The organism is Longilinea arvoryzae (genome assembly GCF_001050235.1).
Taxonomy (GTDB): Bacteria; Chloroflexota; Anaerolineae; order Anaerolineales; family Anaerolineaceae; genus Longilinea; species Longilinea arvoryzae.
Genome location: NZ_DF967972.1, coordinates 392,602 through 450,272 on the forward strand (window position 1 = coordinate 392,602; position 57,671 = coordinate 450,272).

General features: G+C 59.6%; 50 protein-coding genes. 13 read left to right on the forward strand and 37 right to left on the reverse strand.

Features of this window, described 5'->3' with window-relative positions:
* Positions 1–64: 64 nt before the first annotated feature.
* Positions 65–1,087 carry a LacI family DNA-binding transcriptional regulator gene (locus tag LARV_RS01825; protein WP_075072032.1) on the reverse strand — a complete coding sequence of 341 codons (1,023 nt, stop codon included), beginning with the start codon at positions 1,085–1,087 and terminating at the stop codon, positions 65–67.
* A 467-nt stretch (positions 1,088–1,554) separates the two neighbouring features.
* On the opposite strand from LARV_RS01825, the gene LARV_RS01830 reads away from it, so the two are divergent.
* Positions 1,555–2,325, forward strand: a complete 771-nt coding sequence (locus tag LARV_RS01830) for an alpha/beta fold hydrolase (protein ID WP_075072033.1) — start codon at positions 1,555–1,557, stop codon at positions 2,323–2,325.
* Between the two features lie 94 nt (positions 2,326–2,419).
* Here LARV_RS01830 and LARV_RS01835 read toward each other — a convergent pair whose 3' ends face one another.
* The gene (locus LARV_RS01835; protein ID WP_075072034.1) at positions 2,420–3,244 is read right to left on the reverse strand and encodes a DNA-formamidopyrimidine glycosylase family protein; all 825 of its coding nucleotides are present in this window, start codon (positions 3,242–3,244) and stop codon (positions 2,420–2,422) included.
* A 145-nt stretch (positions 3,245–3,389) separates the two neighbouring features.
* On the opposite strand from LARV_RS01835, the gene LARV_RS01840 reads away from it, so the two are divergent.
* Together LARV_RS01840 and LARV_RS01845 are read left to right on the forward strand one after the other, a co-directional pair.
* Positions 3,390–3,785, forward strand: a complete 396-nt coding sequence (locus tag LARV_RS01840) for an META domain-containing protein (protein ID WP_075072035.1) — start codon at positions 3,390–3,392, stop codon at positions 3,783–3,785.
* 84 nt (positions 3,786–3,869) lie between these two features.
* Entirely contained in the window at positions 3,870–4,526 is a 657-nt protein-coding gene (locus tag LARV_RS01845; RefSeq protein ID WP_075072036.1) for a DUF998 domain-containing protein, read from the forward strand.
* Positions 4,527–4,574: 48 nt separating this feature from the next.
* Here the strand turns inward: LARV_RS01845 and LARV_RS01850 are convergent, their stop codons facing one another.
* The 4 genes from LARV_RS01850 to LARV_RS01865 all read right to left on the reverse strand — a co-directional run bounded on the left by LARV_RS01850 (position 4,575) and on the right by LARV_RS01865 (position 9,817).
* The gene (locus tag LARV_RS01850; RefSeq protein WP_075072037.1) at positions 4,575–5,546 is read right to left on the reverse strand and encodes a DNA-processing protein DprA; all 972 of its coding nucleotides are present in this window, start codon (positions 5,544–5,546) and stop codon (positions 4,575–4,577) included.
* Complete coding sequence (locus tag LARV_RS01855) at positions 5,543–8,311, reverse strand: RecQ family ATP-dependent DNA helicase (RefSeq protein ID WP_075072038.1); 2,769 nt, start codon at positions 8,309–8,311, stop codon at positions 5,543–5,545. The genes LARV_RS01850 and LARV_RS01855 overlap by 4 nt, the downstream gene beginning before the upstream one ends.
* Before the next feature lie 177 nt (positions 8,312–8,488).
* Positions 8,489–9,265, reverse strand: coding sequence for a DUF4332 domain-containing protein (locus LARV_RS01860; RefSeq protein ID WP_075072039.1), 777 nt, complete (start codon positions 9,263–9,265; stop codon positions 8,489–8,491).
* A 9-nt stretch (positions 9,266–9,274) separates the two neighbouring features.
* Positions 9,275–9,817: a methyltransferase family protein gene (locus LARV_RS01865; RefSeq protein WP_075072040.1), complete on the reverse strand. Its 543-nt coding sequence runs from the start codon at positions 9,815–9,817 to the stop codon at positions 9,275–9,277.
* A 995-nt stretch (positions 9,818–10,812) separates the two neighbouring features.
* Here LARV_RS01865 and LARV_RS01870 point away from each other — a divergent pair.
* The 6 genes from LARV_RS01870 to LARV_RS01895 all read left to right on the forward strand — a co-directional run bounded on the left by LARV_RS01870 (position 10,813) and on the right by LARV_RS01895 (position 22,554).
* A complete protein-coding gene (locus LARV_RS01870) occupies positions 10,813–14,076 on the forward strand; it encodes an FHA domain-containing protein (protein ID WP_075072041.1) in 3,264 nt (1,087 codons plus the stop codon).
* 24 nt (positions 14,077–14,100) lie between these two features.
* The gene (locus tag LARV_RS01875; RefSeq protein WP_075072042.1) at positions 14,101–15,144 is read left to right on the forward strand and encodes a LamG domain-containing protein; all 1,044 of its coding nucleotides are present in this window, start codon (positions 14,101–14,103) and stop codon (positions 15,142–15,144) included.
* 21 nt (positions 15,145–15,165) lie between these two features.
* The gene (locus tag LARV_RS01880; protein WP_075072043.1) at positions 15,166–17,565 is read left to right on the forward strand and encodes a protein kinase domain-containing protein; all 2,400 of its coding nucleotides are present in this window, start codon (positions 15,166–15,168) and stop codon (positions 17,563–17,565) included.
* Positions 17,566–17,650: 85 nt separating this feature from the next.
* Positions 17,651–20,197 carry a protein kinase domain-containing protein gene (locus LARV_RS01885; RefSeq protein WP_075072044.1) on the forward strand — a complete coding sequence of 849 codons (2,547 nt, stop codon included), beginning with the start codon at positions 17,651–17,653 and terminating at the stop codon, positions 20,195–20,197.
* A 249-nt stretch (positions 20,198–20,446) separates the two neighbouring features.
* Entirely contained in the window at positions 20,447–21,538 is a 1,092-nt protein-coding gene (locus tag LARV_RS01890) for a YeiH family protein (protein WP_075072045.1), read from the forward strand.
* An 86-nt stretch (positions 21,539–21,624) separates the two neighbouring features.
* Complete coding sequence (locus LARV_RS01895; protein WP_075072046.1) at positions 21,625–22,554, forward strand: prenyltransferase; 930 nt, start codon at positions 21,625–21,627, stop codon at positions 22,552–22,554.
* Positions 22,555–22,642: 88 nt separating this feature from the next.
* Here LARV_RS01895 and LARV_RS01900 read toward each other — a convergent pair whose 3' ends face one another.
* The 5 genes from LARV_RS01900 to LARV_RS01920 form a co-directional block, all read right to left on the reverse strand.
* Positions 22,643–23,533: a hypothetical protein gene (locus tag LARV_RS01900; RefSeq protein ID WP_075072047.1), complete on the reverse strand. Its 891-nt coding sequence runs from the start codon at positions 23,531–23,533 to the stop codon at positions 22,643–22,645.
* A gap of 146 nt (positions 23,534–23,679) precedes the next feature.
* Positions 23,680–24,225, reverse strand: a complete 546-nt coding sequence (locus tag LARV_RS01905) for an SET domain-containing protein (protein ID WP_075072048.1) — start codon at positions 24,223–24,225, stop codon at positions 23,680–23,682.
* Positions 24,226–24,384: 159 nt separating this feature from the next.
* Complete coding sequence (locus LARV_RS01910; protein WP_407936363.1) at positions 24,385–24,708, reverse strand: RNA recognition motif domain-containing protein; 324 nt, start codon at positions 24,706–24,708, stop codon at positions 24,385–24,387.
* A 216-nt stretch (positions 24,709–24,924) separates the two neighbouring features.
* Positions 24,925–25,650 carry a suppressor of fused domain protein gene (locus LARV_RS01915; RefSeq protein ID WP_075072050.1) on the reverse strand — a complete coding sequence of 242 codons (726 nt, stop codon included), beginning with the start codon at positions 25,648–25,650 and terminating at the stop codon, positions 24,925–24,927.
* A 36-nt stretch (positions 25,651–25,686) separates the two neighbouring features.
* Complete coding sequence (locus LARV_RS01920; RefSeq protein ID WP_075072051.1) at positions 25,687–26,022, reverse strand: VOC family protein; 336 nt, start codon at positions 26,020–26,022, stop codon at positions 25,687–25,689.
* A 288-nt stretch (positions 26,023–26,310) separates the two neighbouring features.
* Between LARV_RS01920 and LARV_RS01925 the strand changes: the two genes are divergently transcribed.
* Both LARV_RS01925 and LARV_RS01930 read left to right on the forward strand, forming a co-directional pair.
* Positions 26,311–27,648, forward strand: coding sequence for a protoporphyrinogen/coproporphyrinogen oxidase (locus tag LARV_RS01925; protein ID WP_075072052.1), 1,338 nt, complete (start codon positions 26,311–26,313; stop codon positions 27,646–27,648).
* Between the two features lie 166 nt (positions 27,649–27,814).
* Complete coding sequence (locus LARV_RS01930) at positions 27,815–28,387, forward strand: PadR family transcriptional regulator (RefSeq protein ID WP_075072053.1); 573 nt, start codon at positions 27,815–27,817, stop codon at positions 28,385–28,387.
* Between the two features lie 27 nt (positions 28,388–28,414).
* Here the strand turns inward: LARV_RS01930 and LARV_RS01935 are convergent, their stop codons facing one another.
* The 19 genes from LARV_RS01935 to LARV_RS02025 all read right to left on the reverse strand — a co-directional run bounded on the left by LARV_RS01935 (position 28,415) and on the right by LARV_RS02025 (position 47,206).
* On the reverse strand, positions 28,415–28,798 hold the full coding sequence (locus tag LARV_RS01935; RefSeq protein ID WP_075072054.1) for an iron chaperone: 384 nt from the start codon (positions 28,796–28,798) through the stop codon (positions 28,415–28,417).
* A gap of 146 nt (positions 28,799–28,944) precedes the next feature.
* Positions 28,945–29,868, reverse strand: a complete 924-nt coding sequence (locus LARV_RS01940; protein ID WP_075072055.1) for a 4Fe-4S double cluster binding domain-containing protein — start codon at positions 29,866–29,868, stop codon at positions 28,945–28,947.
* Positions 29,869–30,102: 234 nt separating this feature from the next.
* Positions 30,103–30,834, reverse strand: a complete 732-nt coding sequence (locus tag LARV_RS01945) for a GntR family transcriptional regulator (RefSeq protein WP_075072056.1) — start codon at positions 30,832–30,834, stop codon at positions 30,103–30,105.
* Positions 30,835–31,069: 235 nt separating this feature from the next.
* Positions 31,070–31,777, reverse strand: a complete 708-nt coding sequence (locus LARV_RS01950; RefSeq protein ID WP_075072057.1) for an ABC transporter ATP-binding protein — start codon at positions 31,775–31,777, stop codon at positions 31,070–31,072.
* Positions 31,774–32,538, reverse strand: a complete 765-nt coding sequence (locus LARV_RS01955) for an ABC transporter ATP-binding protein (RefSeq protein WP_075072058.1) — start codon at positions 32,536–32,538, stop codon at positions 31,774–31,776. Before LARV_RS01955 ends, LARV_RS01950 begins: the two co-directional genes overlap by 4 nt.
* Positions 32,535–33,515 (reverse strand): branched-chain amino acid ABC transporter permease, encoded by a 981-nt coding sequence (locus LARV_RS01960; RefSeq protein ID WP_075072059.1) that lies wholly within the window; start codon positions 33,513–33,515, stop codon positions 32,535–32,537. The genes LARV_RS01955 and LARV_RS01960 overlap by 4 nt, the downstream gene beginning before the upstream one ends.
* A 3-nt stretch (positions 33,516–33,518) precedes the next feature.
* A complete protein-coding gene (locus LARV_RS01965; RefSeq protein ID WP_075072060.1) occupies positions 33,519–34,367 on the reverse strand; it encodes a branched-chain amino acid ABC transporter permease in 849 nt (282 codons plus the stop codon).
* Positions 34,368–34,521: 154 nt separating this feature from the next.
* Positions 34,522–35,817 (reverse strand): ABC transporter substrate-binding protein, encoded by a 1,296-nt coding sequence (locus LARV_RS01970; protein ID WP_075072061.1) that lies wholly within the window; start codon positions 35,815–35,817, stop codon positions 34,522–34,524.
* Positions 35,818–36,158: 341 nt separating this feature from the next.
* Positions 36,159–36,488: a DHCW motif cupin fold protein gene (locus LARV_RS01975; RefSeq protein ID WP_075072062.1), complete on the reverse strand. Its 330-nt coding sequence runs from the start codon at positions 36,486–36,488 to the stop codon at positions 36,159–36,161.
* A 57-nt stretch (positions 36,489–36,545) separates the two neighbouring features.
* A complete protein-coding gene (locus LARV_RS01980; RefSeq protein ID WP_083522259.1) occupies positions 36,546–37,076 on the reverse strand; it encodes an L-2-amino-thiazoline-4-carboxylic acid hydrolase in 531 nt (176 codons plus the stop codon).
* An 88-nt stretch (positions 37,077–37,164) separates the two neighbouring features.
* The gene (locus tag LARV_RS01985) at positions 37,165–37,995 is read right to left on the reverse strand and encodes a phosphotransferase family protein (protein ID WP_075072063.1); all 831 of its coding nucleotides are present in this window, start codon (positions 37,993–37,995) and stop codon (positions 37,165–37,167) included.
* A 138-nt stretch (positions 37,996–38,133) separates the two neighbouring features.
* The gene (locus LARV_RS01990; protein WP_075072064.1) at positions 38,134–38,454 is read right to left on the reverse strand and encodes a GYD domain-containing protein; all 321 of its coding nucleotides are present in this window, start codon (positions 38,452–38,454) and stop codon (positions 38,134–38,136) included.
* A 206-nt stretch (positions 38,455–38,660) separates the two neighbouring features.
* A complete protein-coding gene (locus tag LARV_RS01995) occupies positions 38,661–38,930 on the reverse strand; it encodes a hypothetical protein (RefSeq protein ID WP_075072065.1) in 270 nt (89 codons plus the stop codon).
* A gap of 136 nt (positions 38,931–39,066) precedes the next feature.
* Positions 39,067–39,738 carry a response regulator gene (locus tag LARV_RS02000; RefSeq protein ID WP_075072066.1) on the reverse strand — a complete coding sequence of 224 codons (672 nt, stop codon included), beginning with the start codon at positions 39,736–39,738 and terminating at the stop codon, positions 39,067–39,069.
* Positions 39,728–41,230, reverse strand: a complete 1,503-nt coding sequence (locus tag LARV_RS02005) for a sensor histidine kinase (RefSeq protein WP_075072067.1) — start codon at positions 41,228–41,230, stop codon at positions 39,728–39,730. The genes LARV_RS02000 and LARV_RS02005 overlap by 11 nt, the downstream gene beginning before the upstream one ends.
* A 6-nt stretch (positions 41,231–41,236) precedes the next feature.
* On the reverse strand, positions 41,237–43,714 hold the full coding sequence (locus LARV_RS02010; RefSeq protein ID WP_075072068.1) for an FtsX-like permease family protein: 2,478 nt from the start codon (positions 43,712–43,714) through the stop codon (positions 41,237–41,239).
* Entirely contained in the window at positions 43,711–44,448 is a 738-nt protein-coding gene (locus tag LARV_RS02015; protein WP_075072069.1) for an ABC transporter ATP-binding protein, read from the reverse strand. Before LARV_RS02015 ends, LARV_RS02010 begins: the two co-directional genes overlap by 4 nt.
* A gap of 107 nt (positions 44,449–44,555) precedes the next feature.
* Positions 44,556–45,536, reverse strand: a complete 981-nt coding sequence (locus LARV_RS02020; protein WP_075072070.1) for a class I SAM-dependent methyltransferase — start codon at positions 45,534–45,536, stop codon at positions 44,556–44,558.
* Between the two features lie 224 nt (positions 45,537–45,760).
* A complete protein-coding gene (locus tag LARV_RS02025) occupies positions 45,761–47,206 on the reverse strand; it encodes a tryptophanase (RefSeq protein ID WP_075072071.1) in 1,446 nt (481 codons plus the stop codon).
* Positions 47,207–47,595: 389 nt separating this feature from the next.
* Between LARV_RS02025 and LARV_RS02030 the strand changes: the two genes are divergently transcribed.
* Positions 47,596–48,333, forward strand: coding sequence for an SPL family radical SAM protein (locus LARV_RS02030; RefSeq protein ID WP_075075073.1), 738 nt, complete (start codon positions 47,596–47,598; stop codon positions 48,331–48,333).
* Between the two features lie 126 nt (positions 48,334–48,459).
* On the opposite strand, the gene LARV_RS02035 is transcribed toward LARV_RS02030, so the two are convergent.
* Positions 48,460–48,876 carry a nitroreductase family deazaflavin-dependent oxidoreductase gene (locus LARV_RS02035; RefSeq protein WP_075072072.1) on the reverse strand — a complete coding sequence of 139 codons (417 nt, stop codon included), beginning with the start codon at positions 48,874–48,876 and terminating at the stop codon, positions 48,460–48,462.
* A 510-nt stretch (positions 48,877–49,386) separates the two neighbouring features.
* Here LARV_RS02035 and LARV_RS02045 point away from each other — a divergent pair.
* Complete coding sequence (locus LARV_RS02045; protein WP_075075074.1) at positions 49,387–49,839, forward strand: GNAT family N-acetyltransferase; 453 nt, start codon at positions 49,387–49,389, stop codon at positions 49,837–49,839.
* Between the two features lie 808 nt (positions 49,840–50,647).
* Here LARV_RS02045 and LARV_RS02055 read toward each other — a convergent pair.
* From LARV_RS02055 to LARV_RS02080, 6 genes are all read right to left on the reverse strand, one after another.
* Positions 50,648–51,562 carry a sugar phosphate isomerase/epimerase family protein gene (locus tag LARV_RS02055; RefSeq protein WP_075072075.1) on the reverse strand — a complete coding sequence of 305 codons (915 nt, stop codon included), beginning with the start codon at positions 51,560–51,562 and terminating at the stop codon, positions 50,648–50,650.
* 12 nt (positions 51,563–51,574) lie between these two features.
* Complete coding sequence (locus LARV_RS02060) at positions 51,575–52,615, reverse strand: Gfo/Idh/MocA family protein (protein ID WP_075072076.1); 1,041 nt, start codon at positions 52,613–52,615, stop codon at positions 51,575–51,577.
* 172 nt (positions 52,616–52,787) lie between these two features.
* Positions 52,788–53,840, reverse strand: coding sequence for an ABC transporter permease (locus tag LARV_RS02065; protein ID WP_075072077.1), 1,053 nt, complete (start codon positions 53,838–53,840; stop codon positions 52,788–52,790).
* A 19-nt stretch (positions 53,841–53,859) separates the two neighbouring features.
* A complete protein-coding gene (locus tag LARV_RS02070) occupies positions 53,860–55,347 on the reverse strand; it encodes a sugar ABC transporter ATP-binding protein (protein ID WP_075072078.1) in 1,488 nt (495 codons plus the stop codon).
* A 108-nt stretch (positions 55,348–55,455) separates the two neighbouring features.
* Positions 55,456–56,472 (reverse strand): ABC transporter substrate-binding protein, encoded by a 1,017-nt coding sequence (locus LARV_RS02075; RefSeq protein WP_075072079.1) that lies wholly within the window; start codon positions 56,470–56,472, stop codon positions 55,456–55,458.
* A gap of 67 nt (positions 56,473–56,539) precedes the next feature.
* A complete protein-coding gene (locus tag LARV_RS02080) occupies positions 56,540–57,553 on the reverse strand; it encodes a LacI family DNA-binding transcriptional regulator (RefSeq protein ID WP_075072080.1) in 1,014 nt (337 codons plus the stop codon).
* Between the last annotated feature and the right edge of the window lie 118 nt (positions 57,554–57,671).

Here is a 57,671-nt window from a genome sequence, read left to right on the forward strand (position 1 = left end):
TGTGCACTTGAATCGATTGTTCACAAATCTTGAATTTTTACTCCTGTAATGACCCAACCAATAATTACCGCTCCTGAGGTGCTCCACAGGACTCTCGGATGATCAGTTCCGTGTCCATGATCACGCGCCGGGGAGGGAGAATACCGTTATTGATGACGTCGATCAACGTCTCGATGGCCTTGTAACCGAACGGGTACACCGGTTGGCGCACCGTGGTCAGGCCTAATCCGATTGGGGAAGTGAGGGGTAAATCGTCGAACCCGACGAAGGCCACATCCTGCGGAACGCGCAGGCCGGCTTCGCGCACCGCGCGCATCCCGCCGATGGCCAGGATATCCGAGGCGGTGAAGACGGCGTCCACCCCCATCGTCAAAAGCTGGCGCATGGCCTGATAGCCGCTGCCCTCGGAGAAATCGCTGTCGACGATCAAGGCCGGATCGACCGCGCGCCCGGCTTCGCGGAGCGCCTGCATATACCCCTCTTTACGGTCGAGGGTCACCGGGCTGTTGGGTGAACCACCGATGTGCGCGATGCGGCGGTAACCCAGCCGGATGAGGTGATCCATCGCGTTGCGAGACGCCGCCACGTTGTCCACGTCGATGTAGCTGATGTTTTCAGCGTGGAACGGCCGCCCGGCCACCACCATGGGGATGCTCGTCTCGGCCAGACGGTCGATCAGTTGATCGCCAATCGCGGCCGACTGGACCAGCACACCGTCGAGAAAACCCTTGCGCGAAACGCGCGGGAAGATGCGTTCCTCGTCTTCCTTGGTGGTCACCAGGAATAACGCCAGGGTGTAGTTGTGATCGTTGCAGGCCTGGGCAATGCCCTGCGTCAGGCGCGGGAAATACGGGTCGGCGAAAAAACCGCTGACCGTGCGCGGCAGCACCAGTCCCAGCATCCACGAGCGGTTGGAAGCCAGCGTGCGCGCCGCCAGGTTGGGGTGAAAGCCGGTGGTGCGGATCACTTCCAACACCCGTTTGCGCACATCCGCGCTCACGTTGGGATGCTCGTTTACCACCCGCGAAACCGTCGAACGGGATACCCCCGCCAGTCTGGCAATATCTTCCAGCGTTAAATCGGCCATCCGGACCTCAACGATGAGAAAAAGCAAACAAAGGCTTATTCTATCAGGGAAATGTAGAAAAGGAGGGAGTTGATGGAATATGGAAGCGCTCCCAATAAGATTAGTATATAAATTAAGATCGTTTTGTCAACACCATTACCCGGTTTCCCTTCGAATCCCCTCTTGAGGATCCCGGAAAAATCCTTGATCCTCCGCCCGGTTTGCCTCATCTCGCACGCGCCAATCGCAGATTGACCAAAGGGTGATTTTCGTAAAGGACATGGTTTGGTGATCACCTTGTAGATTGACGATGGGATGGAGTTCTTGAAGCACAATTCAGAGATTTCGTGAAGCGTGAGGAGCACCCATCTGGAGTATGTCACGTTTTTCTTTTATGATTACAACAATGGAACGCATGCGCTATAATCATGTTCGCCGAATTTGATCCTGCCCAGAATAACTAATAGAATGGTCTCAGGAATCTTCCGATGAAATCCCATTTCCTCGCTAAATTTAACGCAAACCTGCGCTATCACCAATTCCCTGGCGCCGGTGAACCGCTGGTCTTCATCCACGGCTTCGGTTGCGCCTCTTCATGCGACTACCCGCGTGTCGCTGCTGACCCGAAACTGGCGGGATGCAATTCCATACTAATCGACCTGCTTGGCTCCGGTTTCAGCGACCGGCCGAAAGACTTCGGCTATACCATCGACGAGCACGCGAAATGCATTCTCGATCTGCTCGGCACGCTCAATTTTCCGGCCTACAACCTCTACGGGCACAGTATGGGTGGAGCCATTGCCATTGTCGCCGCGACCCTGCAGCCGGATCTTTTCCGGCGTCTTATCGTCTCAGAGCCCAATCTCGACCCGCGGGACGCCACCTTCAGCCGCGCGGTTGTCACCCAATCAAAAACCGAAGCCGATTACATTTCCAACGGCCACGCCTGTCAGGTCGATTCCGCCACCCGGAGCGGTAACCTCATCTGGGCCGGTTCGATGGCCATTTCGGCGCCGCACGCCCTTTATCGCGAAGCGCTATCGCTGGTACAGGGCAGCGCTCCCACCTGGCGTGAGCAACTGCTGTCGCTGCCGATGCCACGTACATTCATCGTCGGTGAGCATTCTTTACCCTACCCGGATGCGCAAATGATGTCGGATGCCGGTCTGGATGTCAGGATCATTCCAAACGCCGGCCATTCGATGATGTGGGAAAATCCATCCGGTCTGGCTGAGGCCATCCGGAGAGCACGAGACTGATTGTGCCCGCAAGGTAATTTTCGTTATTATTCTTGCACGTTTCGGTCTCCGGCGGCCTGTCAAAATTTCCGGTTCACGCTTCACCCTTCACGGCTCACCCTTTCTGGCATCCCGGGCAGTAATAAATGCTTCCCCCCATGTAGGCTTCTTTCAGAATCGTGCTACCGCATTCCGGGCAGGGTAAACCGACCGTGTTCTTGCTCACTTTGGTCGCGTAGCCGCCCGGGTTGCCGAACAGATCGCGCTCGGTGTCGCGCCCGCCGCCGTCCGTCATCTCATGCAGCGTGGTAACAATGGCGTCCAACAACCCTTCGCGCTCGGATGCGCTCAATGTATTGACCTTGCGTTTCGGGTGCAGCTTGGCATTGTAGAGAATGTCCTGCAGCACGCCGTTGCCCAAGCCGGGAATGCGCTGCTCGGTCGCCAGGAAGGCCTTGACCGACAGCTTATCCAATTCGGGTTGGAACAACCCGCCGAAATACTCCGGCGTGAAATCGCCGCGCAATGGGGATGGCTTTTCGCAGGCCACCCGGTAATAAGCGTTGTCTTCCGTACCCCGCGCGAAACACATCAACCCGCCGTACATCGCCACGGATGCGCTCAGAGCCGTGCCATCGCTGAAATCCATCAGCAACTGGTGTTTGGCGGGACGTTCCGCCGGATTATGGTGAAAGCGCAGATTGACCCCATCGCTGAACACCAGCACGTGATCTTCGACTTCGATTTCCAGCATGCCGCCCCGCGCGGCAGCCGCCCCGATGGTCTTGCCCGTCAACAAACCGGCATAGCCGGCCGGGTCGCCGGTATACCAGGCAAATTTGTGGGGCGATTGGGCAGCCACGACCTCGTGAATGGTCTTCCCCGAAATGGATTGGTTGATTTGTCGCGCCAAAACGGCGGCTTCAGGAATCTCGAGCATGATAAACCTCCCTCCATCGTTTGAAGATAGTATAGCGGAGATTGATTTTTTGTTGTCCGCATCCGAGTCCAAAATACCGGGAACTGCCCGAATGATCTAGACGTCCTTATTGAGAACAATATGACCGGAAAAGGAAGAACCTATCATGAAATTTACCCTTTTATCCCTCGGAATGCTCTTTTGCCTGCTTCTGACGGCCTGCGCGCCGTCTGATTCTTTGAATGATACAACCTGGATTTTATCCTCCCTCCAGGGCCAACCGGCTTTACTGGATAAAACCGTCACCCTCAACTTCGAGGACGGCACGTTGAGCGGCACCGACGGCTGCAACAGCTACAGCACGGCCTATCAGATATCGGGCGAGAAATTGACCATCGACAAAAACATCATCAGCACCATGATGGCCTGCGCCGACCCGATCATGCAGCAGGCCTCTGCGTTCAGCGCGGCCCTGATCAAGACGGCGGCTTACCAGATCAAGGATCAGGAATTATCCCTGCTGGACGAAAACGGCCAGGTGCTGGCCATCTTCACGAAATAGAACCGGATATCCAATCCCCCCGCGGTTTTTTCGGGCCCAATTCCGCATCCCGACTATACTATTATTATTTGCGCGGGGGTATCCATGCTGGTCCTGATTAAGAATCCCCTTTTCTTTCAGATCTTCGCCGCGGCCGGTGCATTGAGCGCTGTGCTCGGCGCGTGCATCGCCGGCCGGGTTTACCGCGACCGGGACGGCCGGCGATATTCACCGCTCAACCACTTCATCTCCGAGCTGGGCGAGATCGGCATATCCCGCCTGGCCTGGGTTTTCAACCTGGGACTGATCCTGTGCGGCCTGTGCCTGCTGCCGGCCTGCCTCAGCCTGGGGTTGATCCTGCCGGGCGTCTGGTCCAGGCTGGGCCTGGCGGCCGGCGTGATCGCCACGCTCAGCATCTCCGCGGTGGGGATTTTCCCGATGAATCGCATGACCGCGCACACCCGCGCCGCCAATTCCTACTTTCGCATGGGCCTGGTGATGGTCGTTTTCTTCACGCTTGCCATCCTGCTCCAGCCGTCGGAGTCGCAGCGGCTGTCGCGCTGGCTGGCGCTGGCCGGGCTGCCGGCCATCCTGGCCTATGCCTCTTTTTTGATCTACTCGCGGGTCGGCGTCGACCCTTCCCGAAATCCACTCGACCCATCCGAGTTCATCCGCCCGCGCTTCTGGGCTCTGGCCGCCGTCGAGTGGTCCATTTTTGTGACCACCATCCCCTGGCTGCTAATGATCGCCGCAGGCTTGTAGGGCTCGTGCGTTTACGAAGTTTTGCAGTGCAGCAAATCGTGTACATGATCAAAATAGAGTCATCTGATTGGATGGTTTCGGCAGACTCGCGGATTTTTCCTGCAGCCACCCCGGCAGCCTGAGCGGAGGTTCGGTGAACGGGTGCGGGAAGGGAAGCGCGCCTTTCTTCAGCAGCTCGCGGTTTCCATCCGGCATGTCGGCGTGTTCCAGCACGAAGACCGGCACCCAGCCGTTCTTGAGCGTCTCGCTGGCGCCGGACCAGGTGCCGCCCGTACCGGCGTCGGACGCGACCACGATGGCGTAATCGGCCAGACAGTAGATCAGGCGGTTGCGCCCCATCGCCGCGCCGACCGAAAAACCCGCGTTGGGACTGTAGGGCGTCACCAGGCACAAATCTCCGCACCGCAGCGCAGTCTCATGCGCGCGCAGGGATTTCTCCAGGCTGTCGGCCAGCACACCCACCGCCGTACCGCGCGCTTCGAGGGCCGCGTCCATGCTGAGCGTATCCACGCCCCGGGCGCCGCCCGAATACAGCACCTGCCCCGAGAGCCCGCAGGCATTGCCGACGAAGCGCGCACATTCCTGCCCGGCATCATCCAGGCGGCGCGAACCGACCACGGCGATGCCCGGCTGCCCGAGCAGCGCCTGTTCGCCGGCGTAGAATAGCACACTCGGCGCCGAATCCTTCAGGCGTTCGCGGTAGCGTTGGGGATAATCCGCGTCGGCGCGGGTGAGCGGGAAAATGCCCAGGCGGGCGCAGCGCTCCAGGCTGGCCTGCAGTGCGCCCGCGCGGTCGACCAGCAGCGCGATGCGCGCGGCCACTTCCGCCGATAGAGCGAGCTGGCGCTGGAGGTCCGTCACCTGCAGGTCCAGCAGGCTGGCGGGGCGCAAAGCAGCCGCCTGCAGTTTGCGCGCCAATGGATTCCACTCGCGCAGGGTCAGGGGTTTGGTCTCGTCATCGGCCAAAGCCAATTGCGAGCACAACAGCAGGATCGCCAGAGAGTCTTGGGATGGGTTCATTGGTCCGAATGGATGGTGCGGGTCAGGGTTAGAACGTGGACGCCGGCTGCGCCGTGTTTACGCAGCAAGCCGGTAATTTCTTCGAGCGTGGCGCCGGAATCGAACAGGTCATCCACCACTAACAAACGTTTGCCGTGCACGTCAGCCTGCAAAGCGAAGGCGCCGCAGACATTGGCGCGCTTCTGCGCCAGGGATTTCAACTCCTTTTGCGGCCGGGTCGGACGCGCCTTTATAAGCCCGGATTGCAGCGGCATTTTAATTGTACTCGAAAGCGCGCTGCAAAAGGCCCGGACCGGGTCGTTCGGGCGGTCGAGCGACGGCGGGACCGGCAGGACGGCGTTCACCCGCCCGAGCTCGGGGTGAGTTTGAAGCAGATGGAGGGCGTGATCCACCAGCGCAGGCAGGACCGAAAGGTCACCTTCATACTTCAGGCGATAGGTGAGGTCGCCGACGCCGCTGCGCGCCCAGTCGCCGCCGCTGAAGTGCGAGTGAAAGTCGAGCGACCAGCCGCAGTCCCAGGGGCCGTTGAGCGGGCGCGGGTGCGGCCGGGTCAGGAAGGCGTCGACGGCGTCGGGCGCGGCGCCGGTCGGATCGGGCTGCGGCGCAGGGCGGTATGCTGCCGCCACGCAGCGGATCATGCCGTAATCGATTTCTTCCGGCAGCAGCGCCTTGATGGGCGCCAATTGTTCCGTCGAACCGGCCTGGCGGATGGCCGCTTCGATTTGGGCCCGGACATCGGCAGAGATCACCTGGTTCAGGTTCAATTTGCCGGCTGTGATCAGGCGTTCGCAGTGAATGTAGATCGTGCTCACGGCCAGTTCGCGCTGGCGGGCGATCTGCTCCGGCGTCAGGCCATCCGCCAGCAATTCGGCGGTGCAGGCCACCGAATCGTTTACCGTCCGTCTGGCTTTTTCGCGGCGCACCTCGGCTCGGGAACGGAGTTTGGTCAGCCGCAGCGGGATACGCTCCTTCTGGCGGATGGCGTTTTCACCGCGCGGCGTCAGGTTCAGCACCGGGAAATCCCCGCCGACAATCTTGAGATGGCCCAGCCCGACCAGCCGGTCGATCAACCCTTCGATATCCTTCTGCCGGAGGGCAGCCAGCCGCCCGTAGTAGGTATCCTTTTCGTGGTGAAACTGCAGGATCTCTTTGGCGCGCGAGCCGTTCAGGACCTGCGCCAGTTTCACGACGCCCACCTTGATTTTCACCCGCCGGACGCAGTCCAGGATGACCAGCGCGGTGCGTTCGGCTTCCGAGAGTTCGGCGGCGGCGTCCGGCGGCGCAGAATTCGCCGCCGGAGCGCGGTTGCGGCAGTTATCGCAGCAATCCCCGTCGCCGGCGCGCGGTTCGGCAGCGTCGCCGAAATGCTGCAGGAGGATGCGGCGACGGCAGCGGTTGGATTCGGCGTAAGCGATCATGGCTTCCAGTTGCTGCTGGCGGTTTCGCAGGTACTCGGTGTTGTGCGCGATCGCTTCATCGATCCGCTCCGGGTTCCATGCCCCGCGGCGGTACATCAGGCGCAGACCTTCGTCGCCGAGGTGTTCCAGCGCGCCGGCGCGTTCCAGCATCGACAGCCCGACCTTGATTTGAACGGACTGCAGCTCCGAGAGGCGCGACAGATCGTCCAGCGTCGTCCAAAACTCCTTCCCGGCCGGCAGCGCCTGGCGGAGCGCCAGCAGATCCTCCGTCCCCAGGTCGCTTTGGCGGACGAAATGTTCCTGCAGGGCGCGGTCCTTTGGATCGTAGAGCAGCGCGGTGCGTGCGGGCAGCCCATCCCGCCCGGCGCGACCGGCTTCCTGATAATAGGCCTCGAGCGAGCCGGGCAGGGCATAATGAATCACCTGGCGCACGTCGGCGCGATCGATGCCCATGCCGAAGGCGTTGGTGGCGGCAATGAAGTTCGATTTGCCGGTAATGAAATCGTTCTGAATGCGCGTCCGTTCTTCCGCGGGCAGGCCGGCGTGGTAGAACTCGGCCGGACGCTGCAGCACCTCGCCCGCAAACTCGGCCACCGCTTCGGCGTCGCGGCGCGTGCCGGTGTAAACGATGACGGCGCCGTCCTGGCGGGAGCCCGCCAGCTCTTTCAGGGCGCCCAGTTTGCCGCGCTCCCCGCCGGTATAGCACACGTTCAGGCTCAGATTCGGGCGGTTGAAGCCGGTCACGATGCTCACGGCGTCGTCCGCCAGCCCCAGCAGGCGCAGGATATCCTTCTGCACCTGGGGTGTGGCCGTGGCGGTCAGCGCGATGGTCAGCGGTGGGTGTGGAGGCAGGCTGCCGCGCCAACGGGCAATGTTCAGGTAATCGGGGCGAAAATCGTGGCCCCACTCGGAGATGCAGTGCGCCTCGTCCACGGCCAGCAGACTGATCGGGCGATTCTTGAGCGCACCCAAAAAGTCGATGCTGCGCAACCGTTCCGGCGCGATGTAAACGATACGAAAAGCGCCGCGCGCCAGCCGCGCCAGGCGGGCAGTCTGTTCGGCCGGCGGTAACGCGCTGTTGATGAAGGTCGCCGGGATGCCGCGGCCGGTCAAACCGTCGACCTGGTCTTTCATCAGGGCGATCAGCGGCGAGATGACCAGCGTCAGTCCAGGCAGTTGCAGCGCGGCGAGTTGAAAGATGAGCGACTTGCCGGCGCCGGTGGGCATGACCACCAGCGTGTCCCGCCCGTCCAGCAGACTGTGCAGCGCCTCGCGCTGCCCGGGGCGAAACGAGTCGAAGCCGAAGGACGTACGCAGATGCAAAAGAACTTGTTCGTCGAGCGTCATGGGTGCAACTCCGTTGGGCTCTCAGCTAACCGGCAGAACGCCAAACCGCGCCGGATGAGATACAAACCGGAATCGATCACCTGTAAATTGAGAATTTAAGATTATAAGGAAGGATCTATGGAATCAATGCGAAACGTACCATCCCCATGCCATCATTATACACAGGTCAGCCGCTGCCTATTGTAAAACCGCCGGTATGATTTTCGCGATGCGCTGGCTGTTTTCGATCTCGTTTCCAAAGCGCAAATCCTTGCCGATCGCCTTGCCGTAGGCGAAGAAATCAGCGCCCAGTTGTTCCGGCGTGGCATTGGCCAGCTTTTCCAGGCTGCCGTAGCCGGCGCCGACGATGTTCGATATGGTTGCCTTGCTGGCCCAGGGAAGGCGCGACAGATCGGCGCGGTTCACCAGATCCAGGATGACTGCCTCGGGCAGCCCGCTCGTGGCCGCCAGCGCCCTGCGCCCGGCCGGCGGGATGCCCTGCTGCAGGAGGTCCAGGTTCGAGCGAACGCCCAGCCCGTTCAAAATCCCGACCGCGCTGAGGACGGCCGCCTGGTCGCGCACCAACTGCGCGAGCAGTTTACGCTTCGGGACGATCCAGTAGGCCAGATACTTCAGCACGTGCGCGATCGTTGTCGCGCCGAGACCGCTCTGCCCGCAAAAGGCCTCCAATGCATCCCGACCGTCCGCCCGCGCGAACAGATCCAGGATGCTCTTCACCCCGGCCTGCTCCAGCTTCGCGATGGCATCCACCAGCCAGTCGGCGTAATCGGCGTAGCGCTGGCGCGGATCGCCGCCCAGGATGCGCCGGGTATAGCCGGAGAGCTCCGCCGTCGGAAAATCGTACGCCTGACGAACGAACGGATAGGCAAACGATTCGTGGAATTGCCGGCACAGCGTTTCATAATCCTTGATTGGGGACAGGGCTTTTTGAACTTCGGTCCAATCGATTGGCATGCGATCTCCTCAATGTCGGCGCGAAATGATCTTTGGAAGGATGAACGGCGTCCCGGCCTTGTAATCCAGATACGCCTGCCCGAAACGTGCTTCCAGTTCGCGTTCCTCGATGCGCTTGAGATAGGTGATGAGCAGCGCCGCCAGCAGAAGAGCTATGGCGATGGAGGAGATCGAGCCTACCGCGACGGCGACGCCCAGGTAGATCGTCAGCGCGCCGAACGACATCGGGTTGCGGCAGTAGCGGAACGGCCCGCTGATTAACAGCGTTTGCGTGGGCATGACCGGCAGCGGGGTGCCCCGGGCGTGACCGATCTCCATGACGTTCGACCAGATTCCAAAGAAGGCCCCCAACAGGATGAGCAGGCCGCCCAGCACCAGGTTGCCAATGCCGAAGGTAAGCTGCGGCAGGCCCAGCAGCGTGTCCAGGCGCGGCCCGAGCCGCACCAGCATCCATGGAATCAGGAAGACGAACAGGACCCCGGCCGGCAGCACAGCCAGCAGGCGTTGCCCCAGAGAATATTCTCGCTTGGCCCAGCGGGTGAAGAGATTCATGAGATACCTCCACGGCGGATCGATCACTTTATTCATTATATGCCGTGGAAGAATTTAACTGGGGTGAAGAGGATGGTGAGGATGAAAAACGTCCACCCGGTCCCGATTGACCCAGTTACAGCTCACAACGTAAGGGCGCAGCGGGGAATATGTAAGGCATCGATCTATCCAAGGCAAGCTGCGCCCGTACCGGCCACACCCTCATCCATTCAGTTGCCGTAGGGCGTGCACCTGCCCCCATTCGGGGGTGGGCACGCGTCTTCCGGCGTCAAACCCATCCCACCCGATGCCGTAGATCGTGGGCTCAAGCCCACCCTACTCGTTGCTCTTGTGGCGTAAGGGCGCAGCGGGGAATATGCACGGCCTCAACTTACCTAAGTCAAGCTGCGCCCGTGCCCGCCACACCCCTCATCCATTCAGTTGCCGTAGGGCGTGCACCTGCCCCCATTCGGGGGTGGGCACGCGTATTCCGGCGTCAAACCCATCCCACCTGATGCCATAGATCGTGGGCTCAAGCCCACCCTACTCGTTGCTCTTGCAGCGTAAGGGCGTCAGCGGGGAATATGCACGACATCGACCTGCCTGGGCCAGGCTGCGCCCGCGCCCGCCACACTCTGCCACCACTCAAGGTACCCCACGCGAACAGCGTAAGGGCGTCAGCGGGGAATTTGCACGGCCTCAACCTATCTAGGTCAAGCTGCGCCCGCACCGGCCACACCCCACATCCACTCAAGACGCCCTGCGCACTCTTACACCGTTTACGCAGCACCCACAGTCTGATCGTTCCGGATATCTCCTTAATTCCTTGCAATTCTTTTCTTGCTCCGAATGTATAATCAAGGGTGAATCCCCGATCTTGCTAATCCATTCTCCATCCGTCTCTTTTCCGGCCAGGTTTCCGCCGCGTCGACGCTTTCATTCCTTCCCGCCCCAAGGAAATCATTTCTTTTCCGCACCCATGGGCTCAACGAGCAGTGAACACAGGAGGGTCAACCATGGAAGCACCGGACCAACCCAGGTTGGTGTTGCGCGAAGGGCAGGCCGAGCGCGACAGTTTTCCCGTCGACCGGCCCGAACTGATCATCGGGCGCGATCCATCCGCGGAGATCCTGATCGATTCGCCGGGCGTCTCGCGCCGGCATGCCCGCGTCTACCGCCAGGCGGGCGACATCTGGCTGGAAGACCTGGGCAGCCGCAACGGCACCTTCGTCAACGGCGAACGCGTCGGCGCGCCGCAGCGCCTGAATGCCAACGATGAAATCCGCCTGGGGCAGTCCGTGATGCTGATTTTTCAGCAGCCGCCCAGGGCAGCCGAAACGGTCCTCGAATCGGCCGCCACCCAGCAGCAGCAAATCCCCCAGGAGACGGTGATGGAAGCCATCTCCGGCGTGGCCGCCACCATGATTGGCGACGATTCGCTGCTGACCGGCGCGCCGCGCACCCCGCCCCGCCTGACCATCACCATCGCCGGCGAAAAGTCCGCCACCTACACCCTGACCCAACCTGAAATCCGCCTGGGGCGCGCCAGCGACAACGATATCGTCATCGATTCGCGCATCGTCTCGCGCTACCATGCCCACCTGGTGAAAACCCCGGCCGGGTACACCCTGAACGTATTACCCGAGGCCGCCAACCCGATCCTGTTGGAAGGCCGCCCGGTGCAGGCCAGTCAGCCGCTCGAGAACGGCGACATCCTGCGCATTGGCAGCCTGGACCCCGGCCTGATGGTCACGCTGACCTACTCCGAGCCGGTCGCGGCGGCCGCGGGCGAGATGCAGCCCATTCGCTTCGGCGAAAAGGCTCTGCTGCAGATCGGGCGTGACCCGGGCAACGATATCGTCCTCTCCTCGCCGACCGTCTCGCGCTTCCATGCCCAGATCGAACGCGTCGGCCACCGCTATTGCCTGCGCGACCTGCGCTCAGCCAACGGCACCTTCGTCAACGACCAGCGCATCGAAAAAGAAGTCTGGCTGAACGAGAACGACACCGTGCGCATCGGGCGCCACCGCTTCGTCATGAAACAGGACCAGTTGGACCGCTTCGACGACACGCGCGGCCTGAAGGTCGAAGCCTACGGCCTGAACCGCTGGGTGCGCAAAGACCTGAACATCCTGCAGAACATCTCGCTGTGCTTCCAGCCCCGCGAACTGGTGGTGGTCGTCGGCCAATCCGGCGGCGGCAAATCGACCCTGATCAACGCCATCATCGGTTACAAGCCCGCCACCCAGGGCCAGGTGCTGGTCAACGGCACCAATGTCTACCGCAATTACGACGCCGTGCGCGATGACATGGGCTACGTGCCCCAACGCGACATCATCCACATGGGCCTGACCGTATACCAGGCGCTGGATTACACCGCCCGCCTGCGCATGCCGCGCGACACCAGCAAGGCCGAGCGTCACAAACGCATCCTGGAGGTGTTGGAGGATCTCGATCTGCTGCACCGCAAGGACAGCCCCATCAGCAAGCTGAGCGGCGGGCAGCAAAAGCGCGTCTCGATCGGGGTCGAGCTGCTGACTTCGCCCGGCCTGTTCTTCCTGGACGAGCCCACCTCCGGCCTGGATCCCGGCACCGAGACCGCCTTCATGCACCTGATGCGCCGCCTGGCCGACCAGGGCCGCACCATCGTGCTGGTGACGCACGCCACCAAGAACGTCATGCTGGCCGACAAGGTGGTCTTTCTGGCGCGCGGCGGCTACCTGGCCTGGTTTGGCCCCCCGGACGAAGCCCTGGCTTACTTCGATTCATTCCGCTCGGAACGCGAGAAACGCGTGCGCGAGATGGAATTCGACCAGATCTATGCCATTCTGGATGATTCTTCCAAGGGCAGCGCCCAGGAATGGGCCAAGCGCTACACCGAGACACCTTTCTATCAAAAATACGTTGTCGAGGCGCTCAAGCAGGCCAAGGAAGCCCATCCGGTGGCGACCCCGCCCGAGGTCAAAGGCCCCAAGACCGCGGCGCCCAAACCTAAACGCAAGAAGGCCGCCTCCGGGCTGAGCCAGTTCCTGATCCTCTCGGCGCGCAACCTGCGCATTCTCATCCGCGACCGGTCGTCGCTGATTTTGATGCTGCTGGCGGCTCCGGCGGTGGCCGCGCTGGACTTTGTCATCGCGCCCCTGATGGGCAGCGCGCCGTTCGATTACAATACCGGCGACGCCGCCAATGGCTCGATCACGCTCTTTCTGATGACCATCTATTGTCTGCTGGTGGCCGGGCTCTCGCAGATGCGCGAGTTCGTCAAAGAGGAGGATATCTACAAGCGAGAAAGGCTGGTCAACCTGCAGATCGTTCCATACGTGGCCTCGAAGGTGTGGGTGGCGCTGCTGCTGGCCTTCTACCACGCCGCCGCCTATACCGTCATCCATTATCTGGCCTTCAAGATGCCCGGCACACTGGCGGATATGGGCCTGGTCTACGTGACCATGGTGCTGGCGGCCATGGCCGGCATGGTGTGCGGACTGCTGGCTTCAGCGCTGGCGCCGGCGGCCTCCTCCGCGCCCATGGTGATGATCTTGCTGCTGGTGCCCCAGATCGTGCTCAGCGGCGCGCTGGCGCCGGTGCCCGAAAATGTCAGCGCCATCGCCTCGACCCGCTGGGCCTTCGAGGGGCTGATCGGCATCGTGGGGTACGGCTCGGATGTGGCCGCTGATCCGTGCTGGGAGCTGCCCGAAGATCTGCGGGACGCCATGACGCTGGAGGATAAAGCGGCGGCCGGCTGCCGCTGCATGGGCACGGCCATCTTCACACCGGGTTCGTGCAATTTCCCCGGCGTGGGCCAGTATTTCGTGCCTGAGGTGGACCAACCCGAGGTCGCCAAACCCGCCGATCTGCCCGCCAAACCCGCCGAACCGGTCATTCCGGACGCGCCGAAAGCGCCCACCGATCAGAACGATCAGGTTCAGATGGTTCAGTATCTGAACGCGCTGAAAGCGTATCAGGATGAGGTCACGCTGATCCAGAACGCCTACAAGGATGCCATGTCGCTGTACGAATCCCAGGCCAAGGTTTACCAGGCGGAAATGGAAGCCTATCAGGAAGATGTATTGAAATACGAATCGGCGCGCAACTCGGCCGTGGAGCGCGCCGAGGGTGTGATCGACGGCGTCAAGGAAAGCTTCGGTTGGGGTTGGGTGGACAAATCCAACCCGGCCGTTTTCCGCGCCTGGCTGACGGAGGTCTGGGGCGCGCAGGGCATCCTGATCGGTGTGTTCATCGTGATCATCCTGATCCTGATCAAGCGCAAGGACAACGCCTGAGGGCGGCGCGGGGACGGAGGAGCAATGAGAAGAACATCCGGCTTCAAGACCTGTCTCAGCCTGGCCAGCGGGATGCTGGCGGTCACCCTGCTGCTGGCGTCGATCGCCGGTTGCGGTGGGACGAACTCCGCCCGGCCCGACGGCACCCTGAGCGCGTTGAGCACGTCGGTGGCCGGCACGGCCACCGCGGCCAAACTGAAGGAATCCTCGGGAAATGAGCTGGCCACAGCCCAGGCCGAGGCCACCGCCAAGGCAGCCTCCATTCAGGCCACCGGCACCGCCGGAAGCACCGGCCGCAGCCAGGAACAAAACGCCGAGGCGACCCGGGCGGCGCCCATCGTGGCCGAACTGCCGCAATACGGCCTGGACGCCGGCAGCGGGCACGTGGGCTGGGTGCACGAACCGCTCACGCTGGATATTTCCGACTACATGTCTTTCACCTACGGCAACGATCACATGGAAGTGACCGCGGCCGATTTCGTCCTGGCGGCGGATATTACCTGGGATACGCGCGGCGGTTCCGGCTGCGGCTTCATGTTCCGTTCGAACGGCGACAAGAACAAACCCGACCAGTACATGGTGCTGATGTCGCGTTTCGCCACCGGGCATGTGATTTTCACGGCGCTCTCGCAGGGTGAAATCGCCAACGTGCACGATTTTTATCCCAAGTCGGAAGATTCGACCTTCAACTGGCAGAACAACGCCACCAACCGGCTGGCCATCGTCGCGCGCGGTAATTTGATCGAAATCTACACCAACGGCACGAAGATCGGCGAGGTGGACACCACCAAGCCGCCCAGCCGACTGCCTTCGCCATCCAAACCACTGCCGCCGTTGAATCAATCCGACACGGCGGCCATGAACGCCTACCAGGCCCAGATGAAAGAGTACGACGACATCATCGCGGAGAACGAGAAGACCTATCAAAGCGCTCTGAAGAATTACATGCAGCGCGAGGCCGTGTTCACGGACGGTTTTCTGGCCATGGTGGCAGCCTCCGAATCCGGACGGACGGTATGCACCTTCAGCGACGCCTGGTTGTGGCTGCTGAACCCATCCGGAAAATGAACGAATCGATGGAGGCGAGGCGTGCCGGTTGACCGCTGGGTGGGACAAATTCTAGGCGGACGCTACCAGATCGAGGATCTGATCGGGCAGGGCGGCATGTCTTCCGTTTACAGGGCGCGCGACCTGAACCTGCGCCGCACAGTCGCCATCAAATTGATCCACCCGCACCTCTCCGACAACGAGGAGTTCGTGCGGCGTTTCAAATCGGAAGCCACATCCATTGCCCGTCTGCACCACTCCAACATCGTCGAAGTGTACGACCTCAGCCACGAAGGCGACCAGTATTATATGGTGCTGCAATACGTGGAGGGAGAAACCCTGCAGAGCCGTATCAAACGCGCGAATTCAGCCGGACGCCGCCTGTCCATTCGCGAGTGCCTGCGTTGCCTCCGCGATGTTTGTAAAGCCGCCGATTACGCTCACCGAAACGGCATGATCCACCGGGATATCAAGCCCGCCAACATCATGCTGGATGCCCACGGCAGCGCCATCCTGATGGACTTCGGAATTGCCCGCATCCTGGGCGAGCAGCAGCACCATACGGCCACCGGTGTGGTGCTGGGCACGGCGCTGTACATGTCGCCCGAGCAGATCCAGGGACTGCACCCGGATGCGCGTTCGGATATCTATTCCATCGGCGTCACCCTCTTCGAAGCGCTGGGGGGGCAGCCGCCCTTCGAAGCTGATTCGGCCATGACGCTGATGCACAAGCACCTTTACGATCCGGTTCCCGACCTCGGCCAACTGCACCCCGGCATTCCCGAAAAAGTACGCGCCATCGTCAACCGCGCGTTGGAAAAAGATCCGACCAGACGCTTCCAGACCTGTGCCGAAATGGCCGCGGCGTTGGGCGACGCCCTGAAGTACCTCCCACCTGAAGAAAGCATGCCAACCTCAGCAACGCCGCCGGCCCCGCAAGCGGTCCAGCCCACCCCGCCAGCCGAGACACGCATCGAAACGCCTCCGGTGAAAGCAACCGACACCATCATCGAAACGCCCCCGATCGAGAAAGCCACACCGCCCGCACCCGCGGAGCCTGCCCCTGTGGTGCCTGCGCCTTTGGTGCCAGCCGTGGAACCGTCGCCGGCAACCCAGGAGCCCATCCCGACCGTTGTCAGTGAGTCCGTCCCGACCCACGCGCGCAGGCGTTGGCTGCCATGGGTCATGGGGGGCGTGGTGCTGGTTGCGTTTGCGGTCGGGGCTTACTTTTTCTTCCAATTGGGTAGACTGGTATCCGCCCCGCCCACACCCACTCCGACCCAAACGCCGACTGCAACGGCCACGCTCCAGACCGCCGTTCAACCAACGGCTACGGTCAGGGTGGTGGTTCCGCCCGTCACCGCCGTGCCCCGGGATGTGTTGAAAATCGCTGTTCTGGCGCCGCTTTCGCAGCCGGCAGGCGTCATGACCCGCGACGGCGTGCAAATGGCGATCGATGAATGGAACGCCAGGGGCGGCGTTTTGAACATGAACATCGTCCCCATCCTGTTGGATTCGCAGTGCGAGCCCGGACCGGCTGCCGAGGTTGCCACGCAGGCCATCGACCAGGAAGAAGTCCATTACATCATTGGCGAGGTCTGTTCCACGGCCTCCGTCGCCGTATCCGGAATTGCCAATGACCGCGGCGTAATCATGATCACGCCGTCCTCCACCAATTCCTTCGTGACCGTGACGGAGAACGGCAAGGTGAAGCCCTACATCTTCCGCGCCTGTTTCAGCGATCCATTCCAGGGACGGGTGGCCGCCAAATTCGCCATCGAGAATCTCAAGCTCAAATCCGCCTTCATCATCATGGATGAAAACAAGTCCTACGGCATCAGCCTGGCCGAGGTCTTCGAGCAATCCTTCACGCTCATGAGCGGCCAGATCGCCGGCAAGGCCACCTACCCGACCGGTGAAACCGATTTCTCGGCGGCCCTGGCCAAACTGGTCAAGGTCAAACCCGACCTGGTCTACCTGCCCGATGATGCCCAGGTGGCCAATCTGGTGATCCAGCAGGCTAGGGAAAAGGGCATCACCCTGCCGTTTTTAGGCAGCAATACCTGGAATTCTCCCGATTTGGATAAGAATGTGGCCAACGGCAGCTTCTTCACCGGCGATTTTTCGGCGGCTGATCCGCGCCCCGAGGTGCAGGGTTTCGTGGAAGCCTTTGGCGCACGTTATAAGGATGAAAATGGCAAAGCCGTGGTTCCGGACCAGATGGCCGCCCTGGGGTACGATGCTGCCAACCTGCTGCTGCAGAGCATCTCCGAAACGGGCGTCGATGCCGCCGTCCGGGTGAAGGATACGCTGGCCCACATCCAGTTCCAGGGCGTCACAGGCCAGCTCACCTTCGACCTGGAGCATAACCCCATCAAATCCGCTGTGATTATGACCATTCGGGATGGACAGATCGTCTTCGAGACCCTGGTTAATCCCTGATTCCGGCGAAGTTGTGAGGCAATTCAAGCGCAGGACTGTAACAGCATGAGCATCAACAATCCATCAAGTTTCACGGAGGAGCAACATGGGAGCTGATCGCTGGGTGGGCCAGGTTATCGGTGGACGCTACCAGATCGAAGAACTGGTCGGGCAGGGCGGCATGTCGGCCGTCTACAAGGCGCGCGATCCCAACCTGCAGCGCACGGTGGCCATCAAATTGATCCACTCGCACCTCTCTGATAACGAAGAGTTTGTGCGGCGCTTCGAATCGGAAGCCACCGCCATCGCCCGCCTGCGCCATCCCAATATCGTCCAGGTTTACGACTTCAATCACGACGGCGACACCTATTTCATGGTGCTCGAATTCGTGGCCGGCGAAACGCTGCAGGCGCGCATCAAACGCCTGAACGCGGCCGGCCGGTTCGTGCCCATCCGCGAGGCCATGCGCGCCATCCTGGATATCTGCAAGGCCGCCGATTACGCCCACCAGCGCGGCATGATCCACCGGGATATCAAGCCCGCCAACATCATGCTGGACGTCAGCGGCGACGCCATCCTGATGGACTTCGGCATCGCCCGCATCCTGGGCGGCCAGGCTCACACCGCCACCGGCGCGGTCCTGGGCACGGCCCTGTACATGTCGCCCGAGCAAATTCAGGGCCTGCACCCGGACGCGCGTTCGGATATCTATTCCATCGGCGTCACCCTGTTCGAAACGCTCGGCCGGCGCCCGCCCTTCGAGGCCGATTCGGCCATGACGCTGATGATGATGCACCTGCACGATCCTGTGCCCGATCTCAGCCAGCTCCATCCCGGCATCCCCGAGGATGTGCGCGCCATCGTCAACCGCGCGCTGGAGAAAGACCGCAACGACCGCTACCAGTCCTGCGCCGAGATGGCCGCGGCCATCGAGGAAGCCCTCAAAGCGCTGCCGGACGATAAAGCCGCGCGCGTTCCCGCGCCGGTTTCAGCGCCGGTCGAAAAACCCACTCCGCCGCCTGTAAGTGCGCCGGCTTCCGCCGAGGGGTTCGAGACCCAGGTCGAGCCCGCGCCGCCTGCCCCCAAAGTCAGACCGGAAAAACCCGCCAGGAAACCAAAAAAGGCGCCCGAACCCATTCCGGAGCCCGCCCCCGTTCGGGAACCAGCTTCCGTCCAGGAACAGGTCGTCGAAAAGGAACCCGTCCTGAATAAAGGACTCGAAACCATTGTCGAAACCCCGCCGGCGGGTTTTACACCCCCCAAGAGTGTTACACCCCCCAAGGGTGTTACACCCCTTAAGGGTGTTACACCCTCAAGCGGTTTGCCACCTCCTGGGATGATGGCTCCCGTCGGGAGCACCGCGGCTGCCGAGACCTTCGCCCAGGCCGGTCCGGTTGCACAGGCGCAGGCCGCGCCGGCAGCAGCGCCCCCCTTAACACGCGCCCGGCGCAAACTCCCGCTGGCGGCCATCCTCGCCGCGGCCGTGGTCGTGTTGGGCGGCGGCGGCTTCCTGCTCTTTCAGCAGTTCGCCCCGGCCGGCGGCAGGCCGACCCAGGTCCCGTTGGTCTCCCCGCCCACCGTCACCGTTGAGGCAGTCTTCCCAACCCAGGCGCCCGCTCCAACCGCCACACTCGAGCCATCGCCCGAACCCACCTTAACGCCTGCCCCCAGTGAAGCCCCGCTGCCCACGGCGACCGCTGCCGCCGCGATTCTTCCTCCGACGACCGGCGGCGCCGACCTGATCGCCTACCTGCAGAACAGTGAAATCTGGACCGCCCATACGGACGGCTCGAATGTGAAGCAACTCACCAGCGACGGGACCCTGAAGAAATATCTGCGCTGGCTGCCGGGCGGTCAGGCGCTTTCATACATCAGCGGCAAGTGCCTGGAGACCGTCAACCTCACCGGCGGGGTCACCCCCATCACCTGCTTCAACAACGCCGTCTACTTCGATTCGTTCGAACCCTCGCCGGACGGCAAGCACGTCGCGCTCAGCCTGGACCGCCAGCTCTATCTGCTGCCCTTCGACCTCGAGCGCCTGTCCAAGGCCGATTCGCACCCCGACCTGGTGGCCATTGCGGACTGCGCCGATCTGGCCCCCTATCAGCGCAGCGCGGTGCTTTCCAGCCGCTGGTCGAAGGACGGCACGCTGCTGGCGGCGCTCGCCATCGGCGTGCTGGCCGACGGCACCCGCGGCGACCTGGTTCAGCTCTTTGCCGTCGACCGCTGCATCCCCAACCCCAAGGTGCAGTTGCAGTTCCCCGAACCCCATTTCGCGCTCAGCGAATACACCCACAAGCACACCCTGCCCGGGCTGACCTGGGACGGCGAAGCGTTGTTCGTGCTTAACGGGTTGACGCGCAATGACGTTTTTGGCGACCTGCACATCTTCAATCGCGAGAGCTTCAGCATCACCACCAACGCCAACCCGGTCAACGGCGTGTGCTGCTACGCCAATCCGACCTTCAGCCCGGACGGCAAATACCTGTTGTTCGCTTTTCAGGATATCACCCTGGGTGCCAACAGCCAGACCCGGCTCTATTACATTCCCTTCGGCAACATCGGCACCGGCGCCAAATTCGAGCCGCTGCCCCTGCCCGAATTCAGTGACCCGAAGGAGGCGCCTCAGGCGGTGTTGAGGCCGGCGGAATAGATTTTATTACGGGAATATCTGCCTGCATTCCACGCTACGGGTCGCGGCTGATTTCTCCAGGGTTTATGACCAGGCGGCTTTTCGAAGTGCTGCCCGGGTGAAATGTCCCGCCGGTATTTTTCCGGTCCGGCTATTTTCGCGACCTTCCTCTACAAATTTGCAATTTCCGCCGCCATCCCGGGGTGAGCGTTCTATTCCGCTGGTAAAATCGCCATTGTGAGAATCCGTTCCATTTGAGAGAATACATCCATGCAAACAACGAAGACAGCCAAGATTGATCTGCCCAGAATCGGCACGACCGGCCTGGGAGCATTGCTGGTGGCCGGACTGACCATCCTGGCGTGGTGGCTCACCCAACGAGTCTACGGCCTTAGCCTGCCCGGGGGCATCCCCGGCAAGGCGCTCGAATATCCCATCTGGGCGGTGCTGGTGGGTCTGCTGGGCAACCTGGCGCTCAAGCTTACCCAAACGCACGAGAAAATCAAAGCCGGTATTCAGACCGAATTGTTCTTGAAAACTGGGCTGGTGCTGATGGGTGCCGGCATCAACCTGGCGTTGATGGCGTCCACCGCCGTCGGTGCGACTGTCCAGGCATTGATCATGATCCCGTCGGTATTCTTCTTCACCTACTGGCTGGCCGGAAAATTCGGCCTGGAGGATCGCCTGCGCGCCGTCATGGGCACCGCCCTCTCGGTATGCGGCGTTTCGGCGGCCATCGCCGCAGCCGGATCGGTCTCGGCCCGCAAGGAACAGGTCGCCTATGTGATCGGGCTGGTCATTCTGGTGGCCCTGCCGCTCATGCTGATCCTCCCGCTGCTGGCCGGCGCGCTGGGGCTCTCGCAGGTGGTGGCCGGCGCCTGGTTTGGCGGCAACATCGACACCACCGCCGCCGTGGTTGGCGCGGGCACCCTCTTCGGCGAGCAGGCCCAGAAGATCGCGACCATCGTCAAATCGGCGCAGAACGCCCTGATCGGCGTGGTGGCCTTTCTGCTGGCGGTATACGCCGCGACTCACGGCGAAGATGGCAAGCCGGGCGCCCGTCCCAGCCCGCGCATGATCTGGGACCGCTTTCCCAAGTTCGTGCTGGGGTTCGTCGCCGCCTCCATCCTCTACACGTTGGGCGTGATCGACGGCGGCAAGGGCACGTTGATCGAAACCATCAAGAACTGGGCCTTCATGGCCGCTTTCGTGTGCATGGGCCTGGAATTCTCGGTCATCGAGTTCAAAAAGATGGGCTGGAAGCCCGTGGCTGTGTTCCTGCTGGCCACGCTGTTCAACACGCTGCTGGCGTTGGGCGTGGCGTACGTCATTTTTACGTTTTTGCTGCCGGTGGCGGCGTAAGCCGGATGGATGGGTTCCGGGGTGGGGCCGGTTGGCGCCGGCATGGTAATTGGACGAATAAAGTCCTATAATTCCAATGAAAGCAGATGCAAGCATCTACCTTTCGCAGCCGGATCTGGGATTTCATCAGGCTCACGCGCGTTGTGTTCCTGTTTGGCGGATTTTTGTTGTACGCGCTGGGCGCGGCCACGGCGGCTCGCGCCGGATTGGCCATCCTTTGGCCGGCCTACCTGCTCGGGCAGATCGTGGTCACTTCCATCCAGCTCAGCGCGCATTACGGCAACGAATACTACGATCGCGAGGTCGACCGGCTGGCGGCGCAGAACCGCACCTGGTTCTCTGGCGGCTCCGGTATGCTCGCCACGGGTAGCCTTTCTCCTTCGACGGTGCGGGTTGCTGCCTACGCTTGCGTCGCCGTAGCCTTGGCGACCGGCATCCTGGCTGGCATTCGTTCGCCCTGGATGTTCGCCATCGTCGCGCTCAGCCTGGCGGGCTCCTGGTTCTATTCCGCCCCTCCATTGACCCTGATGTCGTCGGGCTGGGGCGAACTCACCACCTCTCTGATCGTTGCCGTGGGCGTGCCGCTGGCGGGTTACCTCATGCAGGCGGGACTGCTACCCGCGCAATTCTGGCCGGTGTACCTGCCCCTGCTGTTGCTGCACGGCGCCATGCTGATTGCCTTCGAAATTCCCGACTTCAGCGTGGATCGTTCGCTTGGCAAAAAAACCCTCACCGTTCGCCTGGGACCGCCCCGCGCCGCCGGCCTGGCCGGCGGCCTGATCGTGTGCGCATACCTGCTGCTGGCCATCCTGGCGCTGTCCCCCGCCAATCCCGGCCGCTGGATGGTCTGGACGCTGCCGCTGGCAATCATCCAAATGCTCCTGCTGCGGCGCGCCGCCCGTGCGCCGACGCGGATCGACCATTTCCTGCTGACGGCGGGCGGCGCGTGCCTGTTCACACTCACCGCGCTGCTGGCGTTGCTGGGGATGCTCTTCGCCGGGTTAGGGTTGGGTTGAGCCTCATCCGCGCATCACTGCCACACAACTCAACACAACCGCCATATGCCTGACGAAACCCAACATCCTCAAACGTTGGTTTTCGGGATCATGGAGTCAATTTGCCCACGGTCACGAAAAACCAGGCCGCGCCGCGCTGGCCGAAAAAGTTGACATGGTTCACCCAGGCTTGCGGGTTAAGCACGGCTTCGCTGCAGCATCCGTAATGCGGGATGACGTCAAAATCCAGGGGAGTCGCGCTGCCATCGTAAACGAAACCCATCCCATCGCCGCGCCGGAAGAAGTAATAGGGTTTGCCGCGCAGGGTTTGAAAACCGAACGCCTCATCGTATTTTTCTCGATCATTGAGCAGCACCCCATCCACGCTGATTTCTCCCACCCGGTCAGTGCTGACCTCGTTTCCCGACGGGTGCGTGCGGATATAGACCGTTTCAAGCGCCCAGTGATGATCGTAGACCCAGAGGCCCTGCAGGTGATTGGTTGGATCAGGCCCACCCGTGTCAATCCGGTAGATCTCGCGTCCGTCACGGGTGAGATCCACCCAGCTCTGCGTACCATCCCCGGTGTAATGCTGGCAGGCCATCAGCGCGGCTCCATCCAGTTCATTTTTTATGCAAACAGCCGAACCGTCGAAGAAGGAAAGATCCGTATAGCGGGTATCGCCCATCGAAAAATCGCGGCTTTCGAATTTGCGTCCCTGCACCGAGGTGAACAGCATGGGTTCGAAGTAAGGTGATTCTTGCATTTCAACGCTGACCACGGCGAGTTCGCCGGCCATCATTGTGGGGATCAGGGTCGGTGTGGCGGAAGGGGAAATACTGCTGGAGGTGGCTCTGGCTGCGGTTGCAGCCGGAAGCGTGGGGGGTGTTGCCGGGGTTGGCGTGGAAGGAATCGAGACGGGAGTGTTGACCGGCTGGCAGGCGGCCAGGAGTCCCGCGGACCACAGCAGGATGATGAAAATCAGCGCCTTTGTGTGCATCGTCCTCCTTCTGAACTCCGGTGGATGTTCACACTCTGGTTAACATCCTCACAAAAGGCAATGCAGGCTGCCCAAAGCGGGCGCTATCGACAGGCCTGCTCCGCAGGCGCGGTCGATTGGCGGCTGCCCGCCCTGGCAAGACCAGGCTATGAGTCGGCCCGGCCCAATACAATCAGCCGGTTGATGTATGGCGTAAAGTGCCCGGCATAACGCGCCTGCAGTTCCGGGATCTTCCAATCCGCAGCGCTGACCCGGCCGCGGCACAGCGGCGAACCGCACCGGCAGGGATCCAGCGTCCAGTCCACGTCGTACAGCCAGAGCGCGTAATCCGCGGTCAGCTCTTCGCCGGGCTCGATGCGGCGCCGCGCCGCCAGCGTGAACGCGTCCGCCATCCACAGGTTCGGGTCGCAGGAATGGTTCAGCGAATAATCCTCAGGTGTGGGTTTACCGGCCGGATCGGCCAGGTACAGGTCGTCGTCGATCAGGGCGATCGATTCGGGGTCGGCCAGCCCGGCCAGGATCTGGGCGCGCGAGTAGAGCGTTCCGCCCCAGCGCACGACTTCCTCGCCGGGCAGGAGGATGCGCAGCGCGAACATGCCGCGTCCGGCGATGCCGGAGGGCCGCATTTCGACGCGCGGGTGGATCCAGGGAGTAAGGATGGTGCCGGGGGTTGGGATCAGGGAATTGGACATGAGAAATCGAGCGCGATGACTCTCCGATTTTGTGATCGATTAGTTCGTCTATATTGTATCCGCTTATCGAATGTAAAAAAAACGGCCAGCCAGACCGATCGGAAAACCATAAAAGAAAAACCCCGCCGGTTTGGGGCGGGGTTTCGAGATCCATCAGATCTAATAACGGCGGTTGCCGTGGCTTGGGCCATTATTGGAGCGAGAGCCGCCGCGGTCTTCGCGGGGTTTGGCTGTGTTCACGGTCAACGGGCGTCCACCAACTTCTTTCGAATTGAACATGGTGATCGCTTTGGTTGCATCATCCTGGCTGCCCATCGTGATGAATGCGAATCCTTTGGGGGTGCCGGTATCGCGATCTTTGATCACATCCACCGAAACCACCTGACCCGCCTCCGTGAACATCGTGCGCAGTTGTTCATCGGTGGTGTCGTAAGACATATTGCCAACATACAATTTTACTTCCAAGGTTTTCCTGTCTTTCACTAGTTCAGGCCTGGAGGAACAAAAATGCCACCCACTTATAATGAAGCGTGGCGGCATAACTTGAACGCAAACCTGATTATAAATACAACTTCACTATACCACATAATGCCGGGTTGTGCGGGAATCAACAAAACCTACCCGGTTTTGGGGTGGAATTAAATCCATTAACCACCTGAGGGCTAATCCAGCCCTTCATCCAGCCTACTCTACAGGATCTCAAAATGGCCACAGCGATCGCTTGCACACACTTGGTCGGTGAACATCCAATATCAGATTGACTTTCTGTTGGTCCATCAATTCGAACAGGCCGTCTGCGCCGTTGTTGAGCTTGTAATTCATCTCATCCGTATAAATTGGGAACATGCTGAAAAACTGAATGCTCTTGGTTTCATTGATTCTTAAGACCCCGAATTCTTCCGGAACCATTAACGGCGGCGCCAGGATGATTCCCGACAGTTGCGTATTCCTGGCGAAACCCCTGGCCGGGTTGCCGTTGGGAAGGGTGTGCCCATACCAGAGCCAGGAGTCATATTCGTGCGGAAAGCGCGCCAGAATTTTCAACCAGCGGAACGGCCAGTAATTGGACTCGTCTTTCATGGCCTCATCCGTCATCGGCCAATCCGGCGGCAGGCAGATCAACAATTCCGCGTACTCGCACCCCTGGACGCCCGGCGGGGTCTTCATCGGCCGCTGGCTCATGCCGCTGGTGACCAAGGTGCAAAAGTTGCGCTGCGGCGTGGGTTTGACGAGCAGGATATCGACATGGACGAAATTGGAAATGATTTCGTGAAAGACATTTTCGACTTTTCCAACATATTTTTCGACATGCCTCTGGATCTGCTCCACATTCGGGCTGTCGAAGACGGGTTCGAAGGATTTCGAGTCCGTGTGTCGATAAATGATATCCCCATGCGGGGTGCGCTCGACTTTTTCATCGGCCATGATCTTCTTCCCTTTCCCTCCCCTGGCAAAGAGCCATTAACTTGACTCCTGTCCAAAGGACAACAAATGTCCGTCCGGATCCCGGATGACGAAGCGGTAGGTGCCCCAGGGCGTCTTCTCCAGCGGGCTGACCACTTCGGCCTGGTCCCTGACGCGCAGCCACAGCGCTTCGATGTCATCCACGGCGAAAGCCACCTCGTTGGTGGAGCCGGGTTCCTCGCCCACGGCGAAGAAGACGCCCTCCTGAACCTTGTAGGACTGCCAGTGGGTTGGCGTGAAATAAGCATCGGCTTCGAAGCCCAGCAGGTCTTCATAGAAGCGTTTGGATTTCTCGATATCCGCGACGGTGCGGGTGATACCGGCCAGTTTCATTGATTTTTCCTCCAGGGCAGATTCGCAGTCGAATAAAAAGATTGTTGAATTCGTTTATATATGATCTGTTGAAACCTGGCAAGCCGGGTTCGACCAGGAATTTGAATTGCCGAAGTGTTACGGTTGGGCGGGGCGATTGACAAACCGATCCCGTTGATATAGAATATATAAAGTTTTATATATCATTTATGATATAACGAGATATATATACACTCGAGAGCAGTTGTCCGGAAATCACCCCCGATCTTCTGCTTTCCTTATCACAGGCAAACCTTACAGGAGAATTCCATGGAACGGAAAAAGGTTGTGATCATTGGCGCCGGTTGCGCGGGCCTTTCGGCCGCCTACACGCTGCAAAAGCAGGGCGTCGATTACGTCGTCCTCGAAACCACCGATCGGATTGGCGGGCGAGTGGGCAACAAGCAGAACAGCGGCTTCACCTACGGCATCGGCGCGGCCATGACCGAACCGCAGTGGAAAACGACCTTCGAATACCTGACCGAGCTTAACCTGACCGACAAGGTCAAGCCGGTGGAAAACCAGTGTTACGCGTTCTGGAATAAGAAAAAGATCCACTACCTGCTGCTGGGCAAGGACACGAAGCTTTCCCACCTGCTGGGCTTTCGCGGCATGCCTTTCAAGACCTATATTCAGGCCTTGAGGTTCATGACGGCCATCAAGAAATACATTGCCATGTTGGGGAATGGCAATCATGATTTCAGCAGCCTGTCCGAAATCTCCAACACCAGCACGGCCGAATTCGGCCTCGAGCACGGCGGGCCGGAAGTCGTCAACCGCATCCTCAACCCATTCCTGGGCACCATGACCCTGGCGCGGGCGAGCGACGTCAGCATTGCCCACCCCATCGCCCTGCTCTCCCTCATGAAGGGCATGTGCTACCTGGACGGCGGCCTGGGAATCCTGATGGACGCCCTCTACGAAAAGGTCAAAGAGAACGTCCGCCTGTCCACGCCGGTCCGGAAAGTGATCACCGAAAATGGCATGGTGAAAGGCGTCGAGACCGGGCAGGGTTTCATCGAAGCCGACCAGGTCATCTGCACCACCGACGCCGTGCTGACCCGCCAGATCATCCCCGACCTGCCGTCTACCATGCGCGAACCGCTGGAGACCTGCAAGTACAGCACCACCTACAACTACGTGTTCGGCCTGAAGAAGAAGGTCGTGCCCGATTACTTCCTGTCGTTGATGATCCCGGCATCCGAAAATTCGATCCTGAGCACCATCTTCGACGAGAACTCGAAAGCCTTTGGCTCGCGCGGGCCGGAAGGCGCCGGTTTGATGCACGCCTTCACCGCCGGCTGGCACGACGCCGAACTGACCGGACTGTCCGAGGAAGCTCGCACGCGCCGCGTCATCTGTGAAATCCAGAAGTATTTCCCCGAGTTCCCCGATCAACCGCTGTTCACCGATTCGATCCGCTACGAACGCGCCATCAACCTCGAGGCGCCTGGCCAGTTCAATGCCATCCAGGACTTGATCCGGCATCACATGCGCGATGTGAAGGGCCTTTACCTGGCGGGCGAATACCTCTTCCTGATCGCCTCGACCGAAGGCGCGCTGGCGACCGGCGAAGAAGCCGCTCAAAGCGTCATCCGCGATCGCTGATCCGCAATCCGATTTTTTGATTTTCCCAATCCGGCGGCCAATCTCATCCATCCGATGGGATTGGCCGCCGGCGTTTCGATCCACACTTTGCTCGCCCCGGTAATGATCTGCCTGCGAAGGTTAGGGGGTAAAATCAATTTACGCCAACCCACCTGGAGTATCTGAGTTGAAACTGGAATACATCCTACTCGGACTGATCAATATCCATCCCTCGGTTTCAGGGTATGAACTGAAAGCCATCATCAACCAATCCACCGGCTATTTCTTCTCGGCTTCACTGAGCCAGATCTACCCGGCCCTGAAGCTGCTGGCCAATCAGGGATGGATCACCTACGAAGTGGAGCCTCTGGTTGGCAAGCAGGATCGCAAAGTCTACACCATCACCCCAGACGGGCAGCGCGAACTCGGCGATTGGCTGCGTACCCCGTTGAAATTTGATCCATCGCTGAACGCGTTCGAAGATTTTCTGTTGAAGTTGACCTTCATGGGGATTCTGGATGACGAAAGCATCCTGGCCTACTTGGAATCCGGACTGAGCCATTTTCAGTCCGAAAAAACGCGCGTTCTGGATAACAACCTGGCAAACGAGAAGGCCTATCTCAAAATGGGCCCGCTTGTCGACGAGCACCATATTTTTCTCTGGTCTTTCGAAAACGACTTTTTGATCCAGGACCTGGACCGCAAGATTGGTTGGATCGAGGAATTGATCGCGGCCATCCGAAACAGGCCAACTGGCTAGACGCCCTGCCCGCCCAGCGGCTGAGGCTTATTCTTTTTTCCCTTTCTTCGCGGCGTTCTTCAGGTTTTCAGCCACACGATAGCGAACGATCTTGTCCACCAGCTCCAACGGCAGGGGTTTGTTGATCGGGAACTGCACCGCGCCCTTCGAACTGGCATAGCCTTCGATTTCCTTCTGGAAGGCCGCGATTCCGCTGGACGTGGGATAGAAGCCGATGTGATGCGTGAAGGCCGCGAAATACACCAGGTTGCCTTTGAGATAATAAGCGGGCATCTGGTAGCTGATGCGTTCCTCGGCATCCGGCGCGGCTGCCCGGATGGCGGCGCGCAACTCCTGCAGTTTGGCCTGAACATCCGGGGGAAACGCCGCGATATATTCATCGATGGTCGCAAACTGTTGGCGTCGATCCATGCCTTCCTCCTGCAACAGGCGGTCTGAGTGAACCTAATAATTTGACAGGATCCATCGTAAATTATTATACGGTTTTTCCGATTCAGGTACAATCGATACCAAAACCCGCCGGGTGTGATTGGATAGAAGGGCGTCTGGCAAATAAATCAATCCGTTTTGGCCGCCAACGAGCGCAAATTACGCGGGATGCCGCTCAGGTATTCGGCCATCTCCAGCCCATCGACCTTTAGCCGCAGGCCCTCCGGCAGGCATTCGAGCGGTTTCCCCTGCATGAGAATGGCCGTCTCCGCGGCGTCGAATTCGATCGTCCCGCCCTCGCGCGCCAGGTAGGGTTGATTCTGCGGGCAGATCATCTGGCAGCGCAGGCAGCCGTACAGGGTATGGTGTACGCCCGGGTCCATCCAGGCGGGGAACTCATACTCGCCGCCGGCTTCATTGAAGTAGGTCAGGCAGCGCTGGTTGTCGATCAGAAAGCGCTCCGCTATAATTGCCCCGGTGGGGCAGGCTTTCTGGCAGGCCTGGCAATGGGTACACGCGTCCATGGCTCGAATTTCCCGCCACGGGTCCTCCGGGCAGGCGATATCCGTGAAGAAAGTATTGAGATTCAGGAAACTGCCGAAGCCCTCGACGAAGGTGATGTTATTACGACCGTAGCGGGCCAGCCCGCTGTGCACCGCGCTCAACTTGTGCGGCAACCGGGGCGCATACTGGATGTGACGGCCATTCGCAGCCAGACAGGCCCGCAAATAATCTTCGACCCGCAGGTGGGAGCGGTTTTTATCGGCGTATGAAGCCGGGAGCAGGGCCTGGATGCGCTTCCCTTCCAACGTGAAGAACAGCCGGAGCAGGGAAGGCTGCGGCGACGCCACGATGAGGATGGATCGAGCCCCGAAATCTTGAGGCTCATCCAGGTGGTAGAGGTCGTTGACAATGAATTGCTGAAAAGAGTTCAGTTCGGCGTTGGCTTTCAGCCCTTCGACGTCCCGCTTCAGGTCTTGCAGGTGATGGATTGGGAAGAGGGCAGCTTTATCGCCGTGGCGGACGATTTCATTCATCAAAAGGTTATACACGGTTTACATCCCCTATGTTGGCAGAAAATTAGAATTTATGTTCTGTTTTATTATACACACAATCCACTGATTTGCAACTCTTTGGAGGAATTCGCGACCTTGAAGAGATCAACCGTAAATCCACGTGGAGACGATTTTGGACCAATCCGTAAGACCGAAGGGAATGTTCTTCATCTCCATGGGAATCTCCGGTGATGATATAGATTATAGAAATTGAAATCGAGCTAATCGTCCCTATCGCGGATCCAACCACGGATCATTCTTACCAACCGTTCGTTTTCGCGAGGCAGCCAGCGAGGCTTGAACGAGATCGATATTCACCTGGATATGATTGCGCGAAATCGCTTCGGCGCGATCGCCGTCGCCGGCCTGGATGGCGTCGATGATTTCATCGTGCTGGGCCAGCATCACCGCGTTCAGCTCGGTTTCGTAAACGATCGGAACGCCCAGATTCCAGTAATTGAGTTTCGTCAGGTCATAGATATGGATCAACGTTGCATTTTGAGAAGCGTCGACAATCCATTGATGCAGATGATCGTTCATCTGATAATACTCGATCCCCGACGTTGCGGATTTTCGCATGGCCTCGTTGATCGCCCTGAGCTTCTCGACGTCCGCATCACTACGGCGGCCTGCGGTCAGCCGGGCGGCGTAGCTTTCGATGACCAGGCGTGATTCCATGCGGTCGCGGATTTCTTGCGGCGAATGTTCGTGCACCATCCAGCCATTCTTCCGCTCCACCAGGCCGTCCTTTTCCAGACAAACCAACGCCTCGCGGATGGGAGTCCGGCTGACATGCAGCCATTCGGATAATTCATTTTCGACCAGACGTTTATTGGCGCGCAACTCGGTGCTTAAGATGGCGCTGCGCAACTGGACGTACACCCGATCGGCAATGACCTTGGACTTGTCCCGGGTTTCGAATTCGATTTGAGGTCGTTCGAAGAAGATCTCTTCTCGTTCCATTCGTCTCGGCAATCCTCCTGTCGGTTACCTTTTTTCTGAGTCCCTTCCCATTTAACAACCGCTGGAATCACCGAAAAAAAAGAATAGTCCTGTAATAAAAAGAACAACGATCGCCGCCGGTCCAATCTTCTACCTGATAATCTCCCGCGGCGATCGTCTCATTATATACCGGAGCGCATGAAAATGCTGCGGAGCGTCCGGAAGAAATCGATCCGGACCGCCCCGCCGATTTCCATCAGGCCACGCCCAGGAATAGTTCCGCGAACTTCGGGTCGTTCAGCAAATTCTCACCGCTGTCGGTGCGCCGGATCAGGCCCGATTCGAGCAGATAAACCCGCGGGCAGTGCATCAGCACGCTGGCGGGATTTTCCTCTACAACCCACAGAATCGCGGTCCCGCCGCGGTTGATGTCCAGAATGTGGCTGATGACCTCATTCGCCACCACCGGCGCCAGGCCAGTGGTCGGTTCATCCAGCATCAAAAGCTTCGGTTCAAGGATCAGGGCGCTGGCAATGGCCAACATCTGGCGCTCGCCGCCCGAGAGCGTGCGGGCCGCCTGCTTCTGGCGTTTTCCAAGGATCGGAAAACGCTCGTAAGCAGCCTTGATGCGCGGGCCGGGGTTCTTGAGCATGGTGGATGCCATCTCTAGATTCTCGGCCACGGTTAATCCCGGAAAAACGTTGCGATCCTGCGGAACATAGCCCAAGCCCCAGGTGGGGAGCATATTGGGTTCGTAATCGTGCACGTTATTCCCGGCGAAGCTCACATTTCCCTTCCAACACGGCAGGAGTCCTGAAATGGCCTTCAGCAGCGTCGATTTACCCGCTCCATTCGGGCCGATCACCGCGACCAGTTCGCCCTCATCGACCTTCAAATCGATGCCGTGCAAAATGGGCAGCTTGCCATACCCCGACTCGAGGGAATTGACGGTTAGAAGCGTCATTGCTGCACCCCCAGATAAGCTTCGATCACTCTCTTGTCATGCGCCACGCTTTGGGGCGCGCCGGAAGCGATCAATTTTCCGTACTGCAAGACGTGCATGTAGGTGCTCAGTTTCATGATAAAGCTCAGGTTGTGACCAATGATAAAGAAGGTCATGCCTTCTTTGTTCAGGTCGAGGATCATGTTGGAAAGCCGGTCGAGCATGGCCGGGTTGACGCCGCTGGAGGGTTCATCCATCAACAGCATGCGCGGCGAAAACATGAGCTGCCGGCCGATTTCGAGCATGCGCGCTTCCGGCGCGCCGAGGTTGGCCGCCTGCTCGTTCAGCTTCTGGGCCAGCCCAATCCGCTCGAGAATGCCATAGGCTCGCGCGATCTGTTCTTCTTCCTGCGAGCGAATACGCCCGGCCCGGGTATAGATCGACCACAGACTCTCCCCGGTTTGATGCGGATACGCTTCCAACATATTTTCCCAGACGGTCAGCTTGGGGAAGATGGAGGATACCTGGAAGGTGCGCGCCAGGCCCAGGTTGGCGATTTTATTTTCCGGTAGGCCGGTGATTTCTTCACCTTCGAACCGGACCTTACCGGCCGTGGGCTTCAAGAAACCGGTGATGACGTTGAAGAGCGTGGTCTTTCCAGAGCCGTTCGGACCAATCAACGCCGTAATGCTGCCTTTTTCCACAGAAAGGGTACAGTCATCCAGAGCTTTCAACCCGCCGAAATGCATGGAAAGGTTTTCGACTTGCAGCATCGTGGTCATGCTTCCTCCTTCGCCAATTGCGATCCTTCTGCGGGCGTCTTCAGCCTGGGCGCAGCCGGGCTCTTCTCAGGCACCAGGCCCAAAGGCCAGAAGCGCAGGATCACAATCAGTACCAGGCCCTCCAGAATCAACTGGACTGAAGAGACCACCGGGGTCAGTTCGGGCGTGGTCGAGATGAACTTCAAAGCCTGCTGTGCGCCCAGCAGAACGACCGTGCCGATCACGGCGCCCTTGTTATTGCCCGTTCCGCCGATGACCACCGCGATCCAGGCCGCGAAGGTTACGCTCATGCCAAAGAGGGAAGGCAGAGCCAGGGTCATGTACCAGGAGTACATGGCGCCCGCGAAACCGCAGATGGCCGCGCCGACCAGGAACGCCCGCATTTTGAAGGAGAAAATATTTTTGCCGGTTGCCAGGGCAGCCGGTTCGTTATCGCGCATGGCGCGCAGCGAGCGGCCGAACGGCGCCCGGCCGAGGCGCTGGACGACCAGATAGACGAGGACCACGATCAGAATGACCAGGAACGCCAGGAAAAACTGGTAATTTTGGCCGGGAATCATTTCCCGGAAGGGCTGCTCGATGTTGATATAGCCGCGCGTGCCGTTCGTCAGCCAGGCTTCGTTCGACAACAGGTCCTGGATGACTTCCGAGAAGGCGAAGGTTACGATCAGCAGGTAATCGCCGCCCACCCGCACCGTGGGCAGCCCAATGATGAACGCGAAGATCGTCGTCACCACACCCGCGGCAATGAAACCCACCCACCAGGGCTGATCGAAATAGAACAGGTAAGCATCCTGTCCGACCGGCGCGCCGCGAGTCACGATGGCATAAGTGTAGGCGCCGATGGCCACAAAACCCACGATGCCGAAGTTCATCAAACCCGCATACCCGTACTGCATATTGACCGACATCGTCAGCAGCGCGTAGATGCCCATCAAGATCAGGACGCCTGCCAGGAAGAGAAGTACGTTTAACATAACTCAGGCCTCCTTGAAAATGCCCTTGGGGCTTACCAGAAGGACAATGATGATCAGCACGAAGGCGATCACCTGGCTGTACTGGGCCGGGATCACCAGCACGCTCATCTGCGTGATCAAACCGATGATCAAAGCCGCCACCATCGCGCCGTAAATACTCCCCAGACCGCCAAGAATCGCGACGATCATGATCATCATGATGTATTCAAAGCCCATATACGGGGTCAACCGGCTGATCAGGCCGATCATGACGCCGGCCAGCCCGCCCAACCCCGAAGCGATCAACCAGACGTAGATGCGCAGGCGCGGGGTGTTGATACCCCGAATGCGCGCCAGATCGAAATCGCTGGACATGGCCCGGATGGCCTTGCCGGTTTCGGTCTTGGTCAGAAGGAAATGCAGGAAAAGGACAGCCAGAATGGCGGCCACCACCATCGCAATCTGATCGGGCCCCGCCAGCGATAGGTCGCCGATCTTGATGGCGCGCATGGGCGGGAACTTATACTGCTTGACAAACGGTCCGAATAGAATTTCGATGGTGCCCTGAATGACATAGGAAACGCCGGTGGAAACAATGGCGATCACCAGCGGCGCCCGGCCCTTGAGGGGGAAGAACACCACTTTGGCTGTCAGATAACCAATAACGGCAGTGGCCAGCACGGCCACGATCGCCGATGGAATGATATTCCACCCCAGCTTGGCGTTGAAAAAAAAGGTGAAATAGGCCCCGACGGCCAGCATTTGCCCGTGAGCGATATTGAGGAAACCCTCAATGCGGCGGATCATCGAAAAGCCCACCGTTGCCAGGAGCAAGATACATCCCATTAAGAGACCATATACGGCAAATTGCATGATCTACCCATCCTACACGGTCCGAAGCTGCCAACAGACGGAGACCGGTTTCCGCACGCAGTTTTAGGTTTTCCTGCCCCCTCTTATAAAAGAAGGGGCAGGCTATCGACGGCGCCTTCCGGAGGGAAAATCGCTCCGGAAGGCTTATTCCAGATCAATCACCGAGTTTGAAGTTATCAGCGGTGTAGAACTTGTAAGTCTTCCAATGATCGCCTTCGGCCTGCAGGATGACCCACGGGGCGGTCACATTGTTGTGCGAGTTGAACTGCAACGGGCCAGAGACGCCCATGTACTGGATGGTCTTGCCTTCCTTCAACAAAGCCATGCAATCGGCGTAGGAAAGGCACTGGTTCTCGCCGGTCGTGACGGCCTTCAAATTGGCATTGATGGCCTCGCCGGTGGCTTTGCCGCCGATCTGCATGGCCAGGGCTTCGATAATGAAGGAGTCATACAGAGCGCTGGCATACGGGGCAATGGATTCCTGCCCGGTCTTCGTCTTCCAGAGGTCCAGGAAGCGCTTGTAGGAGGGCGAGTTCACATCATCCGCGCCGGTCTGGCCGAATTGACCCACCATGACGTCCGCACCGATCTGCGCCACAACCTCATTCGCGCCCAGGTCGCTGCCCAAAATCCATTTGCCGCCGTAATTGCCGCGATACCACTCGCGCATGATATTGGCAGCCGAGTCAGCGCCGGCCGAAAGCAGAACGATTTCGGGTTTGGCTTCGAAGACCTTGGCCAGTTCGGCCTGGTAGGAAGTCTGGCCGGGGTTGAAGGCTACGTTGGCGACCACTTTGCCGCCGGCGGCCTCGAAGGCATTTTGCATCGTCACCGCATTGCTTTGCGGGGATTCGCTGTTTTCATACAGGTTGGCGGCTGTCTTGAAGCCTTCATCCAACAAGAATTTAGCCGTACCAATTCCGCAGAAACTATCCGATAAGGCGACACGGTAGACATAATCGCCGCCCTCGGTATCCAACTTTACGGTACCGCCCCACTGATTCATAATCGGCACCTTGTTGGTGCGCGCGAAATCGAGCAGGGAGACACTATCGGTGGAGTTCAGACCGAGCAGCGTGATCGCCCCATCTGTGAACACAAGTTTGTTGGCGCCGGTCACTGCGCCCTGCGCGGTCGATTCATCGTCTTCTGTCGCCACGGTGACCTTGCAGCCAAGCGGCCCGCCGGCGGCATTGATTTCTTCGACAGCAATCTCTTCGCCGGGCAGTTGGGCGGCGCCCAGGTCGCCCAGGTCGCCGGTCAGAGAAAGCAGCAAGCCCATCTTGATTTCACAGGACGCATTGGATTGAGCCGCGGCGGGGGCATCCGTCGCCTTCGCGGCCGGAGCTGCGGTGGGCGTGGCGGCGCAGCCGACCATCGCCAAAACCATGATCAATGTAAAGATAATGCCAGCTGCGCGTCGCAGTTGGACCAAGCCGGATTTCTTCATCATATTCTCCTCAGGTTGATTGAATGGGAACATTTCTTTAACATTCGGGAAAGCTACTGAAGTACGTAAAAATTTACTTATTCGGTGGATAGGTATGGGAAAGCACCTCCTTCTATTCCTGAGACCGTACTTTACTGTTCATTACGGTTGATCAGGTGAATACAAAGCGTAATAAGAAGGCAATAATGGTATAGCCGGAAGCAATCCGGCTATACTTGCTCAATAATGAAATATAAGCATTAATAAGTTACGGGGGAATTGGGATTATTGTATACAGCGCAGTATGCAGTGTCAACCAAAATAGTATTGTAATTTAGTTACAAATTTATTTAGAATTATCGTTAATCCACGATAAACAGCTTCGCTCCCGTGGCGGTATATGAACGATGCGGATCGGTATCATCCGCCACCTGATAGCTGACGCCCGGGGTAAGCACAAACTCGCGCCCATCCGCCAATTCGGTATGCAGTTCCCCTTCCAGGCAAAATAGAATGTGGCCCTTCTTGCACCAGTGATCCGCGCGGTAACCGGGCGTGTATTCGACCAGGCGCACGCGAATCTGGTCGAACTGCTGCGTGCGCCAGTACGCCATGCCGGTTTCACCTTTGTGTTCGGTCGGGACAATTTTGGACCAGTCGGTCAGGCCAAAGGGAATGTTCTTCATTTCCATGAGAAGCTCCTGTGGTTATGGAATACCGTAAAATCCGAAGGTGGACGCCGGGCGCCCTTAATCTACGTCGCCGGGTTCTTCCAACGTGAACCGGAAATCGCAGACCGGCTGGCCCTGCATGATGGTCTGGGTGCGTGATAGAAGGATGCGCGGATTGAAACCCTGGGTGAAGGCTCCGTCCCGGCTGCAGGAAAGGCAGAACCCCAGGTCCAGCATCCCCTCACGTTCGTAATATTCGGCATACCGGCAGCGGGTGACATCGAAGGAGAGGTTTTGGTCACTCTCCTCCAGGATGCGGAAGGAGATGGCCTCGTCTGCAGCCCAGAGCTCGCGGACGACCCTGGCCAGTTCTTTCATGGAATTGCCGCCTAACTGGCCGGCGACGGCTTTCCCGGCCGAAGCAGCATCCGATTGGATGGCCTCGGCGGCGATTTGCAGCGCCTTTTCCTCGCCCAGTTCGCCGGCGAACGCGCGGATCAGGCAGGCCGCCAGCGGCGCCTGGATCTCGCGCCGGGTAAACTGGCTGATCAGCGCAGTTTCCGAAACGGGTGGTTGGCCTTCTGGATTGGATGAACCCCGGGTGGACATATCGCCTTCCTTCGAATGATTCGGTTCGCAGTATATTATAGACCGCAGTCAGGTCCCGTCAACCCGGATTCTCAACGCCGGTTCCGCTTCATCGATCACCGCCGTCCCGGATCCAGCCCCGGATCAATCCCAGCAGCAGTTCGTTTTCGCGCAGCGGTCGTTTCTCGACCAGGCGCGCCGCTGTGACAGGCAGTTTCCAGGCAGCGATTTGCGGTGGGGTGTAACCGCTCAACACGCAATATCTTTCGAGATAAGCAGCGTTGAAGGATTGCCTGAGGACCTGTACATATTTCCGAACGGGTCCAGGAATGCCCTCCGGCAGCTCGGATGTGGTCAGGATCAGCGCGGTGCGCGCCGCATCGGCAGCCGGGCTGCCGGCGCAGGCCGTCATCCAATCCAGCACCACCGCTCGGCCATGGTCGAGGACGATATTGTCGGGGTGAAAATCGCCATGGCACAGGCAGTCGCCGTCGGGCAGCGGATCCAAAACGGCCAGGATGGCCTCTTTCTCCGCCGGCGTCAGCAGCGGCGTAGCTTGAACGTTGCGGCGGATACCCAGCTTGAAGGATGGGAGGTTGGCCGGCTTCTTCGTGTTGATTTCGTGCTGCAGGGCAGCCATTCTTTCTGCGCATGCGTGGGACTTCCAGGGAATAAGCATTTCATTCAGCATGGATTTGCCCTGAACGCGTTCGTATACAATCCCGACCCGACCGTCGTATTCGACCCAATCCATGGCCCGGGGAGCCGGAACGCCACACGCCTGGATTGCCCTGGCTTTATCGTACTCTGTCTTTGCAAAAGCCATCGGAAAATCCTGGCGAAAGAGCTTGAGAACGCGGCGATCATCCAACGCATAGACTTCGGCGGTCGCGCCCGCGCCGATTAAATGATCTGCATTCAACACCAGTTCTGCTGTCAAGGATGCTGTCCTGTTCGTTTTTTGATCCGTTATTATATGGATCAAAGCCGCCGGGTGTCAATGAATGCAACGGCTGGATCCTCAGTAAATGGATCGGAGTTCGATCGATGGGAATAAAGGACATTAGCGAAATGCAGATCAGCGTCCGGGCGGGCGAAAATCGATGCTCATCTTCACCGCTCGATCCATTTCCTCAGGCGTCAGCAAAGCCACACCCTGGATACGAAATGTACCGCTGACATTGCCGGCCAGCGTGACAGCCATCGCGCTCACGTCATCGGGAAGATTAACAATGATATAGAAATCTTCCCCGCCGGATGAAAAATAGAAGGCCTCCAGTGATTCACCCGCGCTGATCAAGGCCTGCCTGGCGGCTTCGATGCGCTTCGATCCACCTTCGGCCAGGAGACCCCGAAATCCCTCCGGCGTGCAGGAACCGTGGAAAAGGTATTTTTTCACCGGACACCTCTCTTTGATCCTACCGGATTTACATTGAAAGACCTGTCATCTGAAGGGCTTTCCCCAAGGATTAGCAAAGCCAGGATTGGAGCGAGTTTTTCTCCGGTAAAGGGCATATCCCTCACCAGATTCATTATACGGGCTTTGTCCCCCCATCTTTCCACCTGAAAAATCGGCGGGCAGGTTTCTGCATGAAAGGATTTCCCCTACCGGTCTGCGGCGGGGCTGGGGTTATCCTCGCGTAGCAGCGGTAAAAAGGTCAGCCCCCCAAACAACAGGGCCATCAACCCGACCGCGAAATAGGCCGCCGGACTGAGGGCGCCGCCGTCGCTGCCCAACTGTGAAGGGTCAGCCGCGTCCGTCCGCGCAGACTGGCCAATGTCGGCAGCCTGCACGCCAACCGTTCGAACCGGCAATACGATCCCGACCAACAGGACCGCCAGAAAAAGGATTCGCATCCAAGTGAATTTCTTCATGCTCCGCTCCATAAAAATCGATGATGCCCTTTGAACAGCGTAAGGATAACGGAACGGCGTGAAAATGAGATCAGCCCGCGGATGGAAATGATCTCCGTTCACGGGCTGATCTTTGGGTAACGGCCGTATCGAAAACCTAAGCGCTGCCGTTCTGGCTGCGCCGCACGATGCCTTCCTGCCAGGCGAACACCGCCGCCTGGGTGCGGTCGGCCAGGTGCAGCTTGCTGAGGATGTTGGTGATGTGGGTCTTGACCGTTTTTTCGCTGATCACCAGGGCTTCGGCAATTTCGCGGTTGTTCTTGCCGGCGGCCACCTGGCGCAGCACGTCCAGTTCGCGATCGGTTAACTCCTGAAACGGGTTGATGCCCTGCGAGCGCGCCCCGTGGATCTCCTGCACCATGCGCGCGGCCACCCGCGGGTTCAAAACCGCTTCGCCGGCTCGCGCCCGCCGTACGGTTTCAGCCAGGTCGTCCGGATCGATATCCTTGAGCACGTAGGATAACGCCCCGGCGCGGATGGCCGGGAAGATGTGTTCGTCCTCGTGGTACGAGGTCAACACGATCACCTGCGTGGACGGACTGACCTTCTTGATCTGGCGCGTGGCTTCGACACCGTCCATCTGCGGCAGCAGCAAATCCATCAGCACCACGTCCGGCGCCAGGTCCATCACCTGCTGCACGGCCTCTTCGCCGGTGCCGGCCTCGCCGACCACCTCGATATCCGGCTGGGTATTGAAATAGGCGCGCAGTCCCATGCGCACCACGCTGTGGTCATCGACCAACAGCACGCTAATCTTGTCAGTTTGCATGGATCAATTGTCCTTTTGGCATCAGCGGCGCAACCGCGACCACGCGCGTGCCCTCATCCTGCGCGCTGTGAATTTTCAACCACCCGCCCAGCTCCGCCATGCGCGCGCTCATGCTCTCGAGGCCGAACCCTTTTCCGGCCACCTGCTTCGGGTCGAAACCTACCCCGTTATCCGCGATCTCGAGGCGCACCAGTTCGGCCTGAATGTCGAGCTGGAGGGTGGCCGCTGAAGCCCGGCTGTGGCGCGCCACGTTCGACAGGGCCTCCTGGGTCACCCGGAAGAGGGTCTGTTCCAGCGCCAGGGGCAGGCGGCGTTCGCCGGTGACCTGAAGCGTGGCCGGGATGCGCGAATACTCGTTCCAGGTGATCAGGTAGGCGCGCAGGGCGCCGGACAGTCCCTGGTCCTCCAACGCCGCCGGGCGCAGTTCGGTGATCAACAGGCTCAGGTCCTGCTGCGAAGACTTGATCAGGCTTTCGGCCTCGGTCAGGTGTTTTTCAGCCGCGGCCGGGTCGCTGTTCAACAGGTTGCGCGCCGCGCGAATCTGCATGAAGGTCGCGAAACTTTGCTGCTTGACCGTATCGTGCAGGTCGCGGGCCAGCCGGTTGCGTTCCTCCAGGATGGCCAGTTCCTGCTGGGTGTGCAGCAGATTCTGAACGCGTTCCGCCATGTTGCGCATGCGCAATCCCAAAACTCCGATTTCATCGCGCGAGCGGTCAATCGGCAGCGGCCGGAAGTCGCCCTCGCTCCACGCATCCGCTGCATCCGACAGCGCGCTGAGGCGGCGCGTCAGGCCGCGGGACATGATGAACCCGAACAGTGCGCCAAAGGGAGCCACGGCGATCAACATCAACAAACCCGCGCCCACGATCCCGCCCACGTAAACCGGCAGGGTGCTGAAAAGCATGGACGGCGAGGGTTCCAGGGTGAGCAGGATCACGCCGACCACCGAGGAAGCCGAATCGGTCTGGAAAATGGGCACGGCCATGCGCGTGTCGCCTTTGTCGGTGGTTACCGAGAGGGCCAGCGCATCCCGGCTGCCTTCGAAGGCCTTATCCAGGATCGATTGGGAGATGAAATCCTGGCTGGGAACGTAATGCCGCCCCACCAGGTTGTTGGGGTGCAGCGGCGTCTGCGCCAGCACGGTCATATCCGGTGAGATCACCAGCAATTCAGAATCCGGCGCGATGGCCGCGGCCGGGCTGTCGAAGACATCCTGGGCCGGCAGGCTGGCGTAACCGGATTCCGCCACGCCTTCCAGCCATTCCTGAAGCCCGGGCAGGTCTTCCGCGCCGGGCTGCAGGAACTTATTGGCTTGCGGATAAAGCACGGACACAACATCGCTCAGATAACCGCGCCGGTCGCTTTCGGTCAGGCCGGTGAGCAACGCCCCCAACACCAGAAACACCACCATGATGGCCATCAAGGCCAGCACCGTCACCAGGGTATAAGTGAGGGTTAATTTGCCACGCAGCCCGCTGAAAAAGGATCGCATAACGGTTTATTCCCGATCGTTCAAGACGACCAATGGCGAAACCTGGGTGGATTTCCAGGCCACCGCCAGCACGGTAAAAAGGGTGATGCACAGAGTGAAAAGCAGGATTCCGCCGGCCACTTCGGGCGTCAGCACCATCAGGCTGGCCAACACTTCGTTTCTAAGTCCGGCCAACCACAGGAATCCCTTGACCACCGCCAGCCCTGCGCCGGCGGCCAGCAAACCGACCAAAGCATATTCTACCATCAGGGTCAACAACACGTGCCCGCGCGTGTATCCCATGGCTTTGAGCACGCCGATCTCGAAACGCCGGTCGAGCACCGACAGACTGACCGAGTTGGCCATCAACAGCATCCCGGCCAGTATGGCCAGCCCCGCCATGCTGATCGCGAACAGGAACAGGTTGTGGTACATGGCGGTGAAGCGGGCGGAATAAGCCACCAGGTTGATCACCGTCGCATTGGGGAGTAACCCGCCCAGTTCGCCGGCAGCCGCCGCCAACCGCGCGGCCGGGATGTGCGCCCAATACTGGGCCTGGTCGGCCGGGGCGATGGATTGACTTAATTCCACCGGCAGCAGGATGCCCTGCTCCGGGGCAAGCACCTGCTCCGTGTCCACGCGGTACGAACCGACCACCGGCAGATCGCGGATCGTGCCATCCCACAACTCCACCTTGAGCAAGCTGCCTTCGGGAATTTTATCCATCTCCGGCGTATAGACTCCGTCCGGTTTACTGCCCCAGTCTGCGCCGGTAAAGGTGTAGCCTGACAGATCCGTGCGCGCCGTCAATACCGGCGACAGGACCTGCTGCGAATCGGTTGCCAGATGAATGGCGCGCACGCGCGTGGAGTAATTCACCGACTCATCCTCGATCCCCTGCTTGTCCAGGGCAGCGGTGACCTGTTTAGCCTGTTCAGCCGGCGCGAGGATGGTAAGGTTGGGTCCCTGCGTTTCCAGCGTAACCGAATCGATCACGCGGTAGGCGCTTTGAGTCACCACGCTGGCCAGGGTCAGCGCGGTCACGCCGACAAACAGGGCAACCAGGGCAAACACTGGCGCCAGGCCGCGCCGCGCCAGATTGCCGCGCGCCATGTTCAATAACGGCAACCCGTGCAGCGGCAGCAGTCGGGTGACCAGCCAGAGCAGCCCGCCCAGCAAACCGCCCAGCACGGCCAACCCGACCAGGGCGCCGGCCAGCACGCCCACCGCCTTGAGAAACGATCCCATGATCAGGCTGATGACCGCCGTGAAGGGCACGGCCAGGAGCACAAACAGCAGCCCGGATTGGAACCGCGGCAGTTGGGCAGCAGAAGCGCTCTGACCGCGCAGCAACGTCACGGGGCTCACCCGGCTGGTCGAGACGATGGCCCACAGGGCGAACACCACGGTGGTGGTTACGCCCACCAGCACGGCCAACAACACCGGTTCGGGGGCCAACACCCAGCGAATCAGCATGGTGGAGGTGCGGCTGAACAGATCCACCAGGCCATACGAAACGGCCACCCCCAACCCCGCGCCCAGCAGGCTGCCAACCAGGCCCAGGATGCCGGCTTCGAGCGCAAAGAGGACCATCAGGTCGCTGCTGCGATAGCCCAGGCTTTTCCAAACCGCCACCTCGCGCTGGCGGCGGCGCAGCAAAACCTGCATGGTGTTGGCAATGCCCACCCCGCTCACCAGCAGCCCGAGCACGCCGGCGCCGTTGAGCAGCGTGGCGAACAGGTCCTGAACGAATTCATCCGCCTCTGCCAGGTCATTCGCCATAAAGACCCGCCAGCCCAACGCTTTCAGACTGGATTCCGCCGCTTCCGAATCGGCCGTCGTGGCAAGCACGGTATTCAAGGAGCGGTCGCTTCCTTCCAGTTGGGCGGCTGTTTCCAGCGAGTAATACAATTTGCTGCCCTTATGGTTGGGGGTGTCGGTGATGATGCCGCGGATGCGCGCCGGCAGGGGCTTGCCGGCATTCAGGTCGGCGAGCACCAGGCTGTCGCCCAGCGCGAGATGATATTCCAACGCCAGGTCGCGGCTGACCAGAACATCGCCGACCTCGGCCAGAAGCGTGGGCAGCCCGGCGCTTTCGGAGCCTTCCACCGACAGCGCGCCGATGGGCGGGTAAGCCGCCGGATCGATGCCAATGCCCTCGTTGGGGAAGCGCAGCTCTCCGGAATCGGGCAGGTGAAAGGTCAGCGAGGAGGTATACGCCACCAGCGTATATTTTCCGAGGACGCCGTCCTTGACAAGCTCATCCAATCCTTCGATATGCTCCGGCAGGATGGCATCCTCAGCGGAACGATCCATGCTGATATCCGCGCCGATCAGGTCGTGTGGAGTCTCGACCAACATACGCTCCAGCGAACTGGAGAGCAGGGTCATGGCGACCAACGACATGACGCCAAAGGCGACGCACAGCACAGCCACCCCGATGCGCTGCCCGCCGTGGCGCAGGTGTTCCAACGCAGTATGCAGGAAGAAATTCAGGCGGGTCATCGCTGCTCCCTGGCCAATGCCGGCGCCATGGCGGGGCCGAAATCGCGTTGGGCGGGGTCGGCCACCAGGCGCCCGTCGCACAGGTGAAGCTGCCGGTCGGCGCACAGCGCCACCCGCGGGTCATGGGTCACCATCACCACCGTCAGATTGAGCGCCCGGCGCATCTCGCGAATCAGTTGGAGCACCTGGGCGCTGGTGGCGCTGTCGAGATTGCCGGTGGGCTCGTCGGCCAGCAAAACGCGCGGGCCGCCCACCAGGGCGCGGGCGATGGCCACGCGCTGCTGCTCGCCGCCCGAAAGCTGGTTGGGCAGATGGTCCAGGCGCCCGCCCAACCCGACCTGGGTCAACATGCGCTCGGCCAGTTCGTGCGCCTGGCGCCGTTTGGGGCCGATATACAACGGCGCAGCCGCGTTCTCCAGCGCGTTCATGCTCTGGATCAGGTAGAACGCCTGGAAGATGATGCCGATCTTCTCGTTGCGGAAGTGCGCCAGGCGCGCCTCTGGCAGGGCGCTGATTTCAACGCCGTCCACGCGCACCGAGCCGCGGGTGGGGCGGTCGATGCCGGCCAGCAGCCCCAGCAGGGTCGATTTACCCGACCCCGAGGGCCCGGTCAGCGCCACCCATTCACCCTCGGCGACCGAAAAGGAAATGCCGCGCAACACGACCAGCTCGCGCCCGCCCATCGGCAGGCTGCGCTGCAGGTCGGTAACTTCGATTATGTTTTTTGAATTCATCGATGCCTCGCGAAATTGAGATTGTGGCTCTCATCTTACCCGCCCGTTCGCGAGGTGCAATCGGCCTCCGGTCTGATCTTCCCTCAGACCGGAGGCACTTAAAGAGGTCAATTCAGCATCCGAACGACGTACAAAAAGCGCCGAAAATCCTGAATTCCGCCGCATTCCGCCAGCCGGTTTTTGTAGAGGAATTCATTGCCTTCGGCTTTGAACATCGATTCCAGGTCCTTCAGGGCGGCTTCTTTTTTCAGCCAGTGCTGTTTATTTTGAACTGAAAAATCCAGAACCCGGTAGGTCTGTCCCAGAGCGGACAATCCCCTGGCGAAGGCCGTTTCATTCTCCGCAACCGGCGGCGGACAGATATAGAAAACGACCATCCGCCCGCCCGGGGTCAGATGATCCAGGAGCAGCTTTGTGACGGACGGCTGGTCCCTGGTAAAGAACAGGCTGTCGATGGCGATCACGCGGTCGAACATCTCCGCGCCGAGACTCTCGGGTTCCTTTTCGACGTCGGCGCATCGGAATTTTATCCGGTCGCGCTTGCCGGCCGTCCGTTCCGCGGCGATGCGAATGGCCTGCCCGGCGAGATCGACGCCGGTGACAAGCGCCCCGCTGGCGTCCGCGATATATTCGGATATCTGGCCGTCGCCGCAGCCGAAATCGAGCAGCGTCATACCCGGCTCGATCTGCAATTCGGCCAGGGCGCGGTCAAGCTGCTGCATGTCTGCCATCCCGTGCTGACCGAGATCCTTACCATAGACGCGTTCACAAAACAGGGCGTGCGCCCGGCTGTGCCGGATGGCCCGGTAGTATTCGTCATAGAACAGGGCATTGAGGGAGCAGCGCTGCGCGATATCCCGGACCGCGCGAGACCCATCCGGAGTCAGCGCAAATGCCTCTGCATCCCCCCGGACGAACCCTTTTTCCAGCAAAACGCCGATCAACGCAGCGTACCCGCGCGCCACGGCAGGTTGTTTCAGCTCGGCAAAGGGGACGATCGTCTCTCGACCGAGCGTCTGGTGGTTGGCTTGCAGGCGATCGATCAGGAGCAGTAATCCGATTTCCTCCAGGCATAATGAATCTTCCATGCAAAATCGGTCCTTTCAGAAGGGCAAATTACGGAGAAAAAAATCCAACCGTCGCCCGTGTACCTATTCTATTCAAATTCAAGTCCAGCGCCACTCCGCTGCAGGGTAGTTCCTGGGAAATTGAACCGTCCACTGTATGTATGGTCAATTCATGACAGCCCCCCATATAGGCATCATGAACCCCCCCATAGGGGCAATTCATGAATTGCTCTTACGGGAATAGTTCAACAGGCGTCGCCGAAATCGGCGCGGAAATCCTCCGCCAGCCGTTCATCCCAGCCGCCGATCGGCGCGAGCCGCCCGAAGAAAAAGCGCAGCACGGCCGGTTCTTCGACGAATTTCAACCCGCCGATCAACTCGCGGTGGACGAACAGCCATTTCAGCCGGTCGATGGCGTATTCGATATGCGACAGCGTGTACAGGCGGCGCGGCAGCGCCAGGCGCACCAATTCCATGTCGGCCAGCGTCTCGCTCCCGTCCGCGCCCCGGTCGGTAGAGATGGTGCCGCGTTCCATGCCGCGGATGCCAGAGGCAATGTAAATCGCCGCCGCCAGCGCGCCGGCCGGGTACTGTGACTGCGGAATGTGCGGCAGAAAGCGCGTTGCATCCAGGTGACAGGCCAGCCCTCCGGCCGGCGTCACCACCGGCACGCCCTCCTCCGCCAGGCGGCGCACGAAGTACTCGATGAAATCCGCCGAACTGCTGGCCACGGCCGGGTCGGTCATCTCGCGCAGGCCGACCGCCATGGCTTCGATCTCCTTGGTGGACATGCCGCCGTAGGTGGCAAAGCCTTCGTACACGGGCAGCCAGGCCAGGATGCGGTCGTAGAAATCCTTGCGATTGGTGGCGATCAACCCGCCGCGTGCGGCCGCGCTCTTGCGCCCCGACATGTACAGGATGTCCACGTTGCGCATCATCTCCAGGATGATCTCCTGAAGGGTCGTGCCGGCGAACTCAGCCTCGCGTTGTTGGATGAAGTATGCGTTTTCGGAGATCAGGCTGCCGTCGAAAACCAACGGAATGCCAAAAGAATCCGCCATGGCCTTCACGTCGCGCAGATTCTGCATCGAAAACGGCTGCCCGCCGATCAGATTGGTGGTGGCCTCCATGCGCACGTAGGCGATGCGCTCGGGGCCACGCTCCTCGACCGCCGCGGCGAACTTGCCCAGGTCCAGGTTGCCCTTGAACGGGTTGCAACTGCACGTCTCCAGCGCATCCTCGCCGAAGAGCTCGATCACCCGTCCGCCGGCCAGGTCGACGTGAGCCTTGGAGGTGGTGAAGTGGTAGTTCATCAAAACGGCGTCGCCCGGTTTGACAAACGCCTTGGCCAGCAGGTGCTCGGCCGCGCGTCCCTGGTGCACCGGCATGACGAAGCGCAGGCCGAATACCTCCTGCACGGCCGCTGCCAGGCGGAAGAAGCTCTCGCTGCCGGCGTAGGCGTCGTCGGAGGCCATCATCGCCGAAAGCTGCCGGTCGCTCATCGCGTTGGTGCCGCTGTCGGTGAGCATGTCGAGAAAGATATCCTTTGTGCGCAGTAAAAAGGTATTGAACCCGGCCTCCTGCATGGCTTCCAGGCGCCGGCTGGCGGGCGGCAGATGGGTCTTTTGCACGATCTTAATCTGGTGCATCTCGATCGGGAGTACTTTTCCATTCGATAAGGTGATGTTCATTATTGAATCCTTTTTAATTAGCCACAGGGAACACAGAGTTCTCAGAGAAAAAGAGGACAGAAAGAAGAGATTCTTTCTTTTTTTTGATTTTTCCTCTCTATGGTCTCTGTGGCCTCTGTAGCTTGCTCTTTCTTAATCTCAATGAATCGCAAGACGATCCTGTCAAAATCGTCTGACGGACAGATGCAAAAAGGGACACCCCCGGGCGCGATTCAGCCGGAAATGTCCCTAAAGGTAATAATACTGTTGGGGAATGCAGAAAATTTTTAGCGCGTTAGACTTTATAAAAGCTCACCATGGGCGCGATTATAGCAGATAATCTTTGCTCATTCGAAAAATCCGTCATTTGCAACCCAATTAAAATCGAAATTTTGATCTATAATCAATTCATGCTCATTCAGGAAATCCACTCCAAATCGATCCTGTGCGCGTCGAAGATCTACCCGTACGTCATCAACCCGTACACCGGCTGCCAGCACAACTGCCTGTATTGCTACGCCCACTTCATGCGGCGCTTCACCGGGCATAAGGAACCCTGGGGGCAATTCGTGGATGTGAAAATCAACGCGCCCGAGCTGCTGCGGCGCGAAATCCTGCGCAAGAAACCCGACCGCGTGTGGGTCAGCGGGGTGTGCGACCCCTACCAACCTTTGGAGGCCCAATACAAAATCACGCGCCAGTGCCTGGAGATCCTGGCCCAAAACGACTGGCCGGTCACCGTCCAGACGCGCTCGCCGCTGGTGCTGCGCGACCTGGATATCCTGCGGCAGGGACGCCAATTCGAGGCCGGCTTCAGCGTCACCACCGCCGACGACCGTATTCGCGGGCTGTTCGAACCCACCGCCCCGCCCATCCCCGAACGCATTCGCGCGCTGGGCGAACTTCACCAGGCCGGCATCCACACTTATGCCATGATCGCGCCCATGCTGCCCGGCGTCGAAAACCTGCCCGAACTGCTGGCCGGCAAGGTCGAGTACGTGCGCCTGGACCGCATGAACTATCACGACGCGGATTGGGTGTATCGCAAATACGGCCTGCAGGATAAACGCAGCGACGAATACTTCGCCGGGGCGCAGGCGCTGTTGTGCGCGAAGTTCGTCCACCTGGGGATCGAGTGCCGGGCTTAAGGGCGATCGAAAGCAACCCGGCCGTCCGCGTGGTTCCGGCTTTGCCCACTCAATGACTCACCTCGGCGCGTTAATCCATTTCAACCCACGCGAGTCGATCCTGGCCTCCCGGCTGCGGCGCTCATTTCACTTCACCCGGCTCAGGATGATCACCGGGATCACCCGCGAAGTTCTCTGCCGGTATTCTGCAAAACCGGGCATCATGTCGATCATTTTGTCGTACAAGCGGGTTCGCTCCGGCTCGGTTGCAACCGCCGCCCGGGCCTGAAACTTTTCGGTTCCGACCTCCACTGTCACCAGCGGATGGGCGAGGATGTTGTAGTACCAGGCCGGATTCGTCGGAGCCCCGCCTTTCGAGGCAATGATCACGAATCGATCGGCATCCTGAACATAGGCAGTCGGGTTAACGTGTTCCTGCCCGCTCTTTGCTCCGATCGTATGCAAAAGAAGCAGCGTCTTGCCCGCGAACGGGCCGCCGACCTTTCCGGCGTTGGCCCGAAATTCATCGATGACCATCTTGTTCCGGTCAAATGCAGTGCTCATATCAGCCTCCTCGCTGTAAAAACAGCGCTACTGCTCAGGCAAAAAAGAAAATCGTGACGCTTGCGGATAAAAATCCGCCGGCGCCGTTGTGTGGTTGATGAAGCCCGGCGAACAACTCTCCGGAGGTCGAAAACCAATCCTTCAAGACCCGGGTAGCCATCGGTTCAGAAAATGGATAAGGTTGCAACCCTTTTGCCAGATTGTTCCGATCACGAACTGTGAGTCTTGAAAATGTTTCCACGACCGCAAAAGCCGGGCAAAATCAGGGTACGGATAAAAACAATGATCCTCCTTCATCGTACAGCGGGTTTCTAAGATTCCGATAAGAGAAGTGAACAGGTGGCCGATGCTTTCGATGCCGGCCAGCGCGACCGAGACTCCATTCGGCCGCCAGAACTCGCCAAAAAAGGGGTTGTATGATAGGCTGGTTGGCATCCTCATCGTTTTTTTTTGGAGGGAATTCACATGCCGACATCCGAAATTCACAGCCCCGAGGGTCGAGTGCAAGGTATGAAGATCGTATCCGTGCGCGACAATCCCGAAATGAAGGATACCTTCATTGCTTATTTCCAGAAGATCTGGGCCAACGAGGCCAGCCGCAGGGTCTACGAAGACTGCATCGCGCACTGCATCGCCACGCCGGCGCCGCTGCCGCAGTGGTATTTGCTGATGGACGGCGAAACCATCGCCGGTTGCGCTGGGCTGATCACCAACGACTTCATCAGCCGGATGGATCTTTACCCGTGGGCCTGCGCGCTGTTCATCGAGGAAGCCTATCGCGGCCACGCCTACGGTTCGCTGCTGTTGGAGCGCGCCCGGACGGATGCCAGGCGGGCCGGGTTCACGAAGCTGTACCTGTGCAGCGATCATGTGGGCTATTACGAACGCTACGGATTCCGGAGGATCGGAGTGGGTTACCACCCGTGGGGTGAGAGTTCAGGAATTTTCGAAGCCGAACTGTAGGAGACTTCAGCCAGGGTGAGGATCCCGCCCAAGCCCGGCCGCAGCATGACCCTGATCGACCGCTGGGTCTTTACGCATCAAGAAAAATGAACCGCATAAAGCGTCCCATATGCCCTCTCCCTCCCAGGGAGAGGGAAAACGGCCGAGGTTGTAAGTTGCGTCAATCAGGGTGAGGGTCCCGCCCAAGCCCGGCCGCAGCTTATCTACAAATGCCCACCGGGTCTTCGAATTCCCCGCTGAGCCCTTACGCATTAATCAAATGACGCATCCCGCTATCCTTTATGCCCTCGCCCTCCCAGGGAGAGGGAAAACGGCCGAGGTTGTAAGTTGCGTCAATCGGGGTGAGGGTCTCGTCCAAGCCCGGGCGCAGCTTAACCTTGATCGACCGCTGGGCCCTTACGCATCAAGAAAATGAATCAGATAAAGCGTCCTTTATGCCCTCGCCCTATCAGGGAGAGGGAAAACGGCCGAGGTTGAAAGTTGCGTCAATCGGGGTGAGGGTCACGCCCAGGCCCGGCCGCAGTCCTGTCCCTGACCGCCCATGAGGTCTTCGAATTCCCCGCGGGGTCTTTACACATCAAGAAAATGAATCGGATAAAGCGGCCCTTGCGCCCTCTCCCTCCCAGGGAGAGGGAAAACGGCCGAGGTTGTAAGTTGCGTCAATCAGGGTGAGGGTCCCGCCCAGGCACGGATGGCTCTGTTTACCTCCTCCTCGTCCCATGCCTCCCCGTTAAACGCGGAGGATGCGGTCCTCCCCTCGACCGCACCCTCCAAACCCTGATGAACAGCAAATGCTGGCTGTCGGCTGTTAAATCACAAACTGCTGCAGGTACTTCTTCGAAATCCGCAGGCTGTCCAAAATCTTCTCTTTGCTGCCTTCGAAGGCGCGGTCCTCTACCTCGATGCAGGCGTAGCCGTCGTAGCCGATGTCGGTCAGCGCCGAAACGAACTTGCTCCAGTTCACGTCGCCCAGGCCGGGCAGTTTGGGGCTCATATAATCCAGCGGGTAGGCCATCGTACCGACCTCATTCAGACGGTCCGGGAAGAGTTTGATATCCTTGAAGTGAACGTGGAAGATCTTGTCCTTGAACTCATACAGCGGACGGGTGTAATCCATCATCTGCCACACGAAATGACTGGGGTCGAAGTTCAGCCCAAAGGAATCGCTGGGGATGAGCTCGAACATCTGGCGCCAGATGCGCGGGCTGGTGGCCAGGTTCTGCCCGCCGGGCCACTGCTCGCGCCCGAACAGCATGGGGCAGTTCTCGATGGCCACTTTGACGCCCCGCTGCTCGGCGAAGCGGATGATCGGCGGCCAGAGCGTTTTGAACAGATCCAGGTTCTCATCCACCGTCTTTGTCTGGTCGCGGCCGATAAAAGTCGTGACCCGGTTGACACCCAGTTTTCCACTGGCGGCGATGACCTTCATCAGGTGGTCGATGGCCGCCTGGCGTTTGGCCGGGTCGCCGTCCATGGGATTGGGGTAGAAGGCCAGCGCGGAGATCTCGACGCCTTTTTGTTTGCAATAAGCGAGGATGTGGGCGGCCTGATCATCGCTCAGGTTATCGACATCGATGTGGCTGACGCCGGCGTAACGCCGTTCGGCCTTGCCGCGCGGCCAGCAGGCCACTTCCACACACTGAAAGCCCATCCCGGCCGCCACATCGATCGTTTCTTCGAAATTCCAGCCATCCAGAATGGCACTGACGAAACCTAATTTCATAATTGTCCTCTCTCAGGCTTGCTGAACGGCCACGCTGTGGCCGGTCTGCGAAGATTCGATGCTGGCAAAGATCACGCGCATGGTCTTGAGGACCTCGGCGCCCGAGATCTCGGGCTCGTGATGGTTGACCAGGCAATCGATGAAGGCGTCGATGACCCCGGACTTGGTCTGCTGATCGTTGGTCTGGATTTTATCGATCTCGTACAGAATGGTATCGCCGGCGCGGGTGGTGACCTTGATGGAATAGGTCGGGTCATCGTACAGGCGCAGGATGCCCTGCGTGCCGTATATCACGGTGCTGTTGTCTTCGGCGCCGTAGAAGGTCCAACTGGCGGTCATGGTGCCGACCGCGCCGCCGCTCAGGCGGTAGATGCAGATGGCGTTATCGTCCACGCCGATCAGGCTGCCGCTGGCGTCGCGTTTATCCAGCGTCACCAGGCGGGCGGTGGTCTCCACCACGGTTTGGCCGGTGAGGAAATGAATCAGATCGGTCTTGTGAATGCCCAGGTCGGCCATGGCGCCCATGGCGGCCTTGTTCTTGTCGAAGAACCACACATTCTTTCCCGGGTCGACGCTCCAGGTCTCGGGGCCGCTGTGGCCGAAGGTGGTGCGGAAGGAGACGATGTCGCCGATCAGCCCGCCGGCGATCAGTTCGCGGGCTTTGACATGCGCCTTCGCCAGGCGCTGGTTGTGCCCCAGCATCAGGTAGCGGCCGGTCTCCCGGGCAGCCTGAACCATGGCTTCGCAATCGGGCAGCGTGGTGGCCATGGGTTTTTCGCACAGCACATGCTTGCAGGCCTTCAGCGCGGCAATGCTGATCTCGGCGTGCGAGGTGTTGGCCGTGCACACGCTGACGGCATCGATATCCCTGACGGCCAGCAGTTCGTCCACCGAGGGGTAGGCTTTGCCGCCGTATTTTTTCGCCAGTTCCGCGGCGCGCGCCGGATTGAGGTCGTAATAGGCCGCGAGCTGCGCGTTGGGGTTGGCGGCGTACTCCGGGATATGCCGCACCTGGGCGATCTTTCCACATCCGATAATGCCAATTTTGATCATGACTCACACACCTCCGAAGAAGAAAAACCACAGAGCCACAGAGCCACAGAGTTCACAGAGACCTCAGAGTTTTTAAAAAAGAGTAAGACAAAGAGAAATCAGTAAGAAGAGGGCTAATGGCTAAAAGCTAACAGCTAATAGCTTTTTCTCTGTGTCTCCGTGGTGAATACTCTTACGAATTGCTTTCTTTCTTTTGCAGCAGCACGGCGCCGATGACGATGACACCCTTGAAGGCCTCACGCAGGAAGGGCGGGACGCCCAGCAGGTTGAGCAGGTTGTTCATCACCGCGATGATCAACGCGCCCAACACCGTGCCAACGATGGAACCCTTGCCGCCCATCATGCTGGTGCCGCCGACGATGACCGCCGAGATGGCGTCCATTTCATAGCCGCTGCCGGCGTTGGCATAATCCATCGAACCGATCCGCGAAACCTGAATCACCGCCGCGATGCTGACCAGCAGGCCCATCAGGGCGTAGATACGGCGCTTGATGGCATTGACGTTGACGCCCGACAGTTTGGTGGCGCGCTCGTTGGAGCCGACCGCGATCACCTGGCGCCCAAAGGTGGTGCGCGTAAAGACGATATACAGCGCCACGGCCAACACGGCCCAGTAGATGATGGGCATGAGCAACTGCCCGCCGATCTGGAAGGAAGCGATGTTCAAAAAACTCTTGGGCACAGCCGGGGTGTAGCCCTGCATGAAGTGTTGGGTAACGCTGCGGAAGATCTTCATGGTGCCCAGCGTGGCGATGAACGGCGGCAGTTTGCCGTTGGTGACCAGGACGCCGGTAAATCCGCCCAGCAGCGTACCCAGCGCCATTCCCAGCAGGATGGCGATGATGAAAGCCGGCACACCGGTGATGCCCCAGCCGGCCAGGATGCCCATGGGACCGCTGTCGATCAGCATCATCACCACCGCGCCGATGGCCACCAGCGTGGAGCCTACGGCCAGGTCGATGCCGCCGGAGATGATGACGAAGGTCATGCCCAGCGAAATGATGCCGATGCCGGCGTTATTGCGCAAAATGTTGATCCAGTTTTGCAGCCAGGTGGTGAACCATGCGCCAACGGAGTCGAAATGAAAGCCCAACGCCAGGGTCTGTAAGACGATCATCACGATCAGCGCGATGCCGGTGCTGAAGAGTGGGCGGGACATCCACATGGTCCCGAACCAGGAGAAGAAATTCTGGTTGTTCTTTTTCCGTGCAACAGTTGCATTCATACTTGGTCTCTTCCCTCGCTCAATTTAAAGATGCGCCTGTGGCCAAACGCATGATATCGTGTTCGTTCATGGCCTCGCCGGTCACTTCACCCTGCAGCGCGCCGTGATACATGACCAGCGCCCGGTCGCACACACGGATGATCTCCTGCGCTTCGCTGGACAGCACCAGAACCGCCACCCCACTGTCCGCCAGGTTCAGAATAATGTCATAGATCTCTTCCTTGGCGCCCACATCCACGCCCTGGGTCGGATTATCCAATATCAACAGCCTGGGCTGCGTGGCGAGCCACTTGGCCAGCACCACTTTTTGCTGGTTGCCGCCCGACAGGCTGGTAATCAAGTCCGTTTTGCGTTCCAATTTGATTTGCAGGCTCTTGACCTGGGTGTCAAACACCTGGTTCTGCAGTTTGCGGTTGATGAACCCGAACCTCGCAATCCGCGGCCAGGTGACGATGGAGCCATTTTCCAAAATATTCATATCTTTGATAATGCCGTTTTCCTTGCGGTTGCGGGGCAAATAACCGATCCCCAGCTCCACCGCCTGGGTGGTACTGTGCACCTTGACCGGCTGGCCCTCGAAAAAGACCTGGCCGGTGTACTCGCTGCCGGCGCCGATGATGGCCTGAAACAGTTCGCTGCGGCCGTCACCCAGCAGCCCGGTGACGCCCAGCACCTCGCCGGCGCGCACCGAGAATGAGATATCCCTGAAACTGCTGCTGTCCGTCAGGTGATCCACCCGTAAGACTTCGTGAGCCGTGTCGTGCCGGCGCTGCAGCTTCATGGTGCGAATGTCGTGTCCAACCATGAAACGCGCCAGGTCGTCGGTGTTCACATCCGCGACGTTCCCCTCGGCCACCAGCCTGCCGTCGCGCAGGATGAAGTAGCGGTCGCAGATTTGCATCACTTCTTTTAATTTATGAGAGATGAAGACAATACCCACGCCCTGATCCCGGAGCATGCGCATCATATCGAAAACGCGCTCGATTTCAGGCCCGGTCAGCGAAGAGGTGGGCTCGTCCATGATGATGAGCGAAGCGTTCATCATCAAGGCGCGCGAGATTTCAACGATCTGTTTGTACGAAGCATCCAGGTCGCGCACCATCGACCTGGGGTTGAGGTCCAGATTCATGCGGTCGAACACGGCCTGGGTCTCCCGGATCATGCGGTCCGCGTCCAGCAGGCCGTTTTTGCGTTTCAGCTCGCGCCCGATGAACATGTTTTCGTAAACCGCCAGGTCGTTGATCAAATTCAATTCCTGATGGATAAAACCAATGCCAGCACCAAGCGACTCGGCCGGATTGTGAAAAGTGACTGGCTTCCCATCGATGTCGATCTCACCCGCGTCGGCCGGAAGGACGCCGCCCAGGATGTTCATCAGGGTGGATTTACCAGCCCCATTTTCTCCCAGCAGGGCGCAAATTTCGCCGCCCTTCAGCGAAAAATGAACGTCCTTGAGGACTTCATTCGCGCCGAACGCTTTGTAGATGCCGTGCATATCAAGGATCATAAAGACCTGCCCGTTCTAGGATTACTACTATTATTTCTTAAGAAAGAGGCTATGGCAATGCCATAGCCTCTTCGCTTGCCAATGACTTCTGTAGAGAAGACCGAAATCCTAGTACGGAGAATTCGCGTCCAGGTATTCGGTGTAATTGTCGCGATCCACCAGGGTGGTGGGGATGATCTTGACGGGGTCGACCTTCTCACCCTTGAGGATGGAGAGGGCCATATCGACGGCGTCCTTGACCATGGCCGGGCTGTACAGCGCGGACTCGATCCAGATATTCTGGTTCTCGGGCATCATCTTGAAGTATTCCTGCATACCGCCGCCACCGGTCACGACCTTGATGTCGGTGCGGTTGGCTTCCTTGATCGCCTGGAGAACGCCGATGGAGGTTTCGTCATCCATCGAGTAAACGGCATCGATCTGCGGATTCTTGGTCAGGATGTCGGCGAAATCCTTGAGGCCATCTTCGCGGGTGAACTTGGTGGCGTAGGTGAGGATGTTCATATCCGGGGCGATGTCGGCCATGGTCTCGACGAAGCCGGCCTTGCGCAGCTCGGAGACGGAACCGGAGGTCGGGACTTCGAGCATCACAACGGTGCCGGTCTTGCCGATTTTATCGACGATGTACTTGGCGCCCTGAATGCCCATGTCCTTATTGTCGCCGGAAACGCGGTAGACGCCGGTGGCATTGATTTCGATATCGAAATTGACAACCGTGACACCCTTATCGATGGCGGCCTGGATCGGAACTTCCATGCCTTCCCACTGCGGGAAAGCAACGATCGCCTGGGCACCCCAGGTCAGCAGATCGTCAAGCTGGGTGGTCATTTCTTCCGCATTGCTGCTGGTGTACAGTTTGTATTCGATCTGATCGGAGAGTTCCTTGCAGCGGGCTTCGGCGTTGTAAGCAACGGCGGCGACCCAACCGTGGGTGACGGCCGGGGCCAGGATACCCACCTTGTAGAGGGTGGTTGGGGCGGCTTCGGTCGCGGCAGGCGCTTCCGTCGCGGGCGCAGCGGCTTCCGTCGCGGGTGCGGCCGTCGGAGTGGCAGTGCTTGCACAGCCGGTCAGTGCAAAGCTGGCCATAATTACAAGGGCCATCAATACAGTTACGAACTTCTTCATGACCTTTTCTCCTTCTGAAATTTTCCTTGCTCTTGGGTATCCGCCGGTTTCCCGGTGAAGCCGACGGTTATTCCAACTCAGCGGGTGGGGAAGTGGATTCCCGGACGATCAAGCGGTGTTCCAAAATCGACTGGCGCGGAACCTGTTTTTCCTGCATCATCAAGGCGTAAAGCAGGCGCGCGGACTCTTTGCCCATTTCATAGCAGGGTTGGGCCACGGTGGTGATGTAAGGGTGGAACATGGTGGTGTGCTCCACATCGTCGAAGCCGATGACAGTCACATCCTGCGGGACGCGCAGCCCCATTTCTTTGACCGCCGTGATGGCGCCCAGGGCCAGGGTATCGGAAATACAGAAGATGGCGGTCGGGCGCGGCTCGACGGCGAGCAATTCTCTGGCTTTGGCTTTGCCGCTTTTAAAGGAGTAATCGCGGGACGCGTAGATGATATAGTCGTCGCGCGAGGTCAAACCGTGTTCCGCGAGCGCATCCCGATAGCCTTTCAAGCGCAGGCTGGTGGAAATGTAGTCGTTTTCGCTGCTGATGTGGGCGATGCGCCGGTGGCCCAGCCCGATCAGGTATTCCATGATGTCGCGGGTGGCCCGGTAGTTGTCGATGGAGACGTGCGGGATGTCCACGTCCGGGCCGTACTCGCTGCACTGCACCAGTGGGTATTCGTCCGCATATTCCAGCAGCCAGGCGCAGTTCATGTCGCTGGCCATCAGGATGGCGCCGTCGGCGCGATGTTTCTTCAACATCTCCAGGCCTTCACGTACACGGGCCGGATCATCGGCGGTGTTGAAGATCAGCGCCGAGTAACCCAGTTCAGCGGCGGCGTCGCCGATGCCCGAAAGGATGTGGGCGTAATAGGGGTTGGTGATGTTCGGGGAGAGGATCAGGATGACCCGGCTCTCGTTCTTGCGCAGGTTGCGGGCCAGCAGGTTGGGCTCGTAGGAGAGCTTTTCGATCGCGGCGTACACGCGGGCTGCCGTCTCCGGGCTGACGACGCCCAGATTGTTGAGCAGCCGCGAAACCGTTGCGACCGATACACCCGCTTCACGTGCGACATCCGCCATGGTGGCCATGAACTGCTCCGAAACCCAGAAAATAAACCGAAAAACCGGGAAAAAAGATACAGTATTCCCATGTAATCGATTACTGTAATCGATTACATTCGAACTTGTCCTTATCGTAGCACAACCC

Excerpts from the sequence above, each read along its gene's own strand:
- LARV_RS01825 (WP_075072032.1), bottom strand. The coding sequence starts at position 1,087 with ATGGCCGATTTAACGCTGGAAGATATTGCCAGACTGGCGGGGGTATCC.
- LARV_RS01830 (WP_075072033.1), top strand. The coding sequence starts at position 1,555 with ATGAAATCCCATTTCCTCGCTAAATTTAACGCAAACCTGCGCTATCAC.
- LARV_RS01835 (WP_075072034.1), bottom strand. The coding sequence starts at position 3,244 with ATGCTCGAGATTCCTGAAGCCGCCGTTTTGGCGCGACAAATCAACCAA.
- LARV_RS01840 (WP_075072035.1), top strand. The coding sequence starts at position 3,390 with ATGAAATTTACCCTTTTATCCCTCGGAATGCTCTTTTGCCTGCTTCTG.
- LARV_RS01845 (WP_075072036.1), top strand. The coding sequence starts at position 3,870 with ATGCTGGTCCTGATTAAGAATCCCCTTTTCTTTCAGATCTTCGCCGCG.
- LARV_RS01850 (WP_075072037.1), bottom strand. The coding sequence starts at position 5,546 with ATGAACCCATCCCAAGACTCTCTGGCGATCCTGCTGTTGTGCTCGCAA.
- LARV_RS01855 (WP_075072038.1), bottom strand. The coding sequence starts at position 8,311 with ATGACGCTCGACGAACAAGTTCTTTTGCATCTGCGTACGTCCTTCGGC.
- LARV_RS01860 (WP_075072039.1), bottom strand. The coding sequence starts at position 9,265 with ATGCCAATCGATTGGACCGAAGTTCAAAAAGCCCTGTCCCCAATCAAG.
- LARV_RS01865 (WP_075072040.1), bottom strand. The coding sequence starts at position 9,817 with ATGAATCTCTTCACCCGCTGGGCCAAGCGAGAATATTCTCTGGGGCAA.
- LARV_RS01870 (WP_075072041.1), top strand. The coding sequence starts at position 10,813 with ATGGAAGCACCGGACCAACCCAGGTTGGTGTTGCGCGAAGGGCAGGCC.
- LARV_RS01875 (WP_075072042.1), top strand. The coding sequence starts at position 14,101 with ATGAGAAGAACATCCGGCTTCAAGACCTGTCTCAGCCTGGCCAGCGGG.
- LARV_RS01885 (WP_075072044.1), top strand. The coding sequence starts at position 17,651 with ATGGGAGCTGATCGCTGGGTGGGCCAGGTTATCGGTGGACGCTACCAG.
- LARV_RS01890 (WP_075072045.1), top strand. The coding sequence starts at position 20,447 with ATGCAAACAACGAAGACAGCCAAGATTGATCTGCCCAGAATCGGCACG.
- LARV_RS01895 (WP_075072046.1), top strand. The coding sequence starts at position 21,625 with ATGCAAGCATCTACCTTTCGCAGCCGGATCTGGGATTTCATCAGGCTC.
- LARV_RS01900 (WP_075072047.1), bottom strand. The coding sequence starts at position 23,533 with ATGCACACAAAGGCGCTGATTTTCATCATCCTGCTGTGGTCCGCGGGA.
- LARV_RS01905 (WP_075072048.1), bottom strand. The coding sequence starts at position 24,225 with ATGTCCAATTCCCTGATCCCAACCCCCGGCACCATCCTTACTCCCTGG.
- LARV_RS01915 (WP_075072050.1), bottom strand. The coding sequence starts at position 25,650 with ATGGCCGATGAAAAAGTCGAGCGCACCCCGCATGGGGATATCATTTAT.
- LARV_RS01920 (WP_075072051.1), bottom strand. The coding sequence starts at position 26,022 with ATGAAACTGGCCGGTATCACCCGCACCGTCGCGGATATCGAGAAATCC.
- LARV_RS01925 (WP_075072052.1), top strand. The coding sequence starts at position 26,311 with ATGGAACGGAAAAAGGTTGTGATCATTGGCGCCGGTTGCGCGGGCCTT.
- LARV_RS01935 (WP_075072054.1), bottom strand. The coding sequence starts at position 28,798 with ATGGATCGACGCCAACAGTTTGCGACCATCGATGAATATATCGCGGCG.
- LARV_RS01945 (WP_075072056.1), bottom strand. The coding sequence starts at position 30,834 with ATGGAACGAGAAGAGATCTTCTTCGAACGACCTCAAATCGAATTCGAA.
- LARV_RS01950 (WP_075072057.1), bottom strand. The coding sequence starts at position 31,777 with ATGACGCTTCTAACCGTCAATTCCCTCGAGTCGGGGTATGGCAAGCTG.
- LARV_RS01955 (WP_075072058.1), bottom strand. The coding sequence starts at position 32,538 with ATGACCACGATGCTGCAAGTCGAAAACCTTTCCATGCATTTCGGCGGG.
- LARV_RS01960 (WP_075072059.1), bottom strand. The coding sequence starts at position 33,515 with ATGTTAAACGTACTTCTCTTCCTGGCAGGCGTCCTGATCTTGATGGGC.
- LARV_RS01965 (WP_075072060.1), bottom strand. The coding sequence starts at position 34,367 with ATGCAATTTGCCGTATATGGTCTCTTAATGGGATGTATCTTGCTCCTG.
- LARV_RS01970 (WP_075072061.1), bottom strand. The coding sequence starts at position 35,817 with ATGAAGAAATCCGGCTTGGTCCAACTGCGACGCGCAGCTGGCATTATC.
- LARV_RS01975 (WP_075072062.1), bottom strand. The coding sequence starts at position 36,488 with ATGGAAATGAAGAACATTCCCTTTGGCCTGACCGACTGGTCCAAAATT.
- LARV_RS01980 (WP_083522259.1), bottom strand. The coding sequence starts at position 37,076 with ATGTCCACCCGGGGTTCATCCAATCCAGAAGGCCAACCACCCGTTTCG.
- LARV_RS01995 (WP_075072065.1), bottom strand. The coding sequence starts at position 38,930 with ATGAAGAAATTCACTTGGATGCGAATCCTTTTTCTGGCGGTCCTGTTG.
- LARV_RS02000 (WP_075072066.1), bottom strand. The coding sequence starts at position 39,738 with ATGCAAACTGACAAGATTAGCGTGCTGTTGGTCGATGACCACAGCGTG.
- LARV_RS02005 (WP_075072067.1), bottom strand. The coding sequence starts at position 41,230 with ATGCGATCCTTTTTCAGCGGGCTGCGTGGCAAATTAACCCTCACTTAT.
- LARV_RS02010 (WP_075072068.1), bottom strand. The coding sequence starts at position 43,714 with ATGACCCGCCTGAATTTCTTCCTGCATACTGCGTTGGAACACCTGCGC.
- LARV_RS02015 (WP_075072069.1), bottom strand. The coding sequence starts at position 44,448 with ATGAATTCAAAAAACATAATCGAAGTTACCGACCTGCAGCGCAGCCTG.
- LARV_RS02020 (WP_075072070.1), bottom strand. The coding sequence starts at position 45,536 with ATGGAAGATTCATTATGCCTGGAGGAAATCGGATTACTGCTCCTGATC.
- LARV_RS02025 (WP_075072071.1), bottom strand. The coding sequence starts at position 47,206 with ATGAACATCACCTTATCGAATGGAAAAGTACTCCCGATCGAGATGCAC.
- LARV_RS02030 (WP_075075073.1), top strand. The coding sequence starts at position 47,596 with ATGCTCATTCAGGAAATCCACTCCAAATCGATCCTGTGCGCGTCGAAG.
- LARV_RS02035 (WP_075072072.1), bottom strand. The coding sequence starts at position 48,876 with ATGAGCACTGCATTTGACCGGAACAAGATGGTCATCGATGAATTTCGG.
- LARV_RS02045 (WP_075075074.1), top strand. The coding sequence starts at position 49,387 with ATGAAGATCGTATCCGTGCGCGACAATCCCGAAATGAAGGATACCTTC.
- LARV_RS02055 (WP_075072075.1), bottom strand. The coding sequence starts at position 51,562 with ATGAAATTAGGTTTCGTCAGTGCCATTCTGGATGGCTGGAATTTCGAA.
- LARV_RS02060 (WP_075072076.1), bottom strand. The coding sequence starts at position 52,615 with ATGATCAAAATTGGCATTATCGGATGTGGAAAGATCGCCCAGGTGCGG.
- LARV_RS02065 (WP_075072077.1), bottom strand. The coding sequence starts at position 53,840 with ATGAATGCAACTGTTGCACGGAAAAAGAACAACCAGAATTTCTTCTCC.
- LARV_RS02070 (WP_075072078.1), bottom strand. The coding sequence starts at position 55,347 with ATGATCCTTGATATGCACGGCATCTACAAAGCGTTCGGCGCGAATGAA.
- LARV_RS02075 (WP_075072079.1), bottom strand. The coding sequence starts at position 56,472 with ATGAAGAAGTTCGTAACTGTATTGATGGCCCTTGTAATTATGGCCAGC.
- LARV_RS02080 (WP_075072080.1), bottom strand. The coding sequence starts at position 57,553 with ATGGCCACCATGGCGGATGTCGCACGTGAAGCGGGTGTATCGGTCGCA.